The 56711-nt window shown below is 52.8% G+C and carries 55 protein-coding genes (2 of these 55 running past the window's edge); 26 read left to right on the plus strand and 29 right to left on the minus strand.

Annotated features, from left to right (window positions below; translation table 11 throughout):
* From ACO064_RS22980 to ACO064_RS23025, 10 genes are all read right to left on the minus strand, one after another.
* Positions 1-943: the 5' portion of a PDDEXK nuclease domain-containing protein gene (locus ACO064_RS22980; RefSeq protein ID WP_421829551.1), read on the minus strand. The gene continues 206 nt to the left of window position 1, outside the view; 943 of the gene's 1149 nt are visible here — the first part of the coding sequence; it begins with the start codon at positions 941-943; its stop codon lies off the left edge, out of view.
* A gap of 221 nt (positions 944-1164) precedes the next feature.
* Complete coding sequence (locus tag ACO064_RS22985) at positions 1165-2859, minus strand: hypothetical protein (RefSeq protein ID WP_421829552.1); 1695 nt, start codon at positions 2857-2859, stop codon at positions 1165-1167.
* A 7-nt stretch (positions 2860-2866) separates the two neighbouring features.
* Positions 2867-5623, minus strand: coding sequence for a S8 family serine peptidase (locus ACO064_RS22990; protein WP_421829553.1), 2757 nt, complete (start codon positions 5621-5623; stop codon positions 2867-2869).
* Between the two features lie 195 nt (positions 5624-5818).
* On the minus strand, positions 5819-7753 hold the full coding sequence (locus ACO064_RS22995; protein ID WP_421829554.1) for a pyrroloquinoline quinone-dependent dehydrogenase: 1935 nt from the start codon (positions 7751-7753) through the stop codon (positions 5819-5821).
* 147 nt (positions 7754-7900) lie between these two features.
* A complete protein-coding gene (locus ACO064_RS23000; protein WP_421829555.1) occupies positions 7901-9088 on the minus strand; it encodes a helix-turn-helix transcriptional regulator in 1188 nt (395 codons plus the stop codon).
* Positions 9089-9215: 127 nt separating this feature from the next.
* The gene (gene sppA, locus ACO064_RS23005; RefSeq protein WP_421829556.1) at positions 9216-10979 is read right to left on the minus strand and encodes a signal peptide peptidase SppA; all 1764 of its coding nucleotides are present in this window, start codon (positions 10977-10979) and stop codon (positions 9216-9218) included.
* Positions 10980-11282: 303 nt separating this feature from the next.
* Complete coding sequence (locus tag ACO064_RS23010) at positions 11283-11903, minus strand: inorganic pyrophosphatase (protein ID WP_114409390.1); 621 nt, start codon at positions 11901-11903, stop codon at positions 11283-11285.
* Between the two features lie 113 nt (positions 11904-12016).
* A complete protein-coding gene (locus ACO064_RS23015; protein WP_421829557.1) occupies positions 12017-12994 on the minus strand; it encodes a glycosyltransferase family 2 protein in 978 nt (325 codons plus the stop codon).
* Positions 12995-13100: 106 nt separating this feature from the next.
* Entirely contained in the window at positions 13101-13799 is a 699-nt protein-coding gene (locus tag ACO064_RS23020) for a tRNA1(Val) (adenine(37)-N6)-methyltransferase (RefSeq protein WP_421829558.1), read from the minus strand.
* Between the two features lie 229 nt (positions 13800-14028).
* Positions 14029-14661 carry a viroplasmin family protein gene (locus tag ACO064_RS23025; protein ID WP_421829559.1) on the minus strand — a complete coding sequence of 211 codons (633 nt, stop codon included), beginning with the start codon at positions 14659-14661 and terminating at the stop codon, positions 14029-14031.
* Positions 14662-14914: 253 nt separating this feature from the next.
* On the opposite strand from ACO064_RS23025, the gene ACO064_RS23030 reads away from it, so the two are divergent.
* On the plus strand, positions 14915-15208 hold the full coding sequence (locus ACO064_RS23030; protein ID WP_421829560.1) for a hypothetical protein: 294 nt from the start codon (positions 14915-14917) through the stop codon (positions 15206-15208).
* A gap of 65 nt (positions 15209-15273) precedes the next feature.
* Here the strand turns inward: ACO064_RS23030 and ACO064_RS23035 are convergent, their stop codons facing one another.
* From ACO064_RS23035 to ACO064_RS23045, 3 genes are all read right to left on the minus strand, one after another.
* Positions 15274-15471: a hypothetical protein gene (locus ACO064_RS23035; protein WP_421829562.1), complete on the minus strand. Its 198-nt coding sequence runs from the start codon at positions 15469-15471 to the stop codon at positions 15274-15276.
* Between the two features lie 204 nt (positions 15472-15675).
* Positions 15676-16983 carry a UDP-N-acetylglucosamine 1-carboxyvinyltransferase gene (gene murA, locus ACO064_RS23040; RefSeq protein WP_421829563.1) on the minus strand — a complete coding sequence of 436 codons (1308 nt, stop codon included), beginning with the start codon at positions 16981-16983 and terminating at the stop codon, positions 15676-15678.
* A 112-nt stretch (positions 16984-17095) separates the two neighbouring features.
* Entirely contained in the window at positions 17096-17872 is a 777-nt protein-coding gene (locus ACO064_RS23045; protein WP_421829564.1) for a DUF4290 domain-containing protein, read from the minus strand.
* 121 nt (positions 17873-17993) lie between these two features.
* On the opposite strand from ACO064_RS23045, the gene ACO064_RS23050 reads away from it, so the two are divergent.
* Together ACO064_RS23050 and ACO064_RS23055 are read left to right on the plus strand one after the other, a co-directional pair.
* The gene (locus tag ACO064_RS23050) at positions 17994-19367 is read left to right on the plus strand and encodes an MATE family efflux transporter (RefSeq protein WP_421829565.1); all 1374 of its coding nucleotides are present in this window, start codon (positions 17994-17996) and stop codon (positions 19365-19367) included.
* 19 nt (positions 19368-19386) lie between these two features.
* A complete protein-coding gene (locus ACO064_RS23055; protein ID WP_421829566.1) occupies positions 19387-19884 on the plus strand; it encodes a DUF1648 domain-containing protein in 498 nt (165 codons plus the stop codon).
* An 11-nt stretch (positions 19885-19895) separates the two neighbouring features.
* On the opposite strand, the gene ACO064_RS23060 is transcribed toward ACO064_RS23055, so the two are convergent.
* The gene (locus tag ACO064_RS23060) at positions 19896-20078 is read right to left on the minus strand and encodes a hypothetical protein (protein ID WP_114409380.1); all 183 of its coding nucleotides are present in this window, start codon (positions 20076-20078) and stop codon (positions 19896-19898) included.
* Positions 20079-20245: 167 nt separating this feature from the next.
* On the opposite strand from ACO064_RS23060, the gene ACO064_RS23065 reads away from it, so the two are divergent.
* A complete protein-coding gene (locus ACO064_RS23065) occupies positions 20246-23404 on the plus strand; it encodes an FAD-binding and (Fe-S)-binding domain-containing protein (RefSeq protein ID WP_421829567.1) in 3159 nt (1052 codons plus the stop codon).
* A 19-nt stretch (positions 23405-23423) separates the two neighbouring features.
* Here the strand turns inward: ACO064_RS23065 and ACO064_RS23070 are convergent, their stop codons facing one another.
* Positions 23424-24305 (minus strand): hypothetical protein, encoded by an 882-nt coding sequence (locus ACO064_RS23070; RefSeq protein WP_421829568.1) that lies wholly within the window; start codon positions 24303-24305, stop codon positions 23424-23426.
* Between the two features lie 79 nt (positions 24306-24384).
* Between ACO064_RS23070 and ACO064_RS23075 the strand changes: the two genes are divergently transcribed.
* Entirely contained in the window at positions 24385-25983 is a 1599-nt protein-coding gene (locus ACO064_RS23075; RefSeq protein WP_421829569.1) for an McrB family protein, read from the plus strand.
* Between the two features lie 95 nt (positions 25984-26078).
* Positions 26079-27110 (plus strand): galactitol-1-phosphate 5-dehydrogenase, encoded by a 1032-nt coding sequence (locus tag ACO064_RS23080; RefSeq protein WP_421829570.1) that lies wholly within the window; start codon positions 26079-26081, stop codon positions 27108-27110.
* Between the two features lie 182 nt (positions 27111-27292).
* Here ACO064_RS23080 and ACO064_RS23085 read toward each other — a convergent pair whose 3' ends face one another.
* Together ACO064_RS23085 and ACO064_RS23090 are read right to left on the minus strand one after the other, a co-directional pair.
* Positions 27293-27709: a hypothetical protein gene (locus ACO064_RS23085; RefSeq protein ID WP_421829571.1), complete on the minus strand. Its 417-nt coding sequence runs from the start codon at positions 27707-27709 to the stop codon at positions 27293-27295.
* Positions 27710-27745: 36 nt separating this feature from the next.
* Entirely contained in the window at positions 27746-28168 is a 423-nt protein-coding gene (locus ACO064_RS23090) for a hypothetical protein (protein WP_421829572.1), read from the minus strand.
* An 80-nt stretch (positions 28169-28248) separates the two neighbouring features.
* Here ACO064_RS23090 and ACO064_RS23095 point away from each other — a divergent pair, with 80 nt between their 5' ends.
* From ACO064_RS23095 to ACO064_RS23130, 8 genes are all read left to right on the plus strand, one after another.
* A complete protein-coding gene (locus tag ACO064_RS23095) occupies positions 28249-29331 on the plus strand; it encodes a Gfo/Idh/MocA family protein (protein ID WP_421829573.1) in 1083 nt (360 codons plus the stop codon).
* Between the two features lie 54 nt (positions 29332-29385).
* Entirely contained in the window at positions 29386-30252 is an 867-nt protein-coding gene (locus ACO064_RS23100) for an META domain-containing protein (RefSeq protein ID WP_421829575.1), read from the plus strand.
* 9 nt (positions 30253-30261) lie between these two features.
* On the plus strand, positions 30262-31533 hold the full coding sequence (locus tag ACO064_RS23105; RefSeq protein WP_421829576.1) for an McrC family protein: 1272 nt from the start codon (positions 30262-30264) through the stop codon (positions 31531-31533).
* A gap of 98 nt (positions 31534-31631) precedes the next feature.
* On the plus strand, positions 31632-32951 hold the full coding sequence (locus ACO064_RS23110) for a gluconate:H+ symporter (RefSeq protein ID WP_114409372.1): 1320 nt from the start codon (positions 31632-31634) through the stop codon (positions 32949-32951).
* 209 nt (positions 32952-33160) lie between these two features.
* Positions 33161-33625 carry a RidA family protein gene (locus tag ACO064_RS23115; RefSeq protein ID WP_421829577.1) on the plus strand — a complete coding sequence of 155 codons (465 nt, stop codon included), beginning with the start codon at positions 33161-33163 and terminating at the stop codon, positions 33623-33625.
* Between the two features lie 356 nt (positions 33626-33981).
* A complete protein-coding gene (locus tag ACO064_RS23120; protein WP_421829578.1) occupies positions 33982-35091 on the plus strand; it encodes a D-TA family PLP-dependent enzyme in 1110 nt (369 codons plus the stop codon).
* 39 nt (positions 35092-35130) lie between these two features.
* Positions 35131-35799 (plus strand): SGNH/GDSL hydrolase family protein, encoded by a 669-nt coding sequence (locus ACO064_RS23125; protein WP_421829579.1) that lies wholly within the window; start codon positions 35131-35133, stop codon positions 35797-35799.
* Between the two features lie 2 nt (positions 35800-35801).
* On the plus strand, positions 35802-36251 hold the full coding sequence (locus ACO064_RS23130; protein WP_421829580.1) for a hypothetical protein: 450 nt from the start codon (positions 35802-35804) through the stop codon (positions 36249-36251).
* 105 nt (positions 36252-36356) lie between these two features.
* Here the strand turns inward: ACO064_RS23130 and ACO064_RS23135 are convergent, their stop codons facing one another.
* Together ACO064_RS23135 and ACO064_RS23140 are read right to left on the minus strand one after the other, a co-directional pair.
* The gene (locus ACO064_RS23135) at positions 36357-36719 is read right to left on the minus strand and encodes a hypothetical protein (RefSeq protein WP_114409367.1); all 363 of its coding nucleotides are present in this window, start codon (positions 36717-36719) and stop codon (positions 36357-36359) included.
* Positions 36720-36861: 142 nt separating this feature from the next.
* Positions 36862-37758 (minus strand): diacylglycerol/lipid kinase family protein, encoded by an 897-nt coding sequence (locus tag ACO064_RS23140; protein WP_421829582.1) that lies wholly within the window; start codon positions 37756-37758, stop codon positions 36862-36864.
* Between the two features lie 186 nt (positions 37759-37944).
* On the opposite strand from ACO064_RS23140, the gene ACO064_RS23145 reads away from it, so the two are divergent.
* Positions 37945-38985, plus strand: a complete 1041-nt coding sequence (locus tag ACO064_RS23145; RefSeq protein ID WP_421829583.1) for an App1 family protein — start codon at positions 37945-37947, stop codon at positions 38983-38985.
* A 35-nt stretch (positions 38986-39020) separates the two neighbouring features.
* On the opposite strand, the gene ACO064_RS23150 is transcribed toward ACO064_RS23145, so the two are convergent.
* Entirely contained in the window at positions 39021-39731 is a 711-nt protein-coding gene (locus ACO064_RS23150; RefSeq protein WP_421829584.1) for a carbon-nitrogen hydrolase family protein, read from the minus strand.
* A 24-nt stretch (positions 39732-39755) separates the two neighbouring features.
* A complete protein-coding gene (locus tag ACO064_RS23155; protein ID WP_421829585.1) occupies positions 39756-40145 on the minus strand; it encodes a hypothetical protein in 390 nt (129 codons plus the stop codon).
* Positions 40146-40266: 121 nt separating this feature from the next.
* Between ACO064_RS23155 and ACO064_RS23160 the strand changes: the two genes are divergently transcribed.
* The gene (locus tag ACO064_RS23160) at positions 40267-40722 is read left to right on the plus strand and encodes a hypothetical protein (RefSeq protein ID WP_421829586.1); all 456 of its coding nucleotides are present in this window, start codon (positions 40267-40269) and stop codon (positions 40720-40722) included.
* 36 nt (positions 40723-40758) lie between these two features.
* Here ACO064_RS23160 and ACO064_RS23165 read toward each other — a convergent pair whose 3' ends face one another.
* Complete coding sequence (locus ACO064_RS23165; protein WP_421829587.1) at positions 40759-42165, minus strand: BamA/TamA family outer membrane protein; 1407 nt, start codon at positions 42163-42165, stop codon at positions 40759-40761.
* A 204-nt stretch (positions 42166-42369) separates the two neighbouring features.
* Here ACO064_RS23165 and ACO064_RS23170 point away from each other — a divergent pair, with 204 nt between their 5' ends.
* The gene (locus ACO064_RS23170) at positions 42370-43680 is read left to right on the plus strand and encodes an MFS transporter (protein ID WP_421829588.1); all 1311 of its coding nucleotides are present in this window, start codon (positions 42370-42372) and stop codon (positions 43678-43680) included.
* 94 nt (positions 43681-43774) lie between these two features.
* On the opposite strand, the gene ACO064_RS23175 is transcribed toward ACO064_RS23170, so the two are convergent.
* Positions 43775-44407 carry a transposase gene (locus ACO064_RS23175; protein ID WP_421829589.1) on the minus strand — a complete coding sequence of 211 codons (633 nt, stop codon included), beginning with the start codon at positions 44405-44407 and terminating at the stop codon, positions 43775-43777.
* 131 nt (positions 44408-44538) lie between these two features.
* Positions 44539-45372, minus strand: a complete 834-nt coding sequence (gene lgt / locus ACO064_RS23180) for a prolipoprotein diacylglyceryl transferase (protein WP_421829590.1) — start codon at positions 45370-45372, stop codon at positions 44539-44541.
* A 145-nt stretch (positions 45373-45517) separates the two neighbouring features.
* On the opposite strand from lgt, the gene yidD reads away from it, so the two are divergent.
* The 3 genes from yidD to ACO064_RS23195 all read left to right on the plus strand — a co-directional run bounded on the left by yidD (position 45518) and on the right by ACO064_RS23195 (position 46716).
* Complete coding sequence (gene yidD, locus ACO064_RS23185) at positions 45518-45727, plus strand: membrane protein insertion efficiency factor YidD (RefSeq protein WP_222930262.1); 210 nt, start codon at positions 45518-45520, stop codon at positions 45725-45727.
* A gap of 117 nt (positions 45728-45844) precedes the next feature.
* Positions 45845-46222: a co-chaperone GroES gene (locus tag ACO064_RS23190; RefSeq protein WP_138989479.1), complete on the plus strand. Its 378-nt coding sequence runs from the start codon at positions 45845-45847 to the stop codon at positions 46220-46222.
* A 53-nt stretch (positions 46223-46275) separates the two neighbouring features.
* Complete coding sequence (locus ACO064_RS23195; RefSeq protein WP_421829591.1) at positions 46276-46716, plus strand: DUF4174 domain-containing protein; 441 nt, start codon at positions 46276-46278, stop codon at positions 46714-46716.
* Positions 46717-46754: 38 nt separating this feature from the next.
* On the opposite strand, the gene ACO064_RS23200 is transcribed toward ACO064_RS23195, so the two are convergent.
* Positions 46755-47171: a hypothetical protein gene (locus ACO064_RS23200; protein WP_421829592.1), complete on the minus strand. Its 417-nt coding sequence runs from the start codon at positions 47169-47171 to the stop codon at positions 46755-46757.
* 181 nt (positions 47172-47352) lie between these two features.
* Here ACO064_RS23200 and ACO064_RS23205 point away from each other — a divergent pair, with 181 nt between their 5' ends.
* Positions 47353-47706 carry a hypothetical protein gene (locus ACO064_RS23205; RefSeq protein ID WP_421829593.1) on the plus strand — a complete coding sequence of 118 codons (354 nt, stop codon included), beginning with the start codon at positions 47353-47355 and terminating at the stop codon, positions 47704-47706.
* A 126-nt stretch (positions 47707-47832) separates the two neighbouring features.
* Here ACO064_RS23205 and ACO064_RS23210 read toward each other — a convergent pair whose 3' ends face one another.
* From ACO064_RS23210 to ACO064_RS23220, 3 genes are all read right to left on the minus strand, one after another.
* The gene (locus ACO064_RS23210) at positions 47833-48081 is read right to left on the minus strand and encodes a hypothetical protein (protein ID WP_421829594.1); all 249 of its coding nucleotides are present in this window, start codon (positions 48079-48081) and stop codon (positions 47833-47835) included.
* A gap of 72 nt (positions 48082-48153) precedes the next feature.
* On the minus strand, positions 48154-48750 hold the full coding sequence (locus ACO064_RS23215; RefSeq protein WP_421829595.1) for a diheme cytochrome c-553: 597 nt from the start codon (positions 48748-48750) through the stop codon (positions 48154-48156).
* Positions 48751-48816: 66 nt separating this feature from the next.
* Positions 48817-49572, minus strand: a complete 756-nt coding sequence (locus tag ACO064_RS23220) for a DUF5602 domain-containing protein (protein WP_421829596.1) — start codon at positions 49570-49572, stop codon at positions 48817-48819.
* Between the two features lie 387 nt (positions 49573-49959).
* Here ACO064_RS23220 and ACO064_RS23225 point away from each other — a divergent pair, with 387 nt between their 5' ends.
* Positions 49960-50205, plus strand: coding sequence for a hypothetical protein (locus ACO064_RS23225; RefSeq protein ID WP_133299792.1), 246 nt, complete (start codon positions 49960-49962; stop codon positions 50203-50205).
* Between the two features lie 59 nt (positions 50206-50264).
* Here ACO064_RS23225 and ACO064_RS23230 read toward each other — a convergent pair whose 3' ends face one another.
* Complete coding sequence (locus ACO064_RS23230) at positions 50265-50591, minus strand: nucleotide pyrophosphohydrolase (RefSeq protein ID WP_421829597.1); 327 nt, start codon at positions 50589-50591, stop codon at positions 50265-50267.
* 194 nt (positions 50592-50785) lie between these two features.
* Here ACO064_RS23230 and ACO064_RS23235 point away from each other — a divergent pair, with 194 nt between their 5' ends.
* The 4 genes from ACO064_RS23235 to ACO064_RS23250 all read left to right on the plus strand — a co-directional run.
* On the plus strand, positions 50786-51397 hold the full coding sequence (locus ACO064_RS23235) for an RNA polymerase sigma factor (protein WP_421829598.1): 612 nt from the start codon (positions 50786-50788) through the stop codon (positions 51395-51397).
* 86 nt (positions 51398-51483) lie between these two features.
* Entirely contained in the window at positions 51484-52509 is a 1026-nt protein-coding gene (locus tag ACO064_RS23240; protein WP_421829599.1) for a FecR family protein, read from the plus strand.
* Positions 52502-56101, plus strand: coding sequence for a SusC/RagA family TonB-linked outer membrane protein (locus tag ACO064_RS23245; protein WP_421829600.1), 3600 nt, complete (start codon positions 52502-52504; stop codon positions 56099-56101). Before ACO064_RS23240 ends, ACO064_RS23245 begins: the two co-directional genes overlap by 8 nt.
* A 12-nt stretch (positions 56102-56113) precedes the next feature.
* Positions 56114-56711, plus strand: the 5' end (the start) of a protein-coding gene (locus tag ACO064_RS23250) for a RagB/SusD family nutrient uptake outer membrane protein (RefSeq protein WP_421829601.1). The gene runs 845 nt beyond the window's last position; 598 of the gene's 1443 nt are visible here — the first part of the coding sequence; its start codon is at positions 56114-56116; its stop codon lies beyond the right edge, outside the window.

Raw genomic sequence — 56711 nt, forward strand, 5'->3', positions numbered from 1 at the left:
GATAGACGTTCATCTGCCCGGCATCGGCATGCGTGAATTCGCCCAATTTCAGGTCGATCAGAATGTGGCATTTCAGCATGCGGTGATAGAAGACCAAGTCAATTCGATAGTGTGTGTTATCGAATGTAATCCGTTTTTGTCTTGCTTCGAAACAGAATCCACGGCCCATTTCCAGCAAAAAAGTCTGAAGATGGTTTATAATTGCCACTTCAAGATCGGTTTCGCTGTAGTCCGCTTTTTCTTCCAGCCCCAGAAATTCCAATACATACGGGTTTTGAAACATATCTTCTGCTTTTGGCCCTTCACCCTGCGCATGTTGAGTCAAAACCGTTTGTTTGTCAGTGCTTAAACCCGTGCGCTCAAAAAGCATACTGTTCATGGCGCGTTGCAATTGCCGAACCGACCAGTTGTTTTTGATGGCTTCTGTTTCGTAGAATGCGCGTTTCAAAGCCGTTTCGGCCTTTAGCAGCTCAATTATATGGGTAAAACTTAACCGGTTGATGAGTACATTGGCATCTGTACTCAACAGATTGGGAGGCTGAATTAATGAGGTTCCTAACGTAAATTCCTCCGATTTTATCTGTTTAGATAACCACTCAGGGCGGACAATCTCTTCTAAATCGAAACCGTATAATTTTCCAGTCAGTGACTGGAAAATCTGTGGATATTCGAGGTAAAACTGTTTGAACAAGTATAAATTGCTTTCGGAAAACCCTTTGATGGTTTTGCCTCTTCGGGCAATCTCTTTCATTATCTGCTTGCCATATCGAGCCCTATCCGACCCTTGTAGTTCATACTCAGAGATATAATAGCCAAAAAGCCAGTTTCGAATGGAAAGTGCAACATTAACCTGTTTCTGTGCCTGATTCTGAAAAAAATGATGGGTGTCGGTAATGGCCAAAATTAATTCGTCAATGGTTTTCAGTTCTTTCTTATTGCTCATACGATGAAACTATCAAAAAATCTGCATCACACGCAAACGACAAAATCGAGCTTCCTGACTTCTGATCGGGTCGGAAGCGTCGGGTAATGACTTTGTTAATTTATGTGTATGTACAAATTTATGAAAAAGAATGAGAAGGCATTCGATTTCTACCATCCGGTGGATTCCCGAAACGCCCTGTCAACTCCACATTTTAAAGTGCAGAATCCCTTGGCATGTTTCTAAAACGGAACCTCCACCGGAACCGGTTGCCAGTTGTGTAAAAACCGCACGGTGAACCGCAGGCCGTTTTTGAACAGAAACTGATCGATGACTTTATTCAGAAAGGCCGCGTCGACGGAGCCGTCGTCCTTGTACCGGAGTGCTCTCTGATCCGGGTTGAAGGGCAGAAATTTGTCGGCCTGGGGCAGGTATTTCAGCAACTGACCGCGGAGTTTAGAAAGTTGGAGCACATCGTCAAAACCATTGATCGGGTTGATCAGTCCGTCAAAATCCGAGCCGACGCAGAGGTGATCCCAGGGCGAGGTGTTTTCGATCCAGTTCAGGGCAGAGTAGCCGACGCGGACCGCATGAACCAGGTGCAGACACAGCAGCATACTGTGGCGCTCCTGCTTCGATGGGGCAATTCCCCCAAAAAGCGACTCGGTGGCACCTGGTAACTTCCCATCCCGAAACATCTTTTCCCATTCCGGGCGGGCAATGTGTTCTTCTTCAAAAAAGCGGTCTCTACGGCTGTCGACCGCCGGATTGGACGCGCCCAGGATTCGCTGATCGAGGCTGATGCCCATCATCCCGTTCGACAGCATGATCTCGACAATCTCTTCATCGAACAGATTAATCGTCCAGGGATTGCCAAAAAGACCCTTGTTGATGAGATCGTTGGTTCGCCCGATGCGCCGGTTTTCCGGGGCTACCTTGCTGATCGGTTGCCCACCTTCGCTGCCGGTCGTCGATTGAAATCGTTTGTTTTCCAGGTAATCGTCGAGGGTGTAAAACGTAAAACCGGTGTGGGAGGTCATGATCGGCAGCCGCTCCACCTCGGGGTCGATGATAGCCAGTTGCTCCCGATACCGGTAATAATGCAGCCGCGTATACACGCTCATGTGCTTCACGTCGATAAGTAGGGGCTTCGTCGGATGTGTCAGGGCCTGTTTGATCACTTTCTTGCCCAGTTCCGTCAGGCCCAGTCCGGTTTTCGGCATGAAGTCTTCGCTGGCAAAAGCCAGTTGCGACGTTTTGTTCAATCCCTGCGCAAAACCGCCCAGCGGCTGTTCCGGGATGTGGCTCAGGTGACACAGATTGATGCTGATGAAATCGACATCCGGCCGGTCCTGCAATTCCTTCAGTTTCAGTTCCGGGAACCGGGAGGGCAGCGTTTTCCGGATCGGGACGTCCGACAGATTGTGGCCCCCTTCGATGGAAAACGAGAAATACCGCTTGTCGCCGACGGTTAGCTTCGCCGTCACCTCATCCGGGCTCAGGCTCGCCCAGGTGGTGCGGTTCAGGTATTCAATCTGATACGGCGGTTTACTGAGTTCAGCGGCAGTTGCAAGATGAAAATCGATCTGTTTCTTAAATTCCTGATAATAAGTCGTTTCACCGTTTCGGGTTCGGTTGAAAATGTCTTTGTCGAGCGGCAGTACGCCGGATAAATCAGCCCCGAAAACGTGCAAAACCCGGTTGGCAAACGCGTGCTCGACGCTCAGCAGAGCAATGACCCCGAGCCGGAGCGAACTTTGGGAAACCTGAAGCGGGGAGGATTGGCTGTCGAACGGGCCGCCAAACAGATCGTTCAGAAATTGTGCAAGCCCGGTCGTTTTGACGTTCTCGCTGAGTTTAAACTTGCCGCCGTTTTTAGTCACCGTAATCAGGTGTTTGAACAGCAGGTGGAAGTGAAAATCGAATAGGTTTTCCATGGGAGCGTTAGCGGGCTGAATTTTCAAGGATCGCATTCACGAGCTGGAAGCGTTGCAAAGCCGTGTCGGCCCCCGTGGGTTCTACCGACTCGAACCGGCTGGGCCGGTTGGCAAACAGGCTGTTTTCCAGTTGCTTCGAAAAAGGTGACAGGGCGTCGTCCTCAAGGGATTCCTGACCACCCCGTTTGTTTCCGAACAGCCAGCCGTGAAATTTATTCCAGTAGGTTTTCGCCAGTTCGCCGTAGCCCTGGAGCGTGGCAAAAAAGGCATGTTCATTCCAGTCGTTGTAGGCATCCTTCAGGTCCACAGCCGGAACCGGGGCGGTTTTGAGGAGCTTTTCGACATCCAGCATGCCGTGTCCAAAGCCTTTCCGGGGTAAGTCGTTTTGTCGGCGGGCCGACGACGCCAGGGCGGTTCTGAAGGCTTCCACGCGTTTCCAGCCTGCGTAGGCCGGGTCGCTGAGCACATCCTGGTAAGCCGCCAGCCAGCAGGCAGCAGCCGCGGCAATGTGGGGCGTGGCGTAGCTCGTGCCGTTGCCGTACGCAAAATCCTCCTGCTGGCTGGCGTTCCAGATCGGTACGTAAATCGCCTGCCCCGGCGCTGTGATGTCGACGGCCGACCCCCGGCTCGACCCCGGCCACTCCCGATCCAGCGGGTTGGAAGCCGCCACGGCAATGGTTCCGGGATAAACCGCCGGGGCCACTACCGCCTGAACTTCGTTACCGGCCGCGCAGCACCAGATAATGCCTTTTTCGTACGCTTTTTTGGCCATTTTTGCCGTGGCGATGGTCGGCGGCAGGCCCATGCTCATGGTGATGATGTCGAATCCCTGCTGAATGGCCATGTCCAGCGCCGAAGCGAGCTGCTGCTGCCGGTTGATGATGATGACGGTTTCGGCGATTCGGTAGGGAATGAGCTTGAAATTAAAATCCGTCAGCAGACCGCAGTTGCCTTCGTGGGTGATCGGGGTGTTTTTATTGCCAATCAACAAACTACCGGTTCGGGTGCCGTGTCCCGGTTGTTTTCCCAATCCAATGGTTTTGGGGTCAAAGGCCGTGGTAGGGTCGGCGGTGTCCAGAAAATTGAAGTCGTGGTCCAGATCATACCCACCCCGGACTTTTGAGTGATCCGTAAAACCGGTATCGAACTGTACGATCTGAATGCCGCATTTGCCGGGCGATTTGACATTCGGCAGCTTTTCCAGTTTGTCGAAATTCGTCGCGAACCAGTTCCACCGGCGGTAATTCAGTTCCGGCTGATTTTTGTAATACCTGCTTTCGGCGTACGCTTTGATAAACTCGCTTTCGTTCCATTCACCCGTTCCATCATCGAATAGAATATCAGATTCGGTGCCGGTGCCTTTCGAAGAGCCTTGAACCATGAATCCCGTATCGGCATTCAACAGCAGCGGAACGTCGGCTTCGGCGTTGATGATCCCGGGAATTTTCAGCAAATTCTGCGCTTCTTCATTGACGTTCCCGTTAAACGGAAACTGCACCGCAAACAGCTCCACTTCGCCCTCGACGGCCGAACCGGGCATTGCCAGCGTAATCGTTACTGCAGGCCCGTAGATGGCTTTCAGTATGGTTTCGATCTGAGTAAGGGTAGCGGTTTTGTTCGGGGCGGTAATCAGAAACTGGGCGCGTCCGGTCGTGGACGAAGAAAAAACGGTATCCATAGCTGATTCTTTGGGGAGTGAAGACGGAATGGCAACAACCTTCTGGCGGGTGTTGCCGGTTGGCATGGGCTGACTCAGTTGCCGGGCCACAACGTTCGTTTTTTTGAGCAGCGTGTCCCGGATTTTTGCCATTTCGGCGGATAGGGTGCTTTCCTGCAGGGCCTGAATAATCTTGCTGATTTTTATGCCTTCATTCCCAAACCAGTCGATCTCATCATCGGGCGTATCCGGTGTGGCAATGGTTCCTTTTTTGGTCAGAATCCGGTTTTGTTCATCCACTCTCGGCAAACCCGAATGGTGCAACGCAATGATTTCGCAGGTACCCAGACCGACGACCATCGATCCGGAAGAACCGGGAAGCGTATCCGATTCGTAGATCAGGCGGGTGTCGGTTTCGGAGAAAAAGGCGGTATCTTTCAGCACCACTTTCTTGAAGTCGCCTTTGGGGTGCTGAATGATGACGCAGGATTCACCCTTGATGATTTTGCCCAGATTCCCGTCCAGATTCACCGGCGGGTAGTTGGCGAGCGGTTCGCCGGAGGTTCCGAAGGGCTCCAGGCCGATGAAGGTAAAATCAAGCCCGGAATGCGGGATGTTCGCGTGGTAGTCGAGGGTTGAGGTAAGAAAAAACTTGGCAGAATTTAGCTTGAAGCAGGGCGATTTCTTGGGAATCTGGTTGATATCCAGCTCGTAATCAAATTGAGCCAGCATATTGACCGCATCCTGCGGATTTTCGATGACGTGGTGGTTCGTGATGATGATGTCGTCCGAAACCAGAAAACCCGTGCCGATGGGCCGACCGTCTTTGAGCAACCGACAAACCGCCCGGGCAATGCCGGACAGTTTATCGAGCACGTTTTTGTCCTGAAAATTGACAATGCCGTTGATGCGCTCGATGGCACCCAGGGCGGAGATGCCCTCGCGCCGGAGTCGCAGTTGAACCCGGTCCAGGTCATCTTCCAGACTGACCAGCGGGATTTCGCCCTCCCGAACCCTGGCAAGGTTTTTCTCGTCTTCGGCAAACCGGGGTTCGCGGTAACCGAACCGGTCGGCCACCTGCTGAACCACTCTCCAGCGCGCAATCATAAGTCGTAAAGGTTTAGGAAGATCAGATCCGGGTTATGCAGTTCAATGATCATTGAAAGATAAATTGACCGAAGCGGATCGTCCCTGAACTATTTAGGGAACGGTTGACCGTTCCCTAAAACCTTTACGCATTGCGCAATGAATTGAAAATGAAATAATTATCATTGATAAATTTTAGACGTCCGATCGGCTGCGTTACGGCAATTGATAGGCCACCACATAATCGCCCAGTTTCGTTCCCAGCTTGCCGTGGCCTCCGGCGGCAATGACCACGTACTGCTTTCCGTTGAGCTGGTACGTCATCGGCGTGGCCTGCCCGCCAGCGGGCAGCGGAACCTCCCATTGCAGGCTGCCGTCGCTGGTTTTAAACGCCCGGAAATGTCCGTCCAGTGATGCGGCTACGAAAACCAGTCCGCCCGCCGTGGCAATGGCCCCGCCAAAGTTGATCGAACCCCATTGTTTCGCTTCGGGAAACTGACGCGGATCGAGCATGAATCCCAGCGGTACTTCCCATTCCAGCGTACCTTTTTTGAGATTGATAGCCGCCAGGGTTCCCCAGGGCGGGGCGGTTTGCATCGTTAAACCGGTTTCCGTTTTGGCAAACAGATAGCTGCGTTTCATCACGTAGGGCGTGCCGGACTGCATACCGGTTTCGGCCCGCATCAACTCCTGGTCGTTTTTGACCGTTTGTGCCAACTGGGCTCTCGGAATCAGGGTGATGGACGCAGCCAGTCGGTTGACATTGGTGATCAGCAAGCCGGATTCGGGGTCATAACACATCCCGCTCCAGTTGATCCCGCCCACATTGCCCGGTGCAACGAGGGTGCCTTGGAGCGAAGGGGGCGTAAAAGGGCCTTCGTAACGAAGGGCGGCAATCCGGCGTTGGGCGGCCGCTTTCGCGTCGGGCGTCAGGCCCCAGGCTTCCGGTTTTTGCAATCCCAGCAGGGGAAGCGTCGCCGGAAAAGGTTGGGTGGGATGCGCTTCTTCCCCGGCCATGTCAGACGCCGGAACGCGCCGTTCCTCGACGGGCAGTAGCGGAAGGCCGGTTTCGCGGTGCAGGATAAAAATGTGACCCATCTTCGTGCCGACGGCCACTGCCGGAACCGGTTTTCCATTTTGGTTATACGAAAACAGCAGCGGCTGGGCCGCATTATCATAATCCCAGAGGTCGTGATGAACCGTCTGGTAACTCCACACCACTTTTCCGGTGGAAGCCCGGATGGCGACGATGGAACTGGCGTTGGCGTTTTTGCCCAATCGTTCTCCGCCGTAATAATCCGGGCTGGGTGAGGTGGTGGGAATGAACACCAGGTCCCGTTCGGCATCCGCCGAGATGACCGACCAGGCGTTGGCGGCCCCGGTTTGGGTGGCACTGGCTCCTTTCCAGGTCTCGAAACCGGGATCAGTTTTGGAACGCGGAATGGGATCCCAGCTCCAGCGTAATTTTCCGGTGAGTGCATCGTAGGCCCGAACGACGCCCCGTTCGTAATTAAACCGCTGGTTGTCGCCCATCGACGACCCGACAACGATGGTGTTGCCGATAATGGCGGGGGGCGAGGTGACGCTGATGTTGCCGACGCCCTGCCGCAGATCAACGGTTCCATCTTTTCCGAACGAGGAGACCGGCTTGCCGGTTTTGGCATCCAGCGCAATGAGCCGACCATCCAGCGTGGGAATCAAAATCCGTTTGGCGGTACCAGAAGCGGTTTTATCATTGGAAGCGGGCCAGACCGACACGCCCCGCGAGGTGATTTCGGAGAGTTCCTGCCGCAAATAGACCTCCGGATCGTACGACCATTTCTGCTGGCCGGTGGCGGCATCGATGGCAAACACCCGCGACGAGGGTGTACTGAAGAAAAGCGTTCCGTCGACCATCAACGGCGTCGCTTCAAAAGCCGCTTTTTCGTCGGCGCTTGTGCCTTTGTATTGCTCCAGTTCACCAGTCCGAAACGTCCAGGCCACAGATAACTGTTTGACGTTGCCGGTGTTGATTTGTTTCAGGGGTGAAAACCGCATACCGCCCGGATCGTTGCCGTAAGCGGGCCATTCGACTGACCCGCTGGTTTGCGTTTGACCGATGACGGGAATGGCTGCATAAAGAAAGAGAAGCGTTGAAAGGAGGTAGTTCATGGGGATGGTTTCTTCCGAAATAGACAGTTTTATCTGGATGAATAAAGCCAACGACACGCACTGATCGGAAAATACGATGGCTGCCTGGCTGGGACAAAGATGTCCGTCTACGGGCGCTAAATCGCCATTTTCCGATCGTCAAGAAGTTCACGCCGACCGGGACGAAGTCGCCGTGGCCCGAAATTGCGCCGGTGTCTGCCCCGTCAGCCGCTTAAACGCCGTGTGAAAAGCCGAGGTGGAATTGTAGCCCACCCGCTCGGCAATTTCGTCGATTTTCAGGTTAGCCGTGCCGGAATCCTGTAACAATTGTTGCGCTTCACGCACCCGGTAAGTCGCCAGCAAATCGAAGAAACTTTGTTCCCGCCGGTCGTTGAGCAGTTGGGAAAGATGATGGGAGGAAGTCCCGAGCTGTTGTGCCAGTTTGGGTAGGGAAAGGTCGCTTTGGAGAAACGGTTTTTCGTCCTCCATCAAGCGCGTCAGCTTTTGTAAAACCGCTTCTTCCACTTCTTCTGATAGCGCCGATTTCTCGTACTTTTTGCGGGGGGATGGGGCTTCAGGCTCCGGATCTGGTTCTTCAATGAAGAAATTGGACCCGCGCATCACCAGAAAACTGGTGGTATAAATGAGCAGGGTGAGGTAACAGGCCAGAATGTAATCGCCCAGATCCTCGTAGAATTGGGGCTTGATAAAAACCGCCAGGAGGGGAAAAGACAGGTTCAGGAGAATCAGGTTTCGGAGTTGGGCCAGTTGGGTAGGTGCTGGCTGGAACAACGAAAGCCCCCGTTGGCGAAGCGCTTTGCGAATATTGAGGAAGGAGAAGAAGGCGTAGATCGCGCAACCCAGCATGGTCATTTCACTGACGTAATCGCGCAGGTTCGTGAAGTCTTCCGGCAGGTATTCGTCGCTGTCTATATACGCTAGTTCGGGGTGATAGGCATGGAGGTAAGAGTTGTATTTAAACTCGATGGGTTGGTAGAACCAGGTGATGGAGTTGATGGCCCAGATGATGGCGGGCAGCATGTGCCAAAACCAGCGCTTGGGCAGCCGCTGATGAAGCCGGGCAAAAACGAAGAAATAGTACAGCGGTCCGAGCGTAAAATTGACCGGTTCTGAAAAGTCGATCAGCCAGAGCACCTGGAACATGTAATTGGTGTAGCACAGGAAAATTTCGGCAATGATGGCCGACAGTCCCAGCATAAACCAGCCGAGGCACCGGTTTGAAACCACCCGCCCCCGTTCGCCCGTCAGGAAAAAGATGCCGAGAAAAATTCCCTGGGCCACTCCCAGCAGAATGATCAGGGCAAACAAATCAAGGTGAACCGGCTGGGTCTTCATAGGCTACAGCAATGCGTTCGTAAGATACAAAAAAGACCTGCAAGGTTTTTAAAACCTTGCAGGTCTACATCAAACCATCAAGACAAGACCCGTAAGGTTTTTAAAACCTTACGGGTCTGCGTAATCGTTATTTCACGTCCAGTCCAAACGGCAGACGGGCCTGAATTCCTTCCATCCGTTTCAGCGTTTTGAAGTATTTGACGTAGGGGGCCAGGTCGCCGAGGGTGGCCTTCATGCTTTCCTCGTCGTTGCCGGTGAAAGATTTGACCAGTTCTTCAATGGCGTTCTTTTTCTCCGGTGTATACCGGACGCGGTAGTCTCCCGCTTCCAGTTTAGCGGCTTTGGCGGCCAGTTGAATGGCTCTGTCCAGCCCGCCCAGTTCATCGACGAGCCCGTTGGCTTTCGCCTGAACGCCCGACCAAACCCGGCCCGACGCCAGGGCTTTCAGGCTGTCGACCGACAGCTTGCGGCCCTGAGCGGCTTTACTGGTGAAAATCTCGTAGCCCCGGTTGACGCTTTGTTGCAGCACATTCTTTTCGAAAGACGTCATTTCGCGGGTGAAAGACGGAAAATCGGAGTGCGTATTGGTCACTACGCGGTCGTAGGTGATGCCCAATTTATCCTTGAAGAACGCTTCCGTGTTGAACAGCATCCCGAAAATGCCGATGGAACCCGTAATCGTATTGGGTTCGGCCACAATCTGGCGGGCGCCCATCGCCAGGTAATACCCGCCCGAAGCCGCATAATCGGACATCGAAGCAATCACCGGTTTGGCTTTATTGGCCAGCACGATTTCGCGCCACATCACGTCCGACGCCAGCGCACTGCCGCCCGGCGAGTTGACCCGAATGACGATGGCTTTCACTTTTTCGTCCAGACGCGCTTTCCGGATTTGCTCGGCCACACGGTCGGAAGCAATGTTTTCGTCGTCTTTTCCGGACACAATTTCACCGTCGGTTACGATGACGGCAATGCGGTTTTTGATGTTTCCTTCTTCGACGTATTTCTTGGCGTTTTCGTATTTACCCAGCGAAATGAAGTCAATTTTCTTCTTCTCATCCACTTTGAGGGACTTGCGAATGTCGGTTTCCACTTCATCGTAATAGGCCACTTTCGTCACCAGCTTGGCCCTCAGGGCGTCTCCGGCGGTTTGAACGGAGAGATTGTCGGCCAGTTTCTTCAAGTCCGGAACCTGCAAGCCCCGGCTTTGGGCCACATTCGCCAGAAAATGGTTGTTGAGGGAGTTCAGGAAGGACGTGGTTTGTGCCTTGTTGGCTTCACTCATATCTTCCCGAATGAAGGGTTCGACGGCACTTTTAAATTCGCCGACCCGGAAAATTTCGGGTTTGATGCCCAGCTTGTCGAAGGTTCCTTTGAAAAACGTGTATTCGGCATCTAAACCGTTCCATTCCAAAGCACCAGCCGGATTCAGGTAAATATTGTCGGCTACGGATGCGATGTAGTAGCCTTTTTCGGTCATCACTTCGCCGTAGGCGACGACGAATTTCTTCGATTTTTTAAAGTCGATGAGGGCGTTCCGGATTTCTTCGAGCGATGCCCAACCCGTTTGCGGGTATTCGGTCTGGACATACACCCCTTTGATGTTCGGATCCAGTTTGGCGTTGGCCAGTGCCTGTTTCAGGTCGATCAGGCCGATGACATCGCCAGATGAATTGAAGGGGCCAAAACCGCCGAATGGGTTTTCAACGCCAATTTCACGAATGGGACTGTTCAGGTTGAGTTTCAAAACGGAATTTTCCTTCACCGATACTTCATCGCCGGATGCCGCCGAAAAAGCAGATCCGATTGCCAGTACCATCAGGAAGGCCACGAAGGTGAATAACAGGATACCGACGATGGTTGCAAAAACGTATTTAAAAAACTGACGCATGTTTTGGGTTGACGACTGACAATTAGTGAATTAGAAACGAGAAAAAAGACCAGCGATGTGAAACTTGCGACGGTCCGTTGTAATGCCCTTTCAATGGTACCATTTCGTGCATTTACACCTAAAGCATAAGGTACGCGAAACAGATTGAAACTCACACCAAATCCACAACAAAAATAAAAAGGAGACGGCTCCCCATCTCCTTACTTTATGTTGAATGTGACTATTTGAGGAAGAATGGAAAGCAGAACGGAAGGGAGGAAAACCGCCCGTCAGCCCGTCTGCTTTTTTTCGTTTCCGTTCCGGTTATTTCGCCTGGTTGCGGATCAGCAGCCAGTAGTCTTCAATGGACCGGCGAATGACTTCGTGTGCTTCCTGCCGACCGTAGACGTTGACGATTTCGCACGTCATCGGTTCGCCGGGTAGGTTTTTGTACGTCAGGAAGTAGTGTTTCAGACGTTGCACCACGCTGTCGGGCAATTGGTGCAGGTCTTCGTAGCCTTTATACATTCCGTCGCCTTTCAGGATGGCGATGATTTTGTCGTCGGCTTCCCCTTTGTCCAGCAAGCGAAAACCGCCGATGGGGATGGCTTGCAGAATGATGTTTCCGTGGGTGATGGCGTGTTCGCTCAACACGCAGATGTCGATCGGGTCACCATCGCCTTTCTCGATTTCACGACCGGAGCGTTCGCGGGCCAGGGAGGCCACCTGCTCGTCGCAATAGGTCATCGGAATAAATCCGTAGAGCGCCGGAACGATGTTCGAGTATTTCTGCGGGCGGTCGATTTTCAGATAGCCCGTTTCCTTGTCAACTTCATACTTCACCGTGTCGGTCGGTACAATTTCAATGAAAGCCGTCACTTGTTCCGGAGCGTTTTCACCGATTGGAATCCCATGCCAGGGATGTGCTTTAAATTGATTGTTCATCTTTTTTATAGTCGAGTAACTAAATGCGGTTGGTTGGTATGGTTGTAAATGGTCAAGAATGGTTGGTATGGTTTTAATGGTTGGATGGTTGAGGATGGTTTTACGGTTCATTTTCAACCATTCACCTCACCAACCCGATCAGCAATTAAGTAATCTCCGGTTTTGTTGGTCGATTGCCTTACCAGCATTTCCCCCAAAAAACCGGCCAAAAATAACTGAACGCCGAGGATAATGGCCACCAAAGCCAGAAAAAACAGCGGATTGTCGGTCACATTGCGGTATTTCAGGCGATTGGCAATGTTATATAACTTTTCGCTGATGAGGTAAATCGTAATGATGGTCCCGATAAAAAAGGACAGGGTTCCGAAGCTGCCAAACAGGTGCATCGGCCGACGGCTGAATTTATGCACAAAGGCGATAACGAGCAAGTCCAGAAAACCGTTGATGAACCGGTTGAGACCGAATTTTGTCGTCCCGTATTTACGCGCCTGATGCTGCACGACCTTTTCGCCAATCTTGTGAAAACCGTTCCATTTGGCCACAATCGGCAAATTTCGGTGCATTTCACCGTATAGGTTCATCGACTTCACCACCGCCCGGCGGTAGGCTTTGATGCCGGAATTGAAATCATGCAGGTGTACGCCCGACACCCAGCGAGAGACAGCGTTGAAGAACTTCGTCGGGATGGTTTTGGTCAGCGGGTCGTAACGTTTCTGTTTCCAGCCCGACACCAGGTCGTAGCCATCGACGGTGATCATGCGGTACAATTCCGGGATTTCGTCGGGACTGTCCTGCAAATCCGCATCCAGCGTAATGATAACCTGTCCGGTTGTTGCCTGAAAACCGGTCTGGAGCGCGGCTGTTTTGCCATAATTCCGCGTAAACCGGATGCCCCGCACCTGCGGGTTCCGGTCGGCAAGCCGGGTGATGACTTCCCACGAACGGTCGGTGCTGCCATCGTCGACAAACAAAATTTCGTACGTATATCCCTGTTCCGTCATCACCCGCACAATCCAGTCGTGCAGTTCGGGCAACGACTCTTCTTCGTTGTATAGCGGGATAACGATGGAAAGTTGGCGTTTGTCAGTCATAAAAATTCGGGCTAAACACGGCCGAAATGAAGCGCAGTCGGGAAACGTTTCCGCAACTTCGCGAGGACCCGTGTTCAGGATCGGTTCTCCAAAGGTCGTAAGGATTTTAGAAATTCAGATAAAAAGGTTGTAATAACTGACGGAATGATTCCGTATAGAGCTTCCCATCCGGGTTGAAAATGGACAATTGATCGGTTTTCGGCGGCCCAAAACGGTCGAAAACAAAACCGGTGATGGTTCTGAAAACCGGTTTTGAGTCATTGTGCCGTACTTCGAGTTGTTGATACGGCTTCAAACCGGCTTTTTCGGCAATCACAATCAGCCGTTGCATTTCGAAAGGGGGCAGCAAAACCCAGAATTGTCCCTCCGGTTTCAATAGACGGACGACGCTGGCCAGCAGTTCTTCAAACGGTAGTTCGTCGTTGTGCAACGCCCGGTTGACGGCCTGATCGGGAGATCGCAGGTGGTTGGTATAAAACGGCGGATTGCAAAGAATGCGGTCATACGGCTCGGACGAAAACGTTTGAATCCGGCTTTGAATTACCCGAATCCGGTTCGAAAAGGCGCTATCGTTCACATTATCAGTTGCCTGCTCAAAAGCTGCCGGGTCCACCTCCACCGCATCGATCCGGGCCTCAGGATTTCGCTGAGCCGCCATGAGCGCCAGCAAACCCGTCCCCGTTCCGATGTCCAGCAACCGCCCTCCGGTTCCTAGTTCCGCAACCGCCCCCAGTACGCACGAATCCGTGCAAACCTTCATGGCCGCCCGGTCTTGGTGAATGGTGAATTGTTTGAAGCGAAACAAAGGGAGTTAAGAGTTTAGGACTTTCGCTTTTTGCCCCTAAATCCCCTAAAGGGGACTTGGACGCAGCTTAATCCAGATCCAATAAGTCCCCTTTAGGGGATTTAGGGGCAAAAAGCGAACGTATAAAGAATTATCAGACGTAAATTATAAAGTTAAGGATGAAGAGTTTTCGAAGAGCCTGCCAACTCTTCATTCTTAACCTAAAGGGCGGCCCCGTCATAACTCTTAACTACTTCCGGCCAAAGTCGGCGGGGTTTTCGCCCCAGTATTCGGTTTCCCATTTCAGGATTTTGTTCAGGAAGGTGTTGGTTTTCAGCCAGTTTTCGGCCCGGTCGATCAGCTCGAACAGGTGGGCATTGCGGGGTGTTTCTTCCAGTTTGGTGTTGGCTTTCTTTTTCAGAACCCAACTAATGGCCGTCCTTGAATCGGAATAAATGGGCAGATTGCTGTCGCGCTGTTTCAACCAGGCCAGGGCGTGAACGATGGCCAGAAATTCGCCGATGTTGTTGGTACCGTCATGGTGAGGCCCCTGGTGGAAGAGGAGTTGTTTCGTGGTGGCATGAACGCCCTGGTATTCCATATCGCCCGTGGCGGTGTTCCAGGCGGCATCCACGGCAATGCTGTCGGCGATGGGTTTACCAACAAACAGCTTCTGGCTTTTGCCATCCGTTCCGGGTCCTTTGCCCTGTAAATGCAGATGCGGTTTTTCGCCCAGCGCTTTATCAGCCACTGTGCGGCTTTCAAACGATTTGTAAAGTGCGCCGGGAAAATTCTGAATCTGCTCCTGACAGCCTTCCCAGGTATCGTAAACTCCTTTTTGCCGCCCTTTCCAGACGACGTAATATTTGGGCGATTTCGCCATTGTCCGTTTGTTCAAGAAAGCCGCAAAGATACACATTGGAAAGGATGTGTGTCCGTTGCATTGGTAAAAACGAAAGTTATAACAAACTAATGCCTTGATTGTTAGGTATAAAGCAGAGCGATTTGGGCAACAGGTGAGGCCGTACAGTAAAAAATATTTTTTTTTTTGCCACTTCGACGCAACTAAAATTGTCTCCTATTCGTAGGTAACTCAATTTTGTAGATTCATTAACCCACATCGTTCGTAACTATAAATGATCCTGGTACTTTACGCACTCCTTGTTCTGGCAGCACTTTACATCATCCTGCTGCTGGTAATTGTATTAAACACCCAAAAAGTCTGCGAGTGTAATCACTGCCATACGGCCATGCACCTGGAACGAACGAACAGGCCCTTCTACGTTCGCCGGCTTTATGATTATCTTCCGCTCAAATATTTTCATTGCCGGCGTTGTCACCGTACGTTTTATCTGAACAAGAATACGCCCGATTCGGAGCCGGAAAGCATGAAAGATTCGGCTCCCAAACCGAAAGCTTCCTACACGTAGGGACATACGCGTGTCGTGAACATCAATCTCCTGGTGCTGATCGCGTAATAAACGTACAGAAAAGCCTAGTTGTGCAGCGTTGGATTTTCTTCCATCTGCCCCCGAATCAGGCGCAGTTTTCGGTTTAAATCCCTCAGTTCCCCCTGATACTTCCGATACGTGGCCGGATCGCTGCTTTTGAGGGTGTCGTTGTGGCTGTAATGCACCAATAAGGCATTCCGGCGGGCGCTCAGCCGCTGGTAGAGTTCGCTGGTAGGATTCATTGATCTGTTGTTTTTAGGAATACCATGAAGGATCTGCCGCGCACCCTTCATAAACTATAACGTTCGTTTTACTGCATAATACGTACCGCTTATCAAAAAATACTATCGCTTATCACAAGGAATACAAAATAAATAGCATTTACATTCAAAAAGCCGCCCCATTTTGGGGCGGCTTTTTGAAAATCACAAGGAAATCGTGGTAAGTTACAATCGCTCGATTTTGGCTCCAATCGCGTTGAGTCGGCCGTCGATGTTTTGATACCCCCGGTCGATTTGCTCGATGTTATCGATAATGCTTTCGCCTTTGGCCGAAAGAGCGGCAATGAGCAGGGCGACGCCCGCGCGGATGTCGGGTGACGACATCCGGATGCCTTTCAGTTGCTGCTGGCGGTTCAGACCAATGACCGTGGCCCGGTGCGGATCGCAGAGAATCATCTGGGCACCCATTTCAATCAGTTTGTCGACAAAAAACAAGCGGCTTTCGAACATCTTCTGGTGCACGAGCAGCGTTCCCTGCGCCTGAATGGCCGTGACGAGCACAATGCTGAGCAAATCCGGCGTGAAACCGGGCCAGGGTGCATCCGAAACCGTCATCATCCCACCATCCAGAAAACTCTCGATCTGGTAGTGTTCCTGCGCCGGCACGAAAATATCATCACCCCGAAATTCCATCTTGATCCCCAGCCGTTTGAAGACATCCGGAATGATGCCCAGTTGCGGAATCTGGCAGTTTTTGATCGTTATTTCCGACTGCGTCATGGCGGCCAGACCAATGAAAGACCCAATTTCGATCATGTCGGGCAACATGGTATGGTCGGTTCCGCCCAGTTTGTCGACGCCCTCGATGGTGAGCAGGTTTGACGAAATACCGCTGATTTTGGCCCCCATGCGGTTCAGCATCGCGCACAGTTGCTGCAAATACGGTTCGCAGGCGGCATTGTAAATCGTCGTGGTGCCTTCGGCCAGCACGGCGGCCATCACCACATTGGCGGTTCCGGTAACGGAGGCTTCGTCCAGCAGCATGTAAGTGCCCTTCAAATGGCTGGCATCGACATGGAACATGCCGCTTTCGTCGGAGTCGAAATTGAATTTGGCCCCCAGTTTTTCAAAACCCAGAAAGTGCGTATCCAGCCGCCGACGACCGATTTTGTCGCCACCGGGGCGCGGAATCCGTCCGGTCTTGAAACGGCCCAGCATAGGACCCAGCAGCATGACCGAACCCCGCAATGCCGAAGCTTTTTCGCGGTAGTCGGCCGTGTCCAGGATCGAAATATCGACCTGATCGGCCTGAAAGCGATAGGAAGAAGTCGATAACTGCTTGACCTGAACGCCCAGATCGCCCAGAAGTTCGATCAATTTGTTGACGTCACGGATGTCAGGAATATTATGAATGGTAACCGGCTGATCTGTCAGCAAAACCGCACACAGAATCTGGAGCGCTTCGTTTTTAGCGCCCTGCGGACTGATTTCGCCTTTCAAATGTTGATCACCGGCAATTCGGAAAGAAGCCATACTGTAAATTATGAATTATGGATTATGAATGATGAATCGAAATGCGCCAGGCAATCGCCTGGGCGACCCGGTCATCGTTCATCGTTCATAATTCATAATTGGTTCTAAATGTTTAACGTCTTTTGCGGTTGTTAGGATTGTTGCCACCTCTGAAACGGTCGTTCCGGTGTCCGCCATCGCGGTTATCACGGCCGCCGGTGCCACCATCCCGGTGGCCACGCTGTCCCTGATTGGGGTAGAAATTCGGGTTGTTCTGGCGGTTTCCTGAGGTTTCGTTTCGGTTGTAGGGTTGTCCCGATCCTTCGTTCCGGCCGTGCGAAGGCCCGCTGGGTGTCCGGCGGGGCGGTTGATCTCCCGTTCGTTCGCGCGGGGTGGCATCGACAAAACCGTTGGTTCGGATCGACATGATGTCGGCGTGGAGTTTGCCGTTCGCCATCTCGTCGAGGTTGGTCAGAATTGTCTCATCTTCCACAGCCTCCTTGTTCCAGGTCGAATAAAACGTCTTCATCAACTTGGCCATATACGAAACAAAGGCCAGGCGCTCTTCAGAATCTTCCAGCGAAATGGCTTTGGCAATCAGGAGGTTAATGTTTTGCCCATAGTGCTTGTAACGCAAACCGTGGGTATTATACGGAACGGGCTGCGGCTTTTTCCCCAGGACATCCGCCGTCGGGGGCGGGTAAGGGCTGTCCACATCGAGCCTGAAGCCCGACATGATGTAGAGGTCGTCCCACAATTTATTATAGTAGTCCTGATTATCCCGCATGTTGGGATGGATCTGCCGCATCAGTTCTACCAGGATGTGCGCGTAGCGGGTGCGCTTTTCGCGGTCTTCGATAGTCTGTAGATGTTCGACTAATTTTTGGATGTTGCTGCCGTACTCTTTCAATCGATTGGGGCGTCTATGGTATGTTTAGACAAAAGTAACAAAAAAAGTCTTGCACCATCATTAATCCTTTCGTGAGCGTCGACGACCGGAACAAGCGTCGAAAAGTTGCTGTTGGAAAAGCATGAAGCAGTGGTACCAGATGTATAAACCGGAACTTGCCGACACCATTCGGCTGAGCATTCCGATTGTGATTGCCCAGTTGGGGGTGGTATTGATGGGCGTTACCGACGACTTGTTTGTTGGGCGGCTGTTGGGAGCCATTCCGTTGGCGGGGGCGGGTTTGTCGGTCTCGCTGTCTTTTCTGGTATCGAGCATTGGCGTCGGCGGTCTGTCGGTGGTGGCTGCGCTGGTGTCGCAGGCTCGCGGGCGCAACGATGCCGCCGAGATCAACCGGTTGTTCCGGGCGGGTTTGTGGGTGGCTCTCTGGCTGGGTTTGGCACTGGGGCTGGTTGGGGTCGGTGTGGCCTACTTTTATGATCAGTTTGGACAGACGCCGGAGGTCACCGAAATTGGCCGGACTTTCCTGCTCATTCTCAGTCTGTCGAACATTCCGCTGTTTCTGTTTATTGCCGCCCGGCAGTTGTGCGACGGTCTTTCGCATCCGCGAATTGCCCTGATCATCACCTTGCTGGCTCTCATTCTGAATGCGTTGCTCAATTATGTTCTAATCAAGGGCGTCGGCCCTTTTCCGGCACTGGGCGTTCAGGGCTCGGCGCTGGGAACACTGCTTTCACGCAGCTTCATGGCAGCCGCGATCATTCTCTACATTCGGCGAAACAGCCTGTTTCAGGCTTACTTCCTGCCTTCGTTTCAAACGCTGCGGGTGAGCAGGCACATTCGTCAGATTCTGCAACTGGGCCTGCCGGGTGGTTTTACGTTTTTCTTTGAAGTGGCGACGTTTTCGCTGGCGGCCATGATGGCAGGCTGGCTCGGAACCGACCAACTGGCCGCGCACCAGATTGCCATCAACATGGCATCGATCACCTATATGATGGCCACCGGGATTTCGGCTGCGGGTTCCATTCGGATTAGCCGTGCGCTGGGTCGCTCCAACCTGACCGCCGTGCGACGGGCCGGGGTAGCGGCTTTGTGGCTGGTTTTGGTGTTCATGGGTCTACCGGCGGTGGTTTTTCTGACCGCTAACGACTGGCTGGTGAGCTGGTATATCCGGGACCATGCCGAGGTGGCCGCCATCGCGGCTTCGCTGGTCATCATGGCCGGTTTTTTCCAACTGTCCGACGGCATTCAGGTGGTTGGAATCGGCATGTTGCGCGGTTTGTCGGACGTCAACACGCCCACCATCATCAGTTTGTTTGCTTACTGGATCATCGGCTTGCCCCTGAGTTATGTGCTGGGATTCTGGTTTAACCTGGGCGCGATCGGGATCTGGATCGGTTTGCTGGCCGGTTTGACGATGGCGGCCATTCTGTTCCCCATCCGGTTTTTCCGACTGGTTCGGCAGATCAAACCGGATGCAGTCGAAAAAACCGTTTAGAACTCTTTACTAAATTGACATGAAACCTCTGCTATCCACCGCCGTTCCACGAACGGAACGTCTGCTGAACGCCCTGACCTTGCTGTTGCTGGTCGGGCAGATTGTTCTGATTATCGGCTATTATGCGCAACTGCCCGAAACCATCCCGGTTCATTTTGGTCTGGCCGGAAAACCGGATCGCTGGGGTAGTCGAGGGCAACTGTTTATTGTGCCGGGGCTGTCGGCGTTTATTTTTCTTTTATTCTGGAGCTTCCGTTCCATCCCGACCGATTTTTACAACATGCCCTTTCCGATAACAGACGAAAACCGGGATCGTCAACTGCGGAATGCGCATGAAATGCTAGCCATGCTGTCACTGGCATTCATGACCTTCATGATTTGGACGCTCTGGAACTGGTTGCTGGCGGCATCGAATACCAATCCCATTCATACGAAAGGGATTCCAGTCGTTCTTTTTGTACTGACGTTGATCGGTATTTCTATTTTTTATGCCATCCGGGTCTACCGCTGGAAATGACTGGAAAATGATCAGGCTGCGTCTTTGGTGCTCCGAATCAGACTAATCCCGGAAAAGAAGAAAATGCCGCCCATGATGAGGTAAATCCAGGACGCCCGGGCGACGCCCCCGCTGGTCAGATCCATGCCGCCGTAGATCAGGCCGATCAGTCCGGCCAATGTTAGTATAATTCCGAAAATACTTTTTACGCTCATGGTTGTTCAAGTGAGTGGTTTGTAGGCTATAAACTATTTTTGGTGAAAATTGTCTGCTGCGGAAAGGGGATCTTTTTTCGGGCCTGATGAACTGCGGTCGGCCTTTTGTTTTTTTTCAACACATTCGTTCCTAATTTCGCCGGTTCCCTGACCGGTTTTCGCCTTGTATGTTTAAAATTCCCGCCCCTACCTTTTCATCCCTCGTGCAATCGTTCGAAGGAGAACTCTACCACGACCAATCTCCCGAACACGAAGCCATGCGCCTGCTCTATGCCACGGATGCGTCGGTGTATCAGGAAAAACCGCTGGCCGTTGCCCTTCCCAAAACGCCGGAAGACATCAAGCGGCTGGTGCGGTTTGCCCGCCAAAACCAGACGTCACTGATTCCGAGAGCCGCCGGAACGTCGCTGGCCGGGCAGGTAGTCGGTGGGGGCATCGTGGCCGATTGTTCCAAATATTTTTCGAACATACTGGAAATCAATTCCGAAGAAGGTTGGGTTCGGGTTCAGCCGGGGGTGATCCGTGACGATCTGAATGCGGTTTTAAAACCGCACGGCCTGATGTTTGGCCCGGAAACCTCAACCGCCAGCCGGGCGATGGTGGGCGGAATGATCGGCAACAACTCCTGCGGGCTGCACTCGATTGTCTGGGGCAGCACGCGCCACCACCTGCTGGAAGTGAAAGCGATCCTGAGCGATGGTGCCGAAGTGACCTTCCGGAGCTTGAGCCGCGAGGAATTTGATGGCAAATGCCGGGGTGTCGGGGTCGTGAGTCCGCTCGAACAGCGGTTGTATCAGCAGGTTCGCGATCTGCTCAGTGGATCACAAAATCAGAAACAGATTCGGGCCGGTTTTCCTAAACCGACGATTACGCGCCGGAATACGGGCTATGCGCTCGATGAATTACTGCCGTTTTTTGAACCCTTGTCGGACAACGCTGGTCGGGATTTCGCTGGGGATGCTGGTCGAGATTTGCAATCTCGACCCTCTCTGTCGCGGATTTATAATCCGCAGTCCGTTCACGTAAATTTGGATGAGAATTTACATCTTGGTTCAGATAAAACTGCGGATTACAAATCCGCGACAGAAGGGGTCGAGATTGCAAATCTCGACCAGCATCCCCCCCAAAGGCCCGACCAGTGGTTCAATTTCTGCAAACTCATTGCGGGCTCGGAAGGAACGCTCTGTTTTATTACGGAAGCCAAACTGAACCTGCTGCCGCTACCGCCGAAAAAAAGTGCGCTGGTTTGCGCCCATTTTGTCACCATCCGGCAGTCGCTGGAAGCCAATCTGGTGGCCCTGGAACACCGCTGCTCGGCTTCCGAACTGGTCGACGATTACATTCTGCAACTGACCAAAGGCAATATTGAGCAGGCCAAAAACCGGGATTTCGTCGAGGGCGACCCCAAAGCGGTGTTGATGGTCGAGTTTTTTGAAGACACCGTTGACGCCGTCACCGAAAGAGCCAATCGACTCATTGCTGCGCTGAAGGAAAAGGGGTTAGGCTACGCGTTCCCGGTTTTGTTCGACCAGGAAGCCGTGAAAGCCTGGAACCTGCGGAAGGCCGGGTTGAGCATTATGTACAACATTCCGGGCGACGATAAACCGGCGAACGTCATCGAAGACTGCGCCGTGGATGTCCGCGATTTGCCCGACTACATTGACGAGCTGGACCGAATGGCCGCCGAAAAGCACGGCCTGACGCTCGAATATTCGGCCCACGCCGGGGCGGGCGAACTCCACGTATTGCCACTGATCAACCTGAAGTCGAACGAAGGCCGGTTACAGTTTCGCGCCTTGCTGGCCGATACGGCGGAGTTAGTAAAAAAATACGGCGGTTCGCTGTCGGGCGAACACGGCGACGGGCGCTTGCGGGGGGAGTTTATTCCGTACATGATTGGCGACGCTAACTTTCGGTTGGTGCAGGACATCAAGCGGATGTGGGACCCGCAGCGCATTTTTAATCCGGGGAAAATCGTGGATACCCCGCCGATGAACGAGTTTTTGCGGTATCAGCCTGATCAGAAACCGCTTCCGATCGACACCATTTTTGATTTTTCGGCGGAAGACGGTATTCTCAATCTAGCGGAAAAATGTAGTGGATCAGGCGATTGTCGAAAAACCGCCGTTACGGGTGGAACGATGTGTCCCAGCTACATGGCAACCCGACGGGAGCGCGATACGACCCGGGCGCGGGCCAATATTCTCCGCCAGTTTCTGACCAACTCCGACAAAGCCAATCAGTTCGATCACGAGGAAATCAAGGAAGTGATGGATTTGTGTTTGTCCTGCAAAGGGTGCAAATCCGAATGCCCGTCGAGTGTCGACATCAGCCGGATGAAAGCGGAGTTTTTGCAGCATTATTACGACGCCAACGGAACGCCGATGCGCTCCCGGCTGATTGGTAATTTTACGAAACTGATGTCGCTGGCGAGTCTGGCTCCCTGGGCTTACAACGCGATTTACGACACGCCCGCGCTTCGGCGGGTGGCCAACCGGATGGCCGGTTTTCACCCGGATCGAACCATGCCGGAACTGGCGGGAACAACCTTGAAGAACTGGTGGAAAAACCGGGCGGTTACGGCGCATAAAAACCACCGAACCGTCTACCTCTTTTGCGATGAATTTACGAATTACAACGACGTGGAAGTCGGCCGGAAAACTATACAGTTGCTTGAACGGCTGGGCTATGACGTGATCATTCCCGACCATCTGGAAAGCGGACGGACGTATCTGTCGAAAGGACTGGTGCGGGATGCGCAGAAGATTGCCATCGAAAACGTAAACCGCTTGAAGGACCTGATTTCCGCTGAAACTCCCTTGATTGGTGTTGAACCGTCGGCTATTCTGGGATTCCGGGACGAATACGCGGATCTGATGCCGCCGGAATTGAAAGCAGCCGCCCAGCATCTGGCCAAGCATTCGTTGCTGGTCGATGAGTTTATTGCACTGGAAATGGACCGGGGCAACATTATTAAAACCGCCTTTACGTCCGAAAAACGACTGATCAAATTGCACGGCCACTGCCACCAGAAAGCCCTGGCGTCGCAGGTGCCGACGAAGAAAATGCTGTCATTTCCCGAAAACTACGAAGTGCAACTGATTCCTTCCGGTTGTTGCGGGATGGCGGGGTCGTTTGGCTACGAAAAAGAGCATTACGCGCTGTCGATGCAGGTAGGTGAACTGGTGTTGTTTCCGACGGTCCGTGAGCAACCTGCGGAAGTGTTGATTGCCGCGCCCGGAACCAGTTGCCGCCATCAAATCAAAGATGGAACAGGACGTCTGGCCAAACATCCGGCGGAAATCCTGTTCGATGCCCTCAACTAGAAACCAGAATCAGGTACTCTTATTCTACACAGTTGTACTGGTACGTTTGCCGGTAGTGCCGGTCGGCAGGAAAGGTGTCGGTCGGAACCGCCAGGCGGGAAAGTTGGATGGCCTGCAGCGGGTTGAAATTTCCGTCATAATTGGTCGTAAACTGACTGGATTCCTGTAATGTAATCGCTCCGTTGGTGTCTCTGGTTTTTCGGGTAAAGCCCTTGCAGTCATAACGTTGCAAGTATCGTGCAATGTCAGCTTCGGCGGGGTTGGTCAGGGCCAGCAGCGCCAGTACAATGGCTTGCCCCGAGTCGTAAAAGGGAGAATGATTGTCGGCGCTTTGCTCAAAAGTTACTTCTTCTTCGGTTCGGGAACCATCCTTATACCCATTCTGAACCGATTGTGAAACCAGATCTACAGTATTATGGGCAATGGTATCGTACGAAAACTGAAATGTTCGGCTGGCAATAAAGGAATTGGTCGGCAACGTCACCCGCGTCTCAACCAGGCGGATTAAACGGACCGTACGATCGACGGAATCGTAAAAAAGTGAAAACACGGATTGCTCTTTGTTGTTGACCACATACGACGCTTTTTCGACCCGTTCGAGGGCATTGTAATCGAGACTCAGTACGATCGAACGGTCTTCAGTGTAGGCGGACGCAATTTTTCCGCCCAGGTAGTCAAATCGAAACGAGATGGAACGGTTGGGAGTCGTACTGGTATACGACCTGAGCTGGCCATTGTTATAGGCAAAGGTCTGCCTGCCCATTTCCTGCTGGTTATCATCTCTTTGCTGGTAGCGAACCATTTCAGTAACCAGACAAACCGTGTCGGCAGGAGTGGGATTTTTGAGCGTACAAGCAACCAGCATGAGGGCTATTCCTCCGTAGCCAAACCATTTTTTCATATGTAAAGATGCCCGGAACAACAACTGAACCGCCAAAATACGAACTATTTGTCAAAATGTCGTAGTTTCGATAGACGGGATGCCAAACGATATCATGACCCTGACCCAGCAACGACACCAGCTTATTGAAAAATTACGGACCATTGATCAGCCGGAAGCGGTCCGGAAATATTTCGGATTGCTCAAGGAATTGATCGAAATGGTCAACTTACCCAATGGCGATGCCCGGCTGGCGTTTGTCGTCGACCGGGATCGGAAAGGCCTTTCGGCGCACATCAACTTTTTTCTGGCCCTGCGCTTGTTCCGCCCGCGTCAGGGCGAAATCGAGTACTGGCTTACGGTAAAGAAAGGCTGCCGCGAACGGATCGAGTCGATCGCGGTCGTGGATGTGGTGCCCTTGTCGGAGAAGTCGGATTATATCTCCATCGTGATCGGGCAATCGTCGGATCATTTGCTGAACCATCCCGTGTTGCGGAGTTGCTGGGAAGATTGCCTGATGGAACTGCTGGTGACGACCAAACGCGGCCCGCATACGGCCACGCACAACCCGTTTATCTACCAGGCGGCTGACGATGAGGCCATTCGGGGTGAAATCATGACGGCTCTGCTTCGGCCCGACCGGTCGACGGATGACTGGGATCGGGTGGAGGAAGAACCGGAAGTGTATGAAAAAACCGTTGCGGCCCGGCCCGCTATTCCGCCGAATTTTATTCTTTTCGGCCCGCCCGGCACCGGAAAGTCGTACGAAGCCCGGCAACTGAGCCAGGCCTTTGCCAGTGAGTGGGTGACGTTTCATCCGTCGTTTGGATACGAAGAGTTTCTGGAGGGAATCCGGCCCGAAACCCGTGGCGGGCAGATCAGTTATAACGTAGCCAAAGGGATTTTCTACAAGTCGTGCCTGGCTGCTTTGCAGAAAGCCGGGTATGCCACGATGGCCGATTGTCTGAGCGATTCGGCCGAAAACCGGCAACGAAAACTGGCGCAGGCGGATGCGCAGGTGCTGGTTATCGACGAAATCAACCGGGCTAACATTTCCCGGGTTTTTGGTGAACTGATCACGCTGATCGAGCCGGACAAACGGCTGGGAGCCGCCCACGAAGTTGAACTGACGTTGCCCTACTCGCAGGAGCGGTTTGGGGTACCGGCCAACCTGTATATTGTGGCCACGATGAATACCGCCGATCGCTCCATTGCCTTGTTAGACATTGCCTTGCGTCGCCGGTTCCATTTCCGGGAGATTTTGCCCGACCCCACGCTGCTTACTGTGGTCGATGGGGTTGATCTGGGCGAAGTATTACGAATAGTTAATGAACGAATTGAATACCTCTACGACCGCGATCACCTGATTGGTCATGCGTATCTGATGAACATTCAGTCACATGCCGAACTGTGCGATGCATTCAGTGACCGGATTATTCCGTTGTTGCAGGAATATTTTTACAATGACTGGCGGAAGATTCAGTTCGTTCTGGGCGATAATCCGGCCTGGGGGAAAGCTCCCGATCAGAAATTGATCTGGGTAAAAAAGCAGTACCGACCGGCTTTAACCAAAGAGATTTTTGGGGAAGAACCGGATGACCTGACCGAAGTAGTCACGTTTGAAATCAATCCGCATCTGCTCCGGCGAAATTATGATCAGGTGCCGAAAGAAGCCTTTATCTCTATTTATCAAAAATAATGGCGTATTAGTGGACGAAAGTTCACGTTTTTGTGTTACAGTTTTCTGTTCACCACAAAAAAGTAGAATTTAATTCTGCGGGTCCGTCAAAAATTATGAAAGCTCTCGTCCTAACTGAGTACAAACACTTTGAATTACAAGACCTTCCCCGCCCCAAACCCGGCCCATCCGATGTGTTGGTGAAGGTTCAGGCCGTCGGGATTTGCGGCAGCGACGTCCACGGCATGGACGGCAGCAGCGGCCGGCGGATTCCACCCATCGTGATGGGGCACGAAGCCGCCGGGATTGTGGTGGAAACCGGGGAAAATGTAAAAAACTGGCACATTGGTGACCGGGTAACCTTCGATTCCACCGTTTATGCGTTAGACGACTGGTTCAGCCGGAAAGGCATGTATAACCTCAGCGATGGTCGCGAAGTCCTTGGCGTTTCGACCCCGGATTTCCGTCGGCAGGGGGCTTTTGCGGAGTTTATCGTGGTGCCGCAGCACATCCTCTACCAGATTCCCGACAACGTCAGCTACACGCAGGCGGCTTTGGTGGAACCGGTGGCGGTGGCGTTGCACGCCCTGAGTCTGACGCCTGTTCAGGTGAATGATACGGCGGTGGTCGTGGGTTCGGGCATGATTGGCCTGTTCATCATTCAGGCGTTGAAACTGGCGGGTTGTGGTTCCATCATCGCTGTCGATCTGGACGATGACCGGCTGGCGCTGGCGCTGAAACTGGGCGCAACCGTCGGTCTCAATGCCCGTGAGAAAGACATTACGGCGGAGGTTCAGGCCTTGACCCACGGACGCGGGGCCGATGTGTCGTTTGAAGTCGTTGGCATTGCCCCCGCTGTAAAAACCGCCATCGACTGTGTTCGGAAAGGCGCTACGGTGACGCTGGTGGGAAATCTGTCGAAATCGGTGGAAGTGTCGTTGCAGGCCATCGTGACCCGTCAGTTGCGGTTGCAGGGTTCCTGCGCCATCAATGGCGAATACGAAGCCGCTCTGGCGCTGATTTCGTCCGGTAAAATCGACGTCGAAGCCATTCTGAGCGCGGAAGTCCCCCTGACCGAAGGAGCCAGTTGGTTTCAGCGGTTGTATGAAAAAGAAAAAGGATTGATCAAGGTGGTGTTGAAGCCCTAACCAACCTGCTCCCAGGTCGATAATTTCGATATTCGTTATTTGGTGTTCGATATTCGATATTCAACATTCAGTGTTCGATATTCAAGTCAGGCCAATGAAAGGACTGTGTCTAAGTATTGAATAACGAATATCGAATAACCAACACTGAATAACGAATAATCAGTAAGGATAAACTCCCCGGTTCAGGGGGCAGCCTCGTAACGGAGCGAATACATCGAAGCTCCGTCGTGCGCGTAATCGATCACCAGATCAGTATCGCTGAGCAGCAGAATGTGGAGTTCGGAAATCGCGACACAACTCATACCGGCACAATACGGGCCGTTACTTCCGGTTTTGACCACTTTCAGAATGGACTTTTGCCGGGTTAGTTCCGTTGGAGAGCAGCAAAGATTGGTCTGGGTTTCGTACTTGACGGTCCCATCGGCCACAAACTCAACCACTTCCGGTGGGGTCAACGTACGCCAGTCTTTCCCGTTTTTTCCTATTTCCACCGCTTTCCATCGTTTATAGAGTTTATCGGAGGGCGAAACGTAGTTGTTCGACTGGTCGCAAGCCAGAAAAATCAATGCGGTGAACAGAACGTAAAGAGCGGTTTTCATCGGGTGAAAGCGAAAGAAGGATAACGTCTGATGAGATTAGTTGGCCGGTTTGTATTTCATGACATATTGACCTGCCGGGTAGGAGGGGCCAAAGACACTTTCAACGATCAATTCGTTCGCCGTTAGCGCAACCAGTTTCAATTTCGACGGAGATGCGCAATCGACATACTCACAGCCGGGGCCTCCGTACAGTTCGGTAACCTTCAGCGTCTGTTGGTTGCGTTCAACCCGGACCGGCGAACAGCAGGGCGGTTTAGTGGTATGATATAAAATACCGCCATCGCTGCGAAACTCGATTTTCCACTCATACGAGACTGGTTTCCAGTTTTCCGTACCACTTTTTGTCTCCACCAACTCCCATTTCCGGTAGAGTCCATCCGAAGGGGATGCTTCCCGTTTTGATCGGTCACAGGAAGTGGAAAGGGTTAAAATCAGCGCAAATAAAATCAGTAGTTTCATGACTTTTCTACATTTGTAAAGAGGAGCCATTTGGCAAACCAATCGTTGGATTGCATCCTCTAATTAATTTAATCCTTTTCATGCCCCGAATCCTGAACATCGCCCTGATCGGCCCCGGCAAAGTAGCTCATAACCACGCCCGGGCTACTTTAGAAACCCCTGATACCAAACTCGTTGCCATCTATGGCCGGAATCATACCAAAGCGGACGAATTTGCCAATCAATACGGCATCACGGCGTATTCCGACATTTACGACATGGTTGATCGCGAGAATGTCGACATCTGCATCGTTTGCACCCCGCACCCCGCCCACCGTGTCGTCACTGTGGCGGCTCTGGAAGCCGGGGCGAATGTGCTGGTCGAAAAACCGCTGGCGTCGTCGCTGGCCGATTGTGACGCCATGATCAACGCGGCCCGGAACGCCAACCGGCAACTCGCCGTGGTGAGCCAACGGCGGTTTTATGAACCCTGTATGCGGATGCACCAGGCGATTGCCGACGGAAAAATCGGGAAACCGGTATTGGGTATGGCGCAGTTGTTCGGATGGCGAAGCGAAGAATACTACCGTAGTGACCCCTGGCGCGGTTCGTGGGAACACGAAGGCGGGGGTGTTCTGGTCAATCAGGCTCCCCACCAACTGGATTTGCTGCTGTGGTACATGGGCGAAATGGAGGAAGTCTACGGGGTCTGGGCAAACCTCAACCACCCCGACATTGAAGTTGACGACACGGCCGTGGCCATTGTTCGTTTCAAAAACGGCGGAATTGGCAACGTGATCGTCAGCAATTCTCAAAAACCGGGACTCTACGGGAAAGTCCATATTCACGGCCAGAACGGCGCGTCGATTGGCGTTCAGACGGATGGCGGGTCGATGTTCATCGCGGGCATGACAGGCATTCAGGACGCACCCTACAACGATGTGTGGTCGGTGGTGGGCGAGGAAGATCAGCGGCTGGTCTGGAAAGCGGAGGATGATGCGGTTTTCAACAGCGTCGACTCGTCCAGCCATTATTTCTCGCGGCAACTGGCGGATTTTGCTCAGGCCATACGCGACGGTCGCCAGCCGCTGGTGACGGGCGAAGAAGGGCGAAAAGTAGTCGCTTTGTTCGAGGCCATTTACGAATCGACCCGCACCCGACAGCCCGTTCGATTGGGTTCCTGAGCGGCTTTCAACAAAATCCGATGCGTATACGTTCTGAAAATAACGCATCGGATTATGAAAAAACTGGCACAACTTGTTTACCTGAGCGGCTTCCTGGTGTTGGCGGATGGTTGCCGAAAACCGCCCTCGGAGGGGTCAAAAACCGCAGAAACCGCCGATATTTCGACGATGGACGCGGGTAGCAAACGGCGGCAGGGCATCGATTTTACGGCGCAGGGCACCACGCCGACCTGGACGCTGGACATCGATTTTACCAAAACCATTCGCTTTCAGACCCAGAATGGCCCGCTGCTCACAGCCGCCGTCCCCAAGTCACAACGCGATCCGCGCGGCAATGGCATTCTGTTCGATGCCCCGCTGATTGCCGATGCGACCGGGTCAACCAGCCGATCCAGCAGCCGTTCGGCAGCAGCCAACCGGCGCGAGGGGCGGCTGAAGGTGGTCATCAGTCCGGTGGTGTGCCGCGATACCCGTTCCGGACAGACCTACGCCTATGGCGTGACGATTGAAACAAACGGCCAGCGCTACAGCGGTTGCGGAACGTTTCTCAACGGCGCGACCCGGCTGAACAGCCAGTGGGTGCTGGAAACCTACCGCGGGCAGCGGCTTCACGCCGAACAGTTTGTAAACCGGCAAATTCCGACGCTCGACATCAACCTGAAAGAGAATCGCTTGCAGGGGTTTACCGGTTGCAATACCCTGAACGGACAGGTGAAAGCGGATGGCGATAACGTCCGGTTCGAGGCCCTTTCCACCACGCGCCGGGCCTGTCCTTACAACTTCGAAAGCGGTTTTCTGACGGCGTTGCAAAGCGTTACCCTCTACCGCATCAGCAACAATCGCCTGACCTTGCTGGCTGACGGAAAGTATGTCATGTCGTTTCGAAAAATGGTGAAAAAAGAAGGAAGTACCACGCGGTAAATTAAGGTCATGACGCTTTCCATTACCGAATACGGCCTCATCCGGCGCATCCGGGATTTTCCGGATCGGACGAATTCGCTGACGGAATTGTTTCTGGCTGATGTCGCCTTTGAAGCCCTCAAAAACTTCGTGACCGACAACGAGGCTGATGCAGTGATGACGTTTTTTCTGCAACGGGGCCGGGAGTGCATTCGGGTGAAAAACTACGTCGGTTTGCTCGAAACCAGCGACGGAACCCAGCTTGAGATTTTACCCAAAAACGTCGGCGAAGAACCCGACGCGGCCCGGACGGCCCTGCTGCGGATGCTGCTTCACCTGCGCAACAGCCCGTTTCGGGCCGTCGAATCAGTGCGGCTGGGCATCAGCCGCCTGCCGTTGTGGGAAGTGTTTATCGCGATGTTTCTGGACGAAGTGACCCCGCTCCTGACGCGGGGTTTGCAGAAGGCGTATGTGTCGCAAACCCGAAACCAGCGGTTTTTGAAAGGGAAGCTGGAACTGGCGGAGCAGATCCGGCAAAACCGCCACCACGCCGAGCGTATGATCGTAACGTTCGATGAGCAAACGACGAACCTGCCCCCCAACCGCCTGCTGAAATCCGCGCTGGCATTCGTGCAGACCCGCGCCCGGACGATTCCCAACCAGAGCCGCATTCGTCAAATGCTGTTTGCGATGGAAGACATCCCGCCGTCGGACCGGATTGCGGACGATCTGCGGGCCGTTGCGATGGGAAACCGGCTTTTTGCTCACTACCAACCGGCTTTGCGCTGGGCCGAAGCCCTGCTGAGTGGCCGCGCTTTTGGCCTGGCGGCTGGCAAACACCTGAATCTGGCGCTCCTGTTTCCGATGGAACGGGTTTTTGAAGACTACGTGGCGGCCGGTTTTAAACGGTATGTCACCACGGGCGACGTCGTGGTTCAGGAATCGTCGCAGCACCTGATCGATAACCACAGCGGACTGCGGAAATTTAAACTGCGCCCGGATCTGATTCTGCGTCAGAACGGCGTAACGACGGTTCTGGATACCAAATGGAAACGAATCGATGCCATGAATACCGCCGGAAATTACGGCATCGATCAAGCCGATCTGTATCAATTATACGCCTACGGCAAAAAATACGGAGCTTCGGAACTGGTGCTGATTTACCCTTCCAACGCGCTTTTTCATAAACCGCTCGACCTCTTCGGCTACGACGAAACCCTGCACCTGCGCGTCGTTCCGTTCGATGTCAACGTGCCGCTGGAGGAAGCAGTTTTGAACGTAATGATGAATGATGAACGATGAACGATGAATGAGTTGACGCGTATAATTCATAACTCATAACTCATAATTCATAACTCATTACTATCTTACGCCCTCCTAAATAACCTCAATCTTCCTAAATGCCACTTCTACTCACCTTTCTGGGCATTCTGGCCCTGGTATTTCTGATCGCTTTTGTCAAGATCGATACGTTCATTTCGTTCGTTCTGGTGTCGCTCGCCATTGGGCTGGCGTCGGGAATGGATGTGGCGGCTGTTGGCAAATCCATCCAGACGGGCATCGGCGGAACACTGGGCGAGCTGGTTCTGATCGTCGGCTTTGGAGCCATGCTGGGTCGACTGGTTGCCGAAAGCGGAGCCGCCATGCGGATTACCAACGTCCTGATCAAAATATTTGGGGTCAAAAACCTGCGTTGGGGGCTGGCCCTGGCCGGTTTTATCATCGGGATTCCGCTGTTCTACAACGCCGGTTTTATCATCGTTTTTCCGCTCATCGTCACGATTACGGCTTCGTCGGGTTTGCCGATGATGACCGTGGCCGTTCCAATGCTGGCGGCTTTGTCGGTGGCCCACGGCTACCTGCCTCCGCACCCGTCGCCCGCGGCCATTGCCGGGCAGTTGGGTGCTAACATTGGCCGAACCTTGATTTACGGGATCATCGTTTCGATTCCGGCGATTGTGATTGCGGGGCCAATTTTCGGGAAAACCCTGTCGAAATACCAGCCCAAAATTGACCGGGAACTTTTCAATGTCAAAGTGATTCCCGAAGACCAGTTGCCCAGTGCGGGTATCAGCTTTTTCGTAGCCCTGTTGCCGGTTCTGTTGCTGACGCTGACCGGCCCCCTGAAGGCGGTTTTCACGGAAGGTTCTGCTGGTCATCAGGTCGTTACGCTGCTGGCCGAGCCGTATATCGGGATGTTGTTGTCGGTGCTGGTGGCGGTGTATACGCTGGGGATTCAGCGGGGGCAGACGATGAAAGTGGTCATGAAAGACCTCGAAGAAGCCATCAAAGCCGCATCGCCGGTCTTGCTGGTCATTGCCGGGGCCGGGGCGTTGAAGCAGATTTTTATCGACAGCGGAACGAGCAAATACATCGGCTTTATGTTGCAGGGCGTAGATATTTCACCCTTGTTGCTGGGTTGGGGCATTGCCGCTGTCATCCGGGTTTGTGTGGGTTCGGCCACCGTTGCGGGCCTGACAACCGTTGGGATCATTCTGCCGCTGATTCAGGGAAACCCCAACATCAAACCGGAACTGATGGTGCTGGCCATTGGCTCCGGCAGCCTGATGATGTCGCACCTAAACGATGGCGGTTTTTGGCTTTTCAAGGAATATTTTAACCTGAGCATTAAAGAAACGCTGCAAACCTGGACCGTCATGGAAACAATTGTCTCGATTGTGGGACTGTTGGGCGTTTTAGCATTAAATTTGGTGGTTTAAAGACGGTTTTCAGTTTTTGGTTTACGGTTTTCGGTGGCTGACGCAAGCTGTCCACGAATGCGTCAGCCACCGAAAACCGTAAACCAAAAACTGAAAACCAACTAGTTTATATGGAATATACCTCGCACATGTATCTGAACAGCGGGCCTGAACCCGATGAAAACTTAACATTCGGCCCTGAGCCTGACCATCTCGCAGAACCTGCTCTTATGACTCCTGACGAAAAATTCGCCCAACTCGGGCTGACCCTGCCGCCCGCGCCGAAGCCGATGGGCGTGTACAAACCGTGTTTGATTGTCGACAAATTCGTCTACGTTTCCGGTCATGGGCCGGTGAAAAACGACGGAAGCCGCATCATTGGCCGCATTGGGGCCGACATGAACATCGACGAAGGCAAACTGGCGGCCCAGCAGGTTGGCCTGACCATTCTGGCGACGCTGAAAGCCAAGTTTGGCACCCTGAACAAAATCAAACGCGTCATTAAAACGCTGGGCATGGTGAATGCAACGGAGGACTTTGAGCGGCATCCATTCGTCATCAACGGCTGTAGTGAGCTTTTTGTGGCGGTTTGGGGAGACGACAACGGCGTCGGTGTTCGCTCGGCGGTGGGCATGGGCACGTTGCCGGAGAATATTCCGGTCGAAATTGAAGTGATGTTCGAACTGGCGGACTAAAACCCTGACAGCGGCCCCAAGGCCCTGTCAGCGGTTTGAGTCCGCCAGTTCAAAATACGAGTTAACGCGAACTATGAGATGATGCCCTTGCCTAACAGTTGTTTAAGTGCCAGCGGCACGTAATGTTACTAGCAAATCGGTATTTTAAAAGTTCCAGGCGTGCCGGAGGTACGCAACTAAGCCTACATCGCGTACCTCCGGCACGCCTGGAACTTTTAAAATACCGATTTGCTAGTAACATCTGACCCCTCCGGGGTCAATAATCTCATAGCTCACGTGAGTTTCTATTTACTAATCCCCGTTCAAACCGCTGACAGGGCCTTGGGGCCGCTGTCAGGGTTTAGAGCTTTTACTACATGGATGAATACCTGGTTCATAACGTTCAGTTGATCGATTCTCCGGCGCTGCTGGTTTATCCCGAGCGCATTGCCGACAACATCAAAACGATGCTGGAGATGGTGGATGGCGATGCCGACAAGCTGATTCCGCACGTTAAAACGCATAAAATGGCGGAAGTTGCCAAAATGCAGGTCGAAGCGGGCATCACCAAATTCAAATGTGCCACCATCGCCGAAGCCGAAATGCTGGCCGATACCGGGGCGCGGCACGTCCTGATTTCTTACCAACTGACCGGACCGAAACTCCGGAGGTTTTGCGAACTGGTGCAGGCTTACAACTGGGTCGAATGGGCGTCGCTGGTGGATAACCTGGCGTCGGCGGAGGAACTGGCGCGGGAGTTTGAGAAAACCGTTCACAAACCGGTGATTTACATCGACGTAAACCTCGGCATGAACCGGACGGGCCATGTCGTCGATGACGAGCTGGAAGCTTTGTACCGGCAGTTGAAAGCCGATGACCGGCTGGACCTGCGCGGTTTTCATGGCTACGATGGTCACATTCGGGATGCTGACGTGGCACTTCGCCAGATTCATGCCGATGCCGCCATCAAACCGCTGGAATTGCTGGCCGACAAGCTGGAAGAAGAAGGGCAACCGCGCCCGATCATGGTGGTGGGGGGAACGCCGACTTTTTCCAACCATGCCCACCGCCCCAACGTCTGGTGCAGCCCCGGAACCTGCCTGTTGTGGGATTGGGGCTACGGCGATTTACTGACCGAACAGCACTTTCAGTGGGCCGCCCTGCTGATCACCCGCGTGGTGTCAAAACCGGCACCGGGTGTGGTGACCACCGATCTGGGACACAAAGCCGTAGCGGCCGAAAATCCGTTGGCGAAACGGGTCAAGTTTCTGAACCTGACGGGCTACGAACTCACCGGACAAAGCGAAGAACACCTCGTTTTGCAGGTTGAAAACTGGGATGCGATTCAGGTTGGTGATGTGTTGTACGGCGTTCCGTATCACATTTGCCCCACAGTGGCGCTGCACGACGAAGCCCAGGTGATTCTGAATGGCGAAACCACCGGTCGCTGGGCCATCGAAGCCCGCAAACGCCGGATTACATATTAACGCTCTGTAACCAACTCCCTAACCTGACACAACTTGATCATGCGTACATTCCCTATTCTCCTGCTCACCTTCATGTGGCTGGCTCTAACCCCGTCGAAACCGGTTCGCGTTGTTTTTTTTGGTGATTCCATTACGCAGGCGGGTGTGAAGCCCGGCGGCTACATCACCCGCATTGGCGACATGCTGAAGAAACAGAACCTGTCGAATGAGTATGAACTGGTGGGTGCCGGCATTGGTGGAAACAAAATTTACGACCTGTTTCTGCGCATGGATGAGGACGTGCTGGCCAAACAGCCGACGGTTACTTTTGTGTATGTGGGCGTGAATGACGTCTGGCACAAACGCACCTACGGCACCGGCACCGACCCCGACAAGTTTGTGAAGTTCTACGATGCGGTGATCAAAAAACTACAGGCGGCTGGCAGCAAGGTTATTCTCTGCACACCCGCAGTCATTGGCGAAAAAACCGATTTCTCCAACGATCAGGATGGGGATTTGCAACACTATTCGACGCTGATCCGCGACCTGGCCGCCCGTCACAATTTGCCCCTCTGCGATCTGCGGAAGGCTTTTCTGGCCTATAACCTGAAAAACAACCCCACCAATGCTGAAAAAGGCATTCTGACCACTGACCGGGTGCATTTGAACGATACCGGGAATCAGTTGGTGGCCGACGAAATGTACAAACTGATGGTGAGTGCGAAATAAAAATGGTTGGTAAAAAAGGGAAATACATCCTGTTCGGACTCGTGGCTTTGCTGGTGGTCTACATGGTCTATGAGGCTGGCTCAGAACCCGGAATCAATGACTTGAAAGGAACCTACCGGGAAGTGGCGATGTACCGGAATGAAAACAATACCGGCCCCATCGTTCGGATTTATGCCGTAACGGTGAAGGATACACTCTGGGAGGAAATGCGGCAATACGGCGATTTTATGCTGTATACCAAATACGGAACAACCAAAGTTTATTTCTTTCCGGAAGATCGACCCGCGCCCGCGCAGGTTTTTCCGAAGCGGCCCCATTTTGATAAAAAGTTTGAATCGTCCTGTCTGGCGGTGTATGAGAAAGACGCGATGAGCCAGGTGACTTTTCGCAAGCTACCGTTTACTCAGCAAACCGCCGAGGACAGGCACGAATTGATCGTGGGGGCAAAATAGTAGAGGGGCGCTACGATGCGTACGGTAACAAAAGACCCGGTTGATCGGCAAACGCTGACCAACCGGGTTTGTTTTTTACGATGGTGTGGATATGGTTTCAATGGATTACACTTCAAACGGCAGGTCGTATTCTTTAATGATGGGTTTGGAGGAGCGGGTTTTGACTTCCACTTTGGCTTTCAGCGGAAAACCCAGCACCAGCGAATTTTTGATGTATTGATCGTCATGAACCATCCAGGAATAGCTTTCCAGCAGGTACTCATCGACTCCCGCTTTGTGCGCCTGATACGCCAGACGTTCCACAAACAGGGGTTCGTAGTTGATGATGGTGCCCATATAGATGACCTGAATGCCGGGTCGTGACTCGTTGCCCAGTTCCGTACAACCGAGAACGGCGATTTTCAGCGATGAACCGTCTTCGAGGTCTTTAACCGCCCATTCATCGATCACGGTTTTTACATTAGCCATTGTTGCGTTGTTTTGCGTTAAACGATGGCTCAAAAGTAGGGCAGGAGGCATGAGTCAGGCCACCCTGATTTAATAACTGGGGGTTTTTGATGAATAACGGGTGGAAATCGGAAACCCGGGGTTTTGTTCGAAACGAAAGAAGCTAAACCGATGAATTTTCCGGCAAAAGCACCCTCAACAAGCCCGGCGCAATCTCGGCGGTTATTTCCCGGATGCGACCCCGGTATTCGCCGTCGATCTGAAAATAGGCTTTCCGTTTGGTAACGATGTGAACGGCGGTGGCCGGGAATATTTCGATGTGTTTGGGATCGAACGGGCGGAAGTGGATGAACATCCGGAAAATGGCCAGCAACGACAGTTTGCGGATCACCACCACCTCAAATTTGCCGTCGGCCACGTCGCCGTCGGGATTGATCACCGCCCCGGTGCCATACATGCGGGCGTTGGCCAGCACCACCATGAAAGCCGCCCGGTGCACCACCTCATTGCCGGTGTTGATCTGAATACGCAGCAGCCGTCGTCGCATCAGCACCCGCAACACGCCCCGCGCATACCCGAGTTTGCCGCGCATCTTGCCTTCTTCGAAATACTTTACCAATTGGGCGTTCATCCCGATGTCGCTCAGGTGCAGGCAGTGTTCGGTGCCGTTGATGCCAATCAGGTCGATCGGTTTTTCGACCCCGTTGACCACCACCTCCAGGCTTTCTTCGAGCGTCGACGGAATGCCCAGTTCTTTGGCCATGCCGTTGGCCGAGCCCGCCGGGAGAATACCCATCGGCAGGTTGGCGGTCAGGGCGTGTTCGGCCACGAATTTGATGGTGCCGTCGCCACCCACAGCCACCAGGCGGTCGGGCTGGTAGGATTCGATGAGTTTGGGGAGTTCCTTGTCGTCGTTTTTACCATCCAGGATGAACAGGTTAGCCGAATGCGGTTGTGTTTCGAAGAAAGAAAGAATGCCTGATTCCCAGGTCGATTTGTCCTGTCCGCCGGAAATCGGGTTGATGGCGAACAGAAATTTTAACTTTTTAGCTTCCGGCATGTTCCTGAATTAGTTTGCAGGGATTGGGTGTTCCTTTTCCTTCTTTCGATATTCGTTATTCAGTGTTCAACATTCGATATTCCTTAGTTTTTAATATTGAATAATGAATATTGAACAGCGAATAATGAAAGTGGAAAACAAGAAAACAAAACACCAGATTGATTAACTATCTGTAATAAACAAAGAATGAAGGCAAGTGGCGGAATAAAAGATAAAATCTTAACGTGGCTCCGAATTTCGGACAAGCCCGTGGTGAAAGTGTACCGGGGTTATGTCCACCAGCAGAAGGTCGTGGTATTTGGTCATGTGTTGCGGGTGAGCCCGATGCCCCGCCAGAAATACCGGCAGAATTTATGGATCAACACCTTTGCGTTGCTGCGCCTTTTCATGATGCGGCCGGTTTCGGGCGCGACCGTCAAAGTCAGCGGTATTCCGGAAGATGTTCGGTTTGTGACGGAGAAAGACGGTTTTTTTCGGCTGGAATGGACACCCGACGAACCGTTGATGCCCGGCTGGCATCCGGTGAAAGTCGATCTGATCACGGCCAACCTCGGTCCGGAAGACCCGGTTGTAACGGGGCAGGGCGAGGTCTACCGCCCGCATGCGACGCAGTTTGGCATTGTTTCAGACATCGACGATACATTTCTGATTTCGCACTCGTCCAACCTCCGCAAGCGGCTCCATGTTTTGCTGACCGAAAACGCCCACAGCCGCGATCCGTTTGAGGATGTGGTGACGCATTACCAACTGCTGGCGCGCGCCGGAACGGCAGGCAATGCGACGAACCCGTTTTTCTACGTGTCGAGCAGTGAATGGAATCTGTACGACTACATTCTGACGTTCTGCGAAAAGAATGACATGCCCAACGGGATTTATCTCCTGAGCCAGATCAAACGGTTTCGCGAAGTCTGGAAAACCGGTCAGAATAAGCACGTTACCAAATTTGCCCGGATTGTCCGGATTCTGGAAGCGTTTCCGGAGATGAAATTTGTGCTGCTGGGCGACGATACGCAGGAAGATCCCAACATCTACAGTTCATTGGTTTCCCATTTTCCGCATCAAATCCGCTGTGTGTATCTGCGCCGGGTTCACAAGCAGAATGGCGTTCGAACCCAGGAATTTGTCGACCAGATTGTTGCGGCCGGGGTGCCATGCTGTTATTTTAGCCACAGTTCCGAAGCCATCCGGCATTCGGAAACCGCTGGATTGGTGGAGATGAAAACGTAGAATTTCTCAACGCTTTTCAATGGCTGTTTCCTTCGTCATAAGCCGGTCGCCAGATCGAGGGTCAGGATTCCTTCATCGGTGTTATTCAGTTGTCTGATTAATTCGCCTTTGGTGTTCCAGATGGCTGACTGGCCGACACTTTCAAAGTTGTCACAAGGCCCCACGCAGTTGGAAACCAAAACCGTCATGGCGTAGGTTTGGGCTATTGTCGACAGCGTTTCGCTGGCTTTTTCCATGCCAGAGGCCGACTTCGCTACGCTGGCGATGTAGATTGCTGCGCCGTTTTGAAAGGCATTTCCCGAATGCTCCGGAACCGACAATTCATAGCAAATGGCGAGGGCTATATCGGCTTTTTCACCCAGAAAATGGAGGGTACTCTGGCCGCTGACAAAAAACGGTTCTTCATCCGCGTGCAAGTACTTTTTTGAATACAGGTGCCGGGGCTGATGCGGTTGGAAAATCAGCAGACTGATCCAGACGCCCTTTTCGCTTCGGATCGGGATGCCAACGCCAATCGTAATCTGGTGGGCGTCGCTGCTGGTTTGAAAAACGTCGAACCGGCTATCGTCCGGGGTTGTGGCCAGGTCGGCGGCCAGTTCCGGTTCGTAGCCGGTTAGGGAGAGTTCCGGAAAAATGAGGAGGTCGACACCGTCGGAAACCGCAAGGTCGATGAGCCTTTGGTGGTTGGCAAGGTTGCGCGGAATGTCACCTTTGACGGGGCGGGTCTGGGCTACACCGATTTTCATGGCAGAACTGGTTTTTTTGACAATTTAATGGGGTTCGGGCGAACCCGTTTGGGCTTCCCATTCCAAAATTTGTTTTTTGGTGGCCAGTCCCCGCCAGCTCAGTTCCAGGATTTCAGCCAGCAATTTCCGGTCGTACGGATGAATCCACATGCAGATATAAGGGTAGCCTTTGAAGTGATCCGGGAGATGAAAAATCTCGGGATGACTGTCGAGGTAGGCATCCCGGATGGCAAAATCGAGCCGAATGGGGATAAATTCGCCGGATTCGTGCAACCGGCACATCAGTTTACCCCGCACCTTGATGGAGGGCGTATTTTCGTGCGAGACGCTTTCTTCAGTTCCCGGAAACCGGAGCGCCACCGTTCGTACGGGTTCGAAATCCGAAGGATTGAAATGGACGGTTCTGGTTTTCATTTTCAGGGCTGAATGTCAGTTGTGAATCAAAATTACGCCAACCCACAAGGTGAGAAACTAAGCACAAAGACCGCTATCTTTACCAACTGACAAGATAACAAAAAACCGCTCCTGAGTAAACATGAAATTCAACTTTACGCTAGCGCTGATGGCCCTCAGTTTTGCCTTCGCCGGTTGTGAAACCAAACCTGGCGCGTTGCCCCTCGTCGGCACCTGGGAACTGATTTCGGCCACGGCCACCGAAAAGGATTCGACGTTTTCGACGTTTAATCCGAAGCAGAAAATGATCAAGATTATCAATTCCACCCATTTCGCTTTCCTCAACCACGCCCTGCCGACGGAAAAAGACTCGGCGGCTCCGGCATTCACGGCAGGCGGAGGCAGCTACACCCTGGTAGACAGCGTGTATACCGAACACCTGGAGTATTTCATTGACAAAGCGTGGGAAAATCACAAATTCGAATTTGTGGTGCAACTACACGGGGATACGCTGATTCAAAAAGGCGTTGAAAAACTGGAGAAGTTGGGAATTGACCGGATCATTGTGGAGAAATACCGCCGGGTTACGAAGGAATAGCGTTTGCAGAACCGTTAGCCGGTTTTGGGATGCGTTTTACAAATCGTAGGTGAAGTTAAAGAAAATGCCAGTCTGGCCCTGCCGGTTGACGGAGTAGCTGATGCGCCCCACGATGTTGTAGAACGTGGCCACGTCCAGTGCCACCCCTCCGCCGTAGAGCCACGAATTGGCCAGCCGACTGTTGTATTCCTGCGCCAGCGTGCTGTTGACGTAGCCCATATCGCCAAACAGACTGACGTACAACGCCAGCGGAAGGGTGTTGAACTGCTTCATCGGCATCCAACGGATGTGTTTCCGAACGTTCAGCAACTGGTATTTCAGCGTGTTGCGAACCAGTCCATACCGTTGTCCATCGATCACATACAATTCGTAGCCCCGCACAAAATCCGACAAATAGCCTAAACCGCGCAGGTTGGTATACGGCTGACGCTCGGGCCACGAAAGTTTGCCCCGTACGCTGTTGCTGGCGTAGAATTTTGCGCCCAGTGGCCAGTAGCGGGTATAACTCGCCATAACTTCAAACAACCGTACATTGTCGGACGGCAGAAGTCCGTATTGATTGGCTGTCAGGTTGAGGTAATGTCCCCGCAATGGATAGGCCACGGCATCGCGCCGGTCGTGCGTGAAGAGGTAACTCAGCAGAAAATACCGCTGTTTGGTCTGGCCATTCAGAAAATAGTCGGGGTTCAGCCGGGCCACGGTATCGGCAATCGAATTGCGGACCAACCGGAGTTCCAGGCGGTGGAAGTTGTAGAACTGGTTCCGGCGGGTCAGGATGACATTGGTGAAAAACCGGTCGCGCATCAAATCCTCGCTCCGGAAATACACCAGTTTATCGAGCGCCGAGCGGTAAGCCACTTCCTTGTTGGTCTGGTAGGATGCGCCAAAACTGATGCCGGTTTTCTGCGCCTTGTCAATGTAAGGAAGCGAGTAGACAACCTGCGTTCGGCGCGTAAAACCAAATTCAAAAATGGCGTTGATTTTATCGGCATTGCCGGTCACATTTTTGTAGTTCAGCCGCGCCCCGTAAATCGTTCGGCGGAAGCTGCGGCCCCGTTCATACCACCACTCGTTGAAGTTGCGGTCGGCCAGGTCGAAAACCGGGATCACAAAAACGTACCAGCGTTCTTTCAGATTGATTTCGATTTCGATTTCGTTCGCGCTGACTTCTTTAGCCGTCACCTCGACGGTGATAAACAGGTTGGTGTTGGTGACTTTTCGCTGGTCCCAGGCCAGCTTTTCGGTCAATTGCGGCCTTGGGATAGTATCACCGGCTTTTACTTCCAGTTCGCGCAGGATGATGCGCTCCCGCGTCCGGTGGTTTCCGTGAATGTGGACTGATCGAACTACCCAATAACCGCGCTGCACGGTATCGGCAACGGCGGCTGGTTTTGCCGTCGAATCTGCAAAAGACAACGTCCAGAAAAGTAACGATAGTAGCATTAAACGTGCGTCATTGACGAGGGCATCTTCAAAAGTACCGCAATAAAAAAATAGGTAAAAACAATCTTCGAATCTTGCAACAAAATCCTTATTATTGTCAGAATCGAGTCCTTTTTTGGCTCTTCCGCTAACCTAAACACATCTCTTCCCGTCGTTTTTCTTATGAAAGAAAAGCCCCATTTACGTTTCTGGCAAATCTGGAACATGAGTTTTGGATTTCTGGGTATTCAGTACGGCTTTGGTTTACAGCAGGCCAACATGAGTCCCATTTTCCGGTATCTCAACGCCGAAGAATCCGCCATTCCCATCCTCTGGCTGGCGGGTCCCGTCACCGGTTTGCTGGTGCAGCCCATCATCGGCGCGATGAGCGACCGGACATGGTCTAAACGCTGGGGACGTCGAAAACCGTATTTCCTCGTGGGCGCACTCATCACCAGTTTTGCCTTGATCATGATGCCCAACTCGTCGGCGCTCTGGATGGCCGCCAGCCTGATGTGGCTGCTCGATGCGGGATTGAACATCACGATGGAGCCGTTTCGGGCGTTTATTGGCGACAAATTAAACAACCAGCAACGGAATCTGGGGTTTGCCGTTCAGAGTTTCTTTGTCGGGTTCGGGCAGACGCTGGCCAATCTGATGCCGTTCATTCTGCCATTTTTTGGCATCGCCGTGGCGGCTACCGGGGCCAACCTGATCCCCGACTTTGTCAAATACTCTTTTTACATCGGTGGTGTTGCGATTCTGGGAGCGGTAATCTGGACGATGTATACGACCACGGAGTATCCGCCCGAAAACCTGGAGGAGTTTGAGCGGATGAAAAAAGAGAAGCGGGGCGTTTTTCACGCGTTTGCTGAAGTATTCGATGCTTTTCGCCACATGCCTGCCACCATGAAGCAGCTTTGGTGGGTAAAATTCTTTACCTGGTACGGTTTGCCGCTGATGTGGCAGTATCTGTCGCTGGCCATTGCCCGCCATGCCTTCGATGCGCCGGATGCGAAAATCAATCCTGAAGGGTTCGCCAAAGGGCTGGAATGGAGTAACCTGTGTTTCGCCCTCTTCAACGTCGGCTGTTTCGGAATCTCGTTTTTGCTGCCGCCCATTGCCAACCGGCTGGGTCGTCGCAGCACCCACGCGGTTTTCCTGACCATCGGCGGTTTGGGGTTTCTGTCGATGCTGTTTTCGCACGACAAATACATTTTCCTCGTCGGCATGACGCTGGTTGGCCTGGCCTGGGGCTCCATCATGTCGATGCCCTACGTCATGCTTTCCACCTCCGTTCCCAAAGAGCGGATGGGCGTTTACATGGGACTGTTCAACGGTTTTATCGTTGTTCCGCAGATTATCAACAACATGACAATTGGTTTTTTGTACGAAACCGTCTTGAACAGCGATCCGCGTAATGCACTGGCGCTCTGTGGGGTTTGCCTGATTCTGGCCGCCGGAGCCTGCTTTCTGGTGAAGGAAACCAATCAGGCCGAAGAAGCGGCCTTTCCCCTGGGGGCCGGAGGGCATTGATGAAACCAGACAAGAGAGGTGAGACAAGAGAGTAAAGACCAATCCATTCGCAGGTGTCTCACTTCTCTTGTCTCACCTCTCTTGTCTAATTTATCTATTTCAAATCCGCCAGCTTGCTCAGGTCGATGTCTTCGAGCGTGCCTTTGATTTTGCTCATTTCAACGCCATTGCCTTTGGCGGTTACGATGAAACGATTGTTGATCAATACCGCAATTTCGCCGTTTTTGCTTTCGTTGTCGTATTTTTCGTAGGCTTTGTAATCACCAAACTTGGTGGTTTTTTCGTAGCCGTTTTCGGTTTCCTTGTCCACTTCGATAATCGACCAGGCGGCCAGGCCCATCAAAGCACCGGTTCCGCCCGCATCGACGATGTTCACTTCGATGGATTGGCTGTCGTCGTCGTTGCGGTATTCACCTTTGGCAGTGGAGATATTGAAACCGGCCATGCCGTTTTTCTCGCCGGTGGCTTCTTTGCGGGCCAAACCGTCGGCATCGGCGGGGAGCATTTCTTTGAGTTTGCGGAAATCGACGGTTTCGACGGGGCCATTTTTCTGCATTTCTTCCGCCTGGTCGGCCATTTTTTTCAGCGCATCGACGCTTTCGCTGGCCGAAATCGAGGTCCCGTCATCGTCCGATGATTCGGCTTTTTCTTCTTCTTTGTTGCCACCGCAGCCCATCAACAGCGTAGCCGCCAGCAAGAAAACGGGTACTGATTGGATCAGTTTCATTCGTAGTTTGGATTGGTTTAGTCAAGAGTTTATGCCCCAACCGGTTTATGCCGGAGGAGTTGAAGCAAAGAAAGAAGGTTTCTGTTTACAACGTATTCATTATTGAGTCATCGGTAAGAAATCGCTGGCAGCTACCGGTTTTTTCCGGAACTCTGGAGAGACGCCTGTTTCCGGAAACTGACCACCAATAAATAAATACCGGCCAGCACGGCTGGAATGCTCAGGATTTGACCCATATTGAGGGCCAGCGTTTTTTCAAACTCGACCTGATCTTCTTTCAGGAATTCATAGAAAAACCGCAGGCCAAATACCCCGATCAGGAAGATGCCGAGCAGACTGCCCCGGGGTGTATTCTGTTTGTAGCGGTTCCAGAACCAGAACAGAAAGAGGCAGATGAAGAGGCACGAAATGGCTTCGTACAATTGCGCCGGATGGCGGGGAATCTGTAGGTACTCTGTGTTGTTAACAAAGACGAATCCCCAGGGCACATCGGTGGGGCGGCCAACAATCTCGGAGTTCATCAGATTACCCAGTCGGATGAAACAGCCGCCCAGGGCTACGGCGATCACGATGCGGTCGGTCACCCAGAGGAACGTCTGCTGGGTCGCCAGGCTGGATTTCCGGCGGGAGTAGAGCCACAAACCGGTGAGAATGCCGACGGTGGCACCGTGGCTAGCCAGTCCGCGGTAGGGGGGGAGAATCACCTCCAGTGGGTTTTTGAACAGAACTTCGGGCTCGTAGAACAGGAAATGACCAATTCGGGCGCCGAGAACGGTGGCAATGACCATATAAAGCGTCAGGGCGTCGATGTCACTAATGGGTTTGCCTTCGCGTTTGAAGATGTAGAGCATGATTTGCTGGCCCAGCAGAAAACCGAGGGCGAACAGAAGACCATACCAGCGAACGGAGAAAGAGCCGATAGAAAACAATTCGGGATTAACGTCCCAGATGATGTAGGAGAGCATTCGATTTCGTGACGTGTTAAAAAATAGACCCGCATCGGCGGCTCAGGGTTTGAGTTCTGCGGCCCGACTGGCTGGTTGAAGAGCCTGCCCGGCGCGGATTGCAAGCAAAGATAGAAAAGATTTTAGGAAGGACTTGTTATCTATTATGAAAACCGTGTTGATTGGTTTCGTTCGATTTTACCAGGGTGCCCTCTCGCCCTACCTGCCCAATTCGTGCCGGTATACGCCGACCTGCTCGCAGTACATGATTGAAGCCGTGCAGAAATACGGCGCTTTGAAAGGCGGGGAACTGGGGTTGAAGCGCATTGCGCGCTGTCATCCGTGGGGCGGCAGCGGCTACGATCCGGTTCCCTGATGGCCGTCGAAATCGGGAGAGGGCTGACATTTTGTCGCAAAATCCGGGGTAGCCTGATTATTGATCGGGGTGGCTGGCGACGGTTACCGGCGCAAAAACGACTACTGATTGACAACCATGGAAATAACGGCAGATAACCGATTGAGACGATTGATTGTGGTGGGAGACCGGGTGCTGGTGAAACCCAAAAACCCGAGTGAACGCACCAACAGCGGTTTGTATTTACCACCGACCGTAACGGAAAAAGAACAGGTTCAGAGCGGCTACGTCATCAAAGTGGGGCCGGGGTATCCGATTCCTTCGCCGTCGGAAGAGGAACCCTGGAAGGAAACCGAGGAAAAAGTAAAATACATGCCGCTTCAGGCGCTGGAAGGCGATCTGGCCATCTACCTCCAGCGAAACGCCATCGAACTGGAATACGAAGGTGAAAAATACTGCATCGTTCCGCAGTCGGCTATTCTGTTGCTGGAACGTTCCGAAAACCTCTTCGATTAAAAAAGGGTTATGGGTAGTGAGCCGAAACAGAGGCTCTTCAAACCCTTGACGGTATGCAGATGGTATGGTTGATGGGGCTGCTGCTCAGCATGACCCTGGTTGGAGCCATGGAAAATAACGGTTTTCAAAAGAAATCCCTGAAAACCGTACTGGACGAGAAGCGGAACGACCGGCGCATTTTGCTGGTGTATGGAACTGATCCGGCGCAACCTGCTTTTTTGCAGCAGCAAAAAATCCTGCAAACTGAAAAAGCGGGCCTGGATGAACGCGACCTGGATGTGATCATGCTGACTGCCGCCGAACTGCCGGAAACCGACCGGCAGTTTCTGACCAAAAATGCGTTTCAGTTAACCCCCTCCGACGTTTTCAAAGGCTGGCTCATCGGCAAAGACGGCGGGGTGAAACACACGTTCAAAAAACCGATCAAACCCGGCGAGGTATTCCGCATCATCGACAGCATGTCCATGCGGCAGGCGGAGACCCGGAGACAGTAGGAAACCCGGCTTTCAATTTGCTACCCGGAACGTGGATGTTACATCAAATTCAATTGCACGACGACCGACAGGAACTGATAACAACCCGCTTTGATTTTGGTAAATTCGTCGGATAAACCGGCAAACTGGCTGGGAATGGCCTTGTAGCGGCCGAATTGGGATTCTCCACACGGAAGTGGTGTGGCTGAAACGCAGGTAGAACGGTCGCAAATCAGGTCCGTATGCAGGCGCGTAAACCACACTTTCAGCCGGTTCAGGCTCTGTTGGTAATCGAAGGCGCGCTGGCGCAGATTCTGGTGGTTGAATTGCTCCAGGACATCATCCAGGAGGGTCATCAACTGCTCAATTTCCTGTTCGTAGCTCGTCAGGGTAAGGGCCCACCGCTTGTTTTCGGAATGACAATTTTCCAGTTGATACATTTCCAGATCGGCAATCGAGTTCTTTAGCGGTTCCATCGTATTCATATTTTCCGTAAAGCTGCCGCTTCGCCCGGACCTTCGCCATGACATTCGTCAGTTTTTGACGTGAGGATTGTTAATTCGCGGTCAAACAGAGATCAGCCGGTTGGCTAACGGATCTCATTCCCGGGTGGTCATTTCCGGACGACTTTTGTGTCATCAATTATTCCTTACGACGATGAACACGAAACTCGCTTTTCCCGCCCATTCTGTTACCGATCAACCTGCTCCTTTAAACTGGCGTACCCGGTATAACCGTGCCATCAATGTTCTGGAAACCGGCGATTACCGGTTTACGGTCATGGTGGCCCTGCTGATTCTCCAGAGTTGCGTCATAACGCCGGCTTCGCTGCTGGTTTTTCAATATTTTGATTTCGGTTACAGTGACATTTTCGCGGGAATCGCGGTGGTCAGTTTCTTCGGCGTATTGGTTTCCAACCTGGGCTTGTTGTCCGTACGGTTCTGTGTTCAGCTTTTTACCGTTAACCTGCTGGTTCACATTGCGATGGTAGCGGTCCATTTCCTGCGCTGAGTATTTCCTGCCACGGCTTTGGCAAATGGCTCGCTGAATTCCACCATTCGCAAACGTCTGGATAGCTGTCAATAAAAAAGCCCCCTGACCTTTTGGTGCGATCAGGGGGCTTTGTTGTTCGGCCGGTTAAATGAACGGCTGCGGTTGCGGGGTTTGGATGTTTACCGCCGACTTGATCCGGTTTTGGAGTTCCAGATCCAGAATTCGGGCGTATTCCGTCCACTCCTGATCAGCAGCCGTAAAGTCATCCCCTCTTTCTTTTTCATCCGCTTTGTAATGCTTCTCGGCATCTTTAACGTAAGCAGCCGCCAGGTTGATGGCATAAGCATACATTTTCTGAATCTCATCGAACGAAAGGTCACTTAGATTTTTCATGGGTTTATGTCTGGTATACGTTCTTAACTACCGGACACCACGAAATGTTAAGCCAACCTTTACGTCGGTTTCTTAATTCAGCTTATCGGGGCCGATGGGGGCAGGTACGGCATTTTTGACCGGTTTGGTGCTTTTCAGGTACTGAAAAACCGCCTGAATGTCTTCTTCCGCCATATCGGTGTAGTTGAACCAGGGCATGGGAGGCAACAGCGGCCTCGCCGTGGCAATGCCCTTGGATTTGCCCTTGGTCAGCGCCGTTTTGAATTGCTGGTAGGTCCAGGTGCCGATTCCGGTGGCGTCGGACGTGAGGTTAGCCGCAAAACTAACGCCCCAGGGACCAACGGCCGACGTTCCATCGGGACCAAACAGCATCCAGCCATTTTTCAGGGCTTCCGGCACCACTTTCCCAACCGGCCGACCAGCCGGATAACCGGATAAATGCAATTCCGGAATGACCTCCGGCCCCTGAGCCCCCATGCGTTTGGGAGAGTGACAGTCCTGACAGCCCAGAATGCCAACCAGGTATTTTCCACGTTTGATCGTGGCTTCATCCGATTGGGGGGTGATTCTATTGTTTTTTTTGGGCGTGTCTTCATTTTTCGTAAAACCGGATAAAAGAGACACGCAAAGAAGGGCAATGGGCAATACCGTCAAGTGAAGGTTTTTCATATAATGCATCGGATGGATTATGATCTTGAAAAAGAGACGAACAGGAATCGGCTGAACGGATGATCGTTACTGCATCATCATCAATCCCTCGAGGCTCACCTGAATGTCGTCGCCCACTTGTTTAATGGTGTATTGCATCGGATAGTAACCCGCCTTGGCAAACTTGGCAGGAACCGGCACAGCCTTGGCGAGATTGGGTTTGTTTTTCAAAAATTCGTGCGCAACCATCGGTTCGATAAAGGTGACTTTGCCGTCGTAGGAACCGAAAATAAGCGTTTCGGTAAACTTACCTGTACCCGCCAGTTCGGGGGAGGCAGGGTTGGCCCAGTGAACACCCATTTCCGGCACCCCGGCTGGCAGGCGAATGTAGTTGCTGGGCAAATACCCGGCAGCAGGCAGATTGTCGAATTTCGCTTTGGCGGCTTCGTAAACCGGAATCGCTTTCCGCTCGGCCAGGGGCTGCATGTAGAAGTGCATGTCGAAATGGCCCACATCATAGACGCCCGGAGGTTCGTGTCCGGTGTGCAGGTAATCGAGCATGATGTGATCGAAAGGCGTTTTGCCGACGGCTTCGGTCGGCAGGCTCAGCACCAGGGCTACTCCACCGTGAGGCAGGTTATCCAGTGCCCCTTTGGTGAGCGTGAATCCAATGGCAGTAGGTGTATTGTCGGACGTAAATTTCACCCAGGAATAGGCTTTGCCATTGCCCAGTGCCTGTTCGGTTCCTTTGTAGGTCGGGGCAACCGCAACCGTGTCGTCGTTGTCGCCACAGCCCGTCAAAAAGAGCAGGGCCAGCATCGGAAGTGTAAAAAGTTTTTTCATGCAATAGTGAGCTGTTTTTTTTTAGTTGAGAATAAATACCCCTACTGTTTCGACGCGCTGGGATACGCAACAAAATTGGGAATTTGTGACAGGATACGGTTAGCTCAAAACAGACATTCTTTATCTCATTTTGGACAAAACAGGTTCCAGCGGGCGAAATGGCCCTATTTTCGTTTCGCGTTGCGAACGCAACGGCTTCATGGAGGAGGGCCGGACAAGCCTGATTTTAGGGTTGGGAGAGTGCAGGATCTTAGCATTCTAGTGGCGTATGTTACCATTTTTGGTAGTATTGGTTACATTGGCACCTGAATTGTTTGAGTATTTTAAAATTTATGAGTAAAATTACTCTAACGTGTAACTTTAAAATCAACTAGCCCTCCGTTTCCCATGTTTGAATCCATTCGCTCATACCTTCGATTGAGACGACTTGCCAAAGCTTTGCATGAATCCCAAGACAATCAGTACACCAATCAAATTGACGCTATGCGGGCCTGTAACCGCTTGTTTCGCGACGGCGGAAAAGAATTCTCAGTTGTAAAGCATAAAAGTGAAACCCTTTTCTGGGTGGTCTCCAAAAAGTCGGCGGAAGCCCTGATAAAAGAAGGACACCAGATTTTAAAACCGTATAAATAAAGGGTAATTACTTACCAATTGGTATGTTTTAACCAGGAAAACCGGCCGGATGTCTTGCCTTACCGCAACTTCTCATTATCGAGGTGCCGGTTTGCATCCCGGCTGGTTTTTTTTTCCAGATTTTTTTGAAAAGCCGCCGTTAAGTCAACACCGGTTTGGTTGGCCAGGCAGATCAAAACCCAGAGAACATCGGCCATTTCGTCGCCGAGATCCTTGTCTTTATCGGATTCTTTTTCCGATTGTTCACCATACCGGCGGGCGATGATCCGGGCCACTTCACCGACTTCTTCGGTGAGCATGGCCATATTGGTGAGTTCGTTAAAGTAGCGGACACCGATGGTTTTAATCCATTCATCGACCGTGTCCTGGGCTTCGTGTAGTGTCATAAGATGGGTAGGCAATGCCCCGTAAAGTTCCAGCAGTCGTTGCGAAGGCCAAGCCTGGCGGAGTATGGTCTGCAAATCTAGGCGTTTTTGAGCAAGACGCCCACGCAAATTTATCCGTAAATAATACCAATTTCTGTAGGAATCGGTTAAGTTTGCTCCTCTTCTGTCTTTACTGGTTAGTTTGCAAACGACTGATGAACGCCCGCTCCGACACCCCGAACGACCTGCTGCACTGGAATGCTTTCCGGGAGGGAAGCGAGTCGGCTTTTGCGGCATTGTATTCGGCGCATTACCGGCATCTGATCAACTACGGCCGACGGTTTGGGGCCGACCAGGCCACCGCCGAAGATGCGATTCACGACGTGTTCATCGACCTGTGGAAGTATCGCCAGACGCTGACGCAACCACAATCCGTTCAATCTTATTTGCTGAAAGCATTCCGCAACCGATTGGTGACCCAACTCGCCGAGCGGCAGCGCCGGTTTTCTGAAACCGATGTGGAAGAACAATTCGGTCTGTTGCCAGCCGAGCCTTCGGCCGAAGACCGGCTGCTGGAGGACAAACTGAATCAGGAACAGCACGAACACATGCAAAGCGCCTTCACGACCTTATCGCCCCGGCAGCAGGAAATCCTGTATTTGCGGTATTTCACGGATTTGAGTTACGATGACATCTGCGCTGTGATGGGCATCACCTACAACACCGCCCGGACGCAATTGTATCAGGCCCTAACTGCCCTCCGCAAACGTCTGCAGACCAACTGGCCGGTTTTATTGCTCCTGCTGGGACTGTTTATGAATCGCTGATTCATTTTTTTTACAAATTTTTCCTCCGTTCATACTACAAAGCTTCCGGTTTCTGCTCTTACCGTTGATTGATCCTTCAACACGGCATGAAACCGCAGGAATACTACGCTAACCTTGACTCCATTGACCTCGCCCGGGACCCCGACTTTCAGGCGTGGATAGTTGCCCCAACGTCAGAAACTAATCGGTTCTGGGAGTCGGTGAAAGCCCTCTATCCACAGCAGCAAAGCACCATCGAGCAGGCCCGGTTGCTGGTGATTGGTCTGGAGTCTACCTGGCAGGTATTGCCCGAAAGCGCCGTAATGGATTCTTTTCAACGACTCCGCCAGAAACAGCTTGCCCGGCAACCCGAACCGAAGCGGGTGTTTTTCAGACCGGTTTTTTACCGGTATGCGGCCGCCGTCACCCTGCTGTTGCTGGCGGGTATGGGCTGGTGGTTGTATAAAGGAAAGACTTCACCGATTGAGTACAAAACCGCTTACGGCCAGATTCAGACGGTGACGTTGCCGGATGGTTCGGTTGTGACGCTGAATGCTAATTCCATTTTGCAGATGTCGGGCGACTGGCAGACCGAAGGGCGCCGGGAGGTGCGGCTGACGGGTGAAGCATTCTTTGACGTCAGCAAAAAACCGATGGGCCGACGGATGCCGTTCGTGGTGCATACCGGTGCTGCCGATGTGGTGGTGCTGGGCACGCGCTTCAACGTAAACACCCGCCGGACCCGCACGCAGGTGGTCTTGCAGGAAGGAAAAGTGAAGCTGGCATTGCAGCAGCAACCCGATGTGATGATGCAGCCGGGTGATCTGGTGGAAACGACGGGCGGAAAAACCGCCCTCCGCCGGCAGCGGGTCGATGCCGGGCGCTATGTGGCCTGGCGCGACAATTTGCTGGTGCTGGAAGAGGAACGTCTGGCCGAAATTGTCCAGCGATTGAATGATGAGTACGGGCTCACCGTCTCAATTACCAACAAAAACCTGCTCAATGAACCCTTTACGGGATCGGTACCGGCCAACAAACCGGAGCTATTGATTCGGCTGATTGCCGAGACCTTTCGCTTGCGAATTGATAAACAGGACAATCAAATCGTTTTATCCAATTACAAAAATGAATAAATCCCTACCAACCCGAATCCGACTGGCGATTTTGGGCCTGTGGTGTCTGACGACCACGGCTGAAGCGCAGATGCTGGCATCGAACACGATTCCCCGGCATCCCCATTTGATACAGGAATTTCCCCGGAATGCCCGAAACGGCAATCCAACGGTCCGGTCGCTGAGTGACGTGCTGCGCGATCTGGAAAAGAAATATGGCATCAAGTTCGCTTTTCAACGGAAAACCCTGCGCGACAAAACCGTGAGCCTGCCGTTGCCCGCTACGGCCGACCGGGAAGCGGTTTTGAAAGCGGTTTTGAAACCTAACAACCTGACTTTCCGCAAAGTCGATGATTATTATTATGTGATTGTCGACGCGGACGAGGCATCGAGCCGGTTGGCTCCGTTTGTTGCGCCCCTGGAAACCAGCCAGCTGGTGCAGTCGCGGACGGGAACCATACCGGACGAACGCCTGGATCTTGCCGTTACATCGGCCCTGCTGATGCGGCAACCGGTAGAAGTCACCATTCAGGAGCGCCGGGTGACGGGCCGCGTCACGGCGGAGGAAACAGCCGACGGTTTGCCGGGGGTCAGCGTGGCGCTGAAAGGCACCACCCGCGGTACGACGACCGACGCATCCGGTAATTTTGCCTTTTCGGTACCGACGGAAGGCGGAACGCTGGTGTTCAGTTTTATCGGCTACGGAACGCAGGAAATACCGCTGGGCAGCCAGTCGACGATCAATGTAACGCTGAAACCGTCGGATCAGACGCTGAACGAGATTGTGGTGGTAGGGTATGGAACGCAGCAAAAGCGGGACGTAACCGGTTCGATTGCGTCGATCAGTACGAAAGATATCAAAGACCAGCCCGTTCCAAATGTTGTGGAAGGGTTGACGGGCCGGTTGCCGGGTGTACTGATTCAGCAAAGTACAGGTGCGCCGGGCAACAGTCCCTCCATCAAAATCCGGGGGCTGGGGTCGATCAGTGCCGGCAACGGGCCGCTGGTCGTCATCGACGGGCAACCGCTGAACTCGGGCGATCTGGCCAATGGCGGGGGATTGAACCTGCTGAATCCCAACGATATCGACAAGATCGACATCCTGAAAGATGCTTCGGCGACGGCTATTTACGGTTCGCGGGGAGCCAACGGGGTGGTGGTCGTCACGACCAAACGCGGCAAATCGGGTCAGGCGCGGTTGAACTTCGATTACTACACCGGCGTTCAGCAGATTACCAAGAAAATGGACATGCTGAATTCGCAGCAGTTTGCCGAGTTCTCGAAAGAAGCTTTCAACAATGCCTACCTCCAGCGGGTACCCGGTGCCACCATTACCGATCCCAACAGCGCCCGTCCGGCGGGTCAGCGGTATCGCTATCCGCGCGGGGAATTTGCCGGGGTTAATTTTGATGATCCGGGCAGTTTGCCAACCTACGATTACCAGGATATGATTTTTCAGAATGCGCCCATCAGCAACTACCAGTTGACAGCGTCGGGGGGCAGCGAAAAGGTACAATACATGGTGTCGGGCAATTACCTGAAGCAGGATGGCGTCGTCAAACGTTCGGGAATCGACCGGTATACCGTCCGGACCAACATCGATGCCGAGATTACGTCGTACCTGAAAATGGGCATCAGCCTGAGTCCGTCGTTTTCGGTGGAAGATCAGGTCAATACCGACCGGCACTGGGCCGACAACGGAATTATCAATTCCGCTCTGAGTCTGCCGCCGTTTATTCCGATTTATCAGCCGGGAACGACGGTTTATAATTCGCAGGCTTTCTATGCCGCCCCCTACGACTGGCCGGGCATTACCAATCCGGTCGCCAACATCTTCGAAATCGATAATAAGCTCCGGACCACGCGTTTGCTGGGCAATGCCTACGCCGAGGTGAAATTGCCGCTGGGAATCCTGTATCGGGGAACGATTGGGGCCGATATCCGGCATGTGCGGCAGAATTATTACCGCACATCGGCACTGCCGCTGAACCAGTTACTGCCACCAACGGCCAATCTGGCGTATGCTGAAAACCTCCAGGAACTGAACTGGGTGACCAACCATACCTTAAATTATACGAAGCAAATTGGCGAAACACACCGCTTTGAAGTGCTGGTCGGTTTGGAAAGTCAGAAGAATGATTTTGAACGCAACCGGATTGATGCCAATAACTTCCCGAACGACCTGGTTCGGACGGTGAATGCCGGTACGATCATTGGAACCCAGGCGGGCCGCAACTTCCGGGATCAGTGGTCGCTGGCATCGTATTTTGGCCGTGTTGCCTATTCCTTCAAAGACCGTTATCTGGTTAATGCGTCTTTCCGGCGCGATGGCTCGTCGCGGTTTGGCATGAACAGCCGCTGGGGTACGTTCCCCTCCGCTTCGGTGGGCTGGCGCGTATCGGAAGAGTCTTTCCTGAAAAACAACCGCGTCATTTCGGAACTGAAACTCAAAGCCAGCTACGGGATTTCTGGAAACAATGCCTTTACCAGCAACTACCCGTCGCTGGGGCTGTTGGGTCCGGACAATTACGTGCTGGGGAACGCACTGGCCAACGGTCTGGCGGTCAGCTCCATCGGGAACGACAACCTGACGTGGGAAAAAAGCCGGCAAACCGACATCGGGCTTGAACTGGGCGTGCTCAGTAACCGCATTTTCCTGACGATGGATTACTACAAACGCATCACGACCGATCTGTTGCTGGCCGTACAGGTTCCTACGTTGACCGGTTTTTCATCGGCCGTCCGAAACATTGGTAAAGTCGAGAACAAAGGGCTTGAAGTAGCCTTGAACACCCGGAACCTGACGGGCGCCTTTAGCTGGACGACGGATCTGAATTTCTCGTTCAACCGCAATACCGTGCTGGCACTCGGACCCACCGGCGACCCCATCCGTAGTGGAACGGGCGTCGGCGAGTCGAACATCACCATGATTGGCGAACCGCTGGGCAGCTTCTTCGGTTATCGGCAAATCGGTGTGTTCCGCGACCGGGCCGACCTGGATTCGTATCCCCACTTTGCCGATTCGCAGCCGGGTGATGTCAAATTTGAAGACGTGAACGGCGACGGAAAAGTGGATGCCAACGACCGGACGTTGATTGGCAACAACCAGCCGGATTTCATTTACGGTATGACCAATACATTCAGTTTCAAAGGATTCGATCTGGGTATTGTGGTTCAGGGCGTTCAGGGGTCGACCATTCTGAATCTGTCCCGCCGGTTTTACGAAAACCTCGAAGGAAATGCCAACTCCCTGACCACGGCACTCAACCGCTGGCGGTCACCGGAGCAACCCGGCGATGGCACCACACCCCGCGCCAACACGCGCACAACGGGTAACAACAACGCCATTTCGTCGCGCTGGGTCGAAGATGCCAGTTACTTCCGCATCCGGAACATTACGCTGGGCTACAACATCCCGAAAACGCTGATCCAGCGCGTGAAGGTGCAAAGTCTGCGGTTGTATGGCGGGGTGCAAAACGTGCTGACGGTTTCGAAATACCTGGGCTACAATCCGGAAGTGAGCGGCTATGAAGGTCCGCTGACCGGCGGAGTCGACTACGGCAGCTACCCGTTGGCCCGTACCTACACAATTGGCGTAAACATTGGTCTTTAATCTCAATCTTCCATGAAACGGAACTATTTGTATATCACCTTTTTGAGCCTTGTGTTGACAAGCTGTAAGGACGAGTTTCTGGCCTTGTCGCCCATTTCACAGGCCAGTACGGCGACGTTCTACCGAACCGGTTCCGACCTGCTGAATGCCCTGAACGGAGCCTATGGATCACTGCAGTCCAGCGGTCAGTATGGTCAGTATTACGTGGTTGCGGAAATACCGTCCGACGATACCCGCCCGGTACTATCCGGTTCGGTAACGGATCAGGACGAGTTCGATAAATTTTACATGCGAACCACCAATCCATTCGTGGCTACCCGCTGGAGCGATGGTTACCGGGGCATCTACCGCTGCAACGCCATCATCGACCGGAGCGCGGGGGTGACCATGAACGAAGACCAGAAAAAACGCATCGTTGGCGAAGCGAAATTTTTACGGGCACTGATGTATTTCAACCTCGTCCGGGTTTTTGGCGATGTTCCGCTGGTGGTTAAAGAGGTGGTTGACCCGCAGGAAGGCTATACTTACGGGCGTACACCGGTTGCGGACGTGTATGCGCAGATTATCCAGGATTTAACGGATGCGGAAGGGGTTTTGGACGTTAGTTATA

The sequence above is a fragment of the Larkinella sp. genome, from assembly GCF_965227735.1.
In the GTDB taxonomy this organism is placed as follows: Bacteria; Bacteroidota; Bacteroidia; order Cytophagales; family Spirosomataceae; genus Larkinella.

Bases quoted from the DNA above. Each gene is read 5' to 3' on its own strand.
- ACO064_RS23135 (WP_114409367.1), bottom strand. From the start codon at position 36,719: ATGGCTAATGTAAAAACCGTGATCGATGAATGGGCGGTTAAAGACCTC.
- ACO064_RS23055 (WP_421829566.1), top strand. From the start codon at position 19,387: ATGAAACCTCTGCTATCCACCGCCGTTCCACGAACGGAACGTCTGCTG.
- ACO064_RS23190 (WP_138989479.1), top strand. From the start codon at position 45,845: ATGGAAATAACGGCAGATAACCGATTGAGACGATTGATTGTGGTGGGA.
- ACO064_RS23095 (WP_421829573.1), top strand. From the start codon at position 28,249: ATGCCCCGAATCCTGAACATCGCCCTGATCGGCCCCGGCAAAGTAGCT.
- sppA (WP_421829556.1), bottom strand. From the start codon at position 10,979: ATGCGTCAGTTTTTTAAATACGTTTTTGCAACCATCGTCGGTATCCTG.
- ACO064_RS23235 (WP_421829598.1), top strand. From the start codon at position 50,786: ATGAACGCCCGCTCCGACACCCCGAACGACCTGCTGCACTGGAATGCT.
- ACO064_RS23060 (WP_114409380.1), bottom strand. From the start codon at position 20,078: ATGAGCGTAAAAAGTATTTTCGGAATTATACTAACATTGGCCGGACTG.
- ACO064_RS23100 (WP_421829575.1), top strand. From the start codon at position 29,386: ATGAAAAAACTGGCACAACTTGTTTACCTGAGCGGCTTCCTGGTGTTG.
- ACO064_RS23000 (WP_421829555.1), bottom strand. From the start codon at position 9,088: ATGAAGACCCAGCCGGTTCACCTTGATTTGTTTGCCCTGATCATTCTG.
- ACO064_RS23050 (WP_421829565.1), top strand. From the start codon at position 17,994: ATGAAGCAGTGGTACCAGATGTATAAACCGGAACTTGCCGACACCATT.
- ACO064_RS23140 (WP_421829582.1), bottom strand. From the start codon at position 37,758: ATGCCGGAAGCTAAAAAGTTAAAATTTCTGTTCGCCATCAACCCGATT.
- ACO064_RS23240 (WP_421829599.1), top strand. From the start codon at position 51,484: ATGAAACCGCAGGAATACTACGCTAACCTTGACTCCATTGACCTCGCC.
- yidD (WP_222930262.1), top strand. From the start codon at position 45,518: ATGAAAACCGTGTTGATTGGTTTCGTTCGATTTTACCAGGGTGCCCTC.
- ACO064_RS23105 (WP_421829576.1), top strand. From the start codon at position 30,262: ATGACGCTTTCCATTACCGAATACGGCCTCATCCGGCGCATCCGGGAT.
- ACO064_RS23215 (WP_421829595.1), bottom strand. From the start codon at position 48,750: ATGAAAAACCTTCACTTGACGGTATTGCCCATTGCCCTTCTTTGCGTG.
- ACO064_RS23085 (WP_421829571.1), bottom strand. From the start codon at position 27,709: ATGAAAACCGCTCTTTACGTTCTGTTCACCGCATTGATTTTTCTGGCT.
- ACO064_RS23170 (WP_421829588.1), top strand. From the start codon at position 42,370: ATGAGTTTTGGATTTCTGGGTATTCAGTACGGCTTTGGTTTACAGCAG.
- lgt (WP_421829590.1), bottom strand. From the start codon at position 45,372: ATGCTCTCCTACATCATCTGGGACGTTAATCCCGAATTGTTTTCTATC.
- ACO064_RS22990 (WP_421829553.1), bottom strand. From the start codon at position 5,623: ATGATTGCGCGCTGGAGAGTGGTTCAGCAGGTGGCCGACCGGTTCGGT.
- ACO064_RS23015 (WP_421829557.1), bottom strand. From the start codon at position 12,994: ATGACTGACAAACGCCAACTTTCCATCGTTATCCCGCTATACAACGAA.
- ACO064_RS23205 (WP_421829593.1), top strand. From the start codon at position 47,353: ATGAACACGAAACTCGCTTTTCCCGCCCATTCTGTTACCGATCAACCT.
- ACO064_RS23030 (WP_421829560.1), top strand. From the start codon at position 14,915: ATGATCCTGGTACTTTACGCACTCCTTGTTCTGGCAGCACTTTACATC.
- ACO064_RS23065 (WP_421829567.1), top strand. From the start codon at position 20,246: ATGTTTAAAATTCCCGCCCCTACCTTTTCATCCCTCGTGCAATCGTTC.
- ACO064_RS23200 (WP_421829592.1), bottom strand. From the start codon at position 47,171: ATGGAACCGCTAAAGAACTCGATTGCCGATCTGGAAATGTATCAACTG.
- ACO064_RS23125 (WP_421829579.1), top strand. From the start codon at position 35,131: ATGCGTACATTCCCTATTCTCCTGCTCACCTTCATGTGGCTGGCTCTA.
- ACO064_RS23130 (WP_421829580.1), top strand. From the start codon at position 35,802: ATGGTTGGTAAAAAAGGGAAATACATCCTGTTCGGACTCGTGGCTTTG.
- ACO064_RS23160 (WP_421829586.1), top strand. From the start codon at position 40,267: ATGAAATTCAACTTTACGCTAGCGCTGATGGCCCTCAGTTTTGCCTTC.
- ACO064_RS23120 (WP_421829578.1), top strand. From the start codon at position 33,982: ATGGATGAATACCTGGTTCATAACGTTCAGTTGATCGATTCTCCGGCG.
- ACO064_RS23210 (WP_421829594.1), bottom strand. From the start codon at position 48,081: ATGAAAAATCTAAGTGACCTTTCGTTCGATGAGATTCAGAAAATGTAT.
- ACO064_RS23025 (WP_421829559.1), bottom strand. From the start codon at position 14,661: ATGGCGAAATCGCCCAAATATTACGTCGTCTGGAAAGGGCGGCAAAAA.
- ACO064_RS23230 (WP_421829597.1), bottom strand. From the start codon at position 50,591: ATGACACTACACGAAGCCCAGGACACGGTCGATGAATGGATTAAAACC.
- ACO064_RS23070 (WP_421829568.1), bottom strand. From the start codon at position 24,305: ATGAAAAAATGGTTTGGCTACGGAGGAATAGCCCTCATGCTGGTTGCT.
- ACO064_RS23090 (WP_421829572.1), bottom strand. From the start codon at position 28,168: ATGAAACTACTGATTTTATTTGCGCTGATTTTAACCCTTTCCACTTCC.
- ACO064_RS23225 (WP_133299792.1), top strand. From the start codon at position 49,960: ATGTTTGAATCCATTCGCTCATACCTTCGATTGAGACGACTTGCCAAA.
- ACO064_RS22985 (WP_421829552.1), bottom strand. From the start codon at position 2,859: ATGGAAAACCTATTCGATTTTCACTTCCACCTGCTGTTCAAACACCTG.
- ACO064_RS23145 (WP_421829583.1), top strand. From the start codon at position 37,945: ATGAAGGCAAGTGGCGGAATAAAAGATAAAATCTTAACGTGGCTCCGA.
- ACO064_RS23175 (WP_421829589.1), bottom strand. From the start codon at position 44,407: ATGAAACTGATCCAATCAGTACCCGTTTTCTTGCTGGCGGCTACGCTG.
- ACO064_RS23110 (WP_114409372.1), top strand. From the start codon at position 31,632: ATGCCACTTCTACTCACCTTTCTGGGCATTCTGGCCCTGGTATTTCTG.
- ACO064_RS23075 (WP_421829569.1), top strand. From the start codon at position 24,385: ATGCCAAACGATATCATGACCCTGACCCAGCAACGACACCAGCTTATT.
- ACO064_RS23115 (WP_421829577.1), top strand. From the start codon at position 33,161: ATGACTCCTGACGAAAAATTCGCCCAACTCGGGCTGACCCTGCCGCCC.
- ACO064_RS23245 (WP_421829600.1), top strand. From the start codon at position 52,502: ATGAATAAATCCCTACCAACCCGAATCCGACTGGCGATTTTGGGCCTG.
- ACO064_RS23165 (WP_421829587.1), bottom strand. From the start codon at position 42,165: ATGCTACTATCGTTACTTTTCTGGACGTTGTCTTTTGCAGATTCGACG.
- ACO064_RS23220 (WP_421829596.1), bottom strand. From the start codon at position 49,572: ATGAAAAAACTTTTTACACTTCCGATGCTGGCCCTGCTCTTTTTGACG.
- murA (WP_421829563.1), bottom strand. From the start codon at position 16,983: ATGGCTTCTTTCCGAATTGCCGGTGATCAACATTTGAAAGGCGAAATC.
- ACO064_RS23195 (WP_421829591.1), top strand. From the start codon at position 46,276: ATGCAGATGGTATGGTTGATGGGGCTGCTGCTCAGCATGACCCTGGTT.
- ACO064_RS23010 (WP_114409390.1), bottom strand. From the start codon at position 11,903: ATGAACAATCAATTTAAAGCACATCCCTGGCATGGGATTCCAATCGGT.
- ACO064_RS23150 (WP_421829584.1), bottom strand. From the start codon at position 39,731: ATGAAAATCGGTGTAGCCCAGACCCGCCCCGTCAAAGGTGACATTCCG.
- ACO064_RS23155 (WP_421829585.1), bottom strand. From the start codon at position 40,145: ATGAAAACCAGAACCGTCCATTTCAATCCTTCGGATTTCGAACCCGTA.
- ACO064_RS23035 (WP_421829562.1), bottom strand. From the start codon at position 15,471: ATGAATCCTACCAGCGAACTCTACCAGCGGCTGAGCGCCCGCCGGAAT.
- ACO064_RS22995 (WP_421829554.1), bottom strand. From the start codon at position 7,753: ATGAACTACCTCCTTTCAACGCTTCTCTTTCTTTATGCAGCCATTCCC.
- ACO064_RS23080 (WP_421829570.1), top strand. From the start codon at position 26,079: ATGAAAGCTCTCGTCCTAACTGAGTACAAACACTTTGAATTACAAGAC.